At 68.9% G+C, this 52,845-nt stretch carries 64 protein-coding genes and 1 tRNA gene (2 of these 65 running past the window's edge); 30 read left to right on the top strand and 35 right to left on the bottom strand.

Annotation, left to right across the window (positions count from 1 at the left end):
- Nucleotides 1–364 carry the final stretch of a PQQ-dependent sugar dehydrogenase gene (locus tag VEC11_RS15530; protein ID WP_464133653.1) on the top strand. The gene continues 761 nt to the left of window position 1, outside the view, so only the last 364 of its 1,125 coding nucleotides appear in the window; its start codon lies off the left edge, out of view; the stop codon is at nt 362–364.
- Here VEC11_RS15530 and VEC11_RS15525 read toward each other — a convergent pair.
- Together VEC11_RS15525 and trmB are read right to left on the bottom strand one after the other, a co-directional pair.
- Entirely contained in the window at nt 361–831 is a 471-nt protein-coding gene (locus VEC11_RS15525) for a hypothetical protein (RefSeq protein ID WP_464133649.1), read from the bottom strand. The genes VEC11_RS15530 and VEC11_RS15525 overlap by 4 nt on opposite strands.
- Before the next feature lie 30 nt (nt 832–861).
- Complete coding sequence (trmB, locus tag VEC11_RS15520) at nt 862–1,542, bottom strand: tRNA (guanine(46)-N(7))-methyltransferase TrmB (RefSeq protein WP_464133644.1); 681 nt, start codon at nt 1,540–1,542, stop codon at nt 862–864.
- 35 nt (nt 1,543–1,577) lie between these two features.
- Between trmB and VEC11_RS15515 the strand changes: the two genes are divergently transcribed.
- Nucleotides 1,578–1,967: a hypothetical protein gene (locus VEC11_RS15515; RefSeq protein ID WP_464133638.1), complete on the top strand. Its 390-nt coding sequence runs from the start codon at nt 1,578–1,580 to the stop codon at nt 1,965–1,967.
- Between the two features lie 4 nt (nt 1,968–1,971).
- Nucleotides 1,972–2,361: a hypothetical protein gene (locus VEC11_RS15510; protein ID WP_464133633.1), complete on the top strand. Its 390-nt coding sequence runs from the start codon at nt 1,972–1,974 to the stop codon at nt 2,359–2,361.
- On the opposite strand, the gene VEC11_RS15505 is transcribed toward VEC11_RS15510, so the two are convergent.
- The 4 genes from VEC11_RS15505 to VEC11_RS15490 form a co-directional block, all read right to left on the bottom strand.
- Entirely contained in the window at nt 2,358–3,737 is a 1,380-nt protein-coding gene (locus tag VEC11_RS15505) for an AMP-binding protein (protein ID WP_464133810.1), read from the bottom strand. The two genes, VEC11_RS15510 and VEC11_RS15505, sit on opposite strands and share 4 nt — an antisense overlap.
- A 17-nt stretch (nt 3,738–3,754) precedes the next feature.
- A complete protein-coding gene (metK, locus tag VEC11_RS15500) occupies nt 3,755–4,996 on the bottom strand; it encodes a methionine adenosyltransferase (protein ID WP_464133628.1) in 1,242 nt (413 codons plus the stop codon).
- Between the two features lie 63 nt (nt 4,997–5,059).
- Nucleotides 5,060–6,553, bottom strand: a complete 1,494-nt coding sequence (lnt, locus tag VEC11_RS15495) for an apolipoprotein N-acyltransferase (protein WP_464133623.1) — start codon at nt 6,551–6,553, stop codon at nt 5,060–5,062.
- A 34-nt stretch (nt 6,554–6,587) separates the two neighbouring features.
- Complete coding sequence (locus tag VEC11_RS15490; RefSeq protein WP_464133619.1) at nt 6,588–6,977, bottom strand: hypothetical protein; 390 nt, start codon at nt 6,975–6,977, stop codon at nt 6,588–6,590.
- Between the two features lie 153 nt (nt 6,978–7,130).
- Here VEC11_RS15490 and VEC11_RS15485 point away from each other — a divergent pair, with 153 nt between their 5' ends.
- Nucleotides 7,131–8,126, top strand: a complete 996-nt coding sequence (locus tag VEC11_RS15485; protein WP_464133615.1) for an adenosine kinase — start codon at nt 7,131–7,133, stop codon at nt 8,124–8,126.
- A gap of 9 nt (nt 8,127–8,135) precedes the next feature.
- Here VEC11_RS15485 and VEC11_RS15480 read toward each other — a convergent pair whose 3' ends face one another.
- The 4 genes from VEC11_RS15480 to VEC11_RS15465 all read right to left on the bottom strand — a co-directional run bounded on the left by VEC11_RS15480 (nt 8,136) and on the right by VEC11_RS15465 (nt 10,893).
- Complete coding sequence (locus VEC11_RS15480; protein WP_464133610.1) at nt 8,136–8,300, bottom strand: hypothetical protein; 165 nt, start codon at nt 8,298–8,300, stop codon at nt 8,136–8,138.
- A gap of 37 nt (nt 8,301–8,337) precedes the next feature.
- Nucleotides 8,338–8,760 carry a VOC family protein gene (locus VEC11_RS15475; RefSeq protein ID WP_464133605.1) on the bottom strand — a complete coding sequence of 141 codons (423 nt, stop codon included), beginning with the start codon at nt 8,758–8,760 and terminating at the stop codon, nt 8,338–8,340.
- Between the two features lie 77 nt (nt 8,761–8,837).
- A complete protein-coding gene (locus VEC11_RS15470) occupies nt 8,838–10,412 on the bottom strand; it encodes an amino acid permease (protein ID WP_464133600.1) in 1,575 nt (524 codons plus the stop codon).
- A gap of 97 nt (nt 10,413–10,509) precedes the next feature.
- Nucleotides 10,510–10,893: a histidine triad nucleotide-binding protein gene (locus tag VEC11_RS15465; RefSeq protein WP_464133596.1), complete on the bottom strand. Its 384-nt coding sequence runs from the start codon at nt 10,891–10,893 to the stop codon at nt 10,510–10,512.
- Nucleotides 10,894–10,960: 67 nt separating this feature from the next.
- Between VEC11_RS15465 and VEC11_RS15460 the strand changes: the two genes are divergently transcribed.
- From VEC11_RS15460 to VEC11_RS15445, 4 genes are all read left to right on the top strand, one after another.
- Entirely contained in the window at nt 10,961–11,443 is a 483-nt protein-coding gene (locus VEC11_RS15460; protein ID WP_464133592.1) for an SspB family protein, read from the top strand.
- Nucleotides 11,355–12,260, top strand: coding sequence for a S1 family serine peptidase (locus VEC11_RS15455; RefSeq protein ID WP_464133588.1), 906 nt, complete (start codon nt 11,355–11,357; stop codon nt 12,258–12,260). The genes VEC11_RS15460 and VEC11_RS15455 overlap by 89 nt, the downstream gene beginning before the upstream one ends.
- Before the next feature lie 33 nt (nt 12,261–12,293).
- The gene (gene fumC, locus VEC11_RS15450; protein WP_464133584.1) at nt 12,294–13,685 is read left to right on the top strand and encodes a class II fumarate hydratase; all 1,392 of its coding nucleotides are present in this window, start codon (nt 12,294–12,296) and stop codon (nt 13,683–13,685) included.
- A 154-nt stretch (nt 13,686–13,839) separates the two neighbouring features.
- Nucleotides 13,840–14,322, top strand: a complete 483-nt coding sequence (locus tag VEC11_RS15445) for a DUF4142 domain-containing protein (protein ID WP_464133580.1) — start codon at nt 13,840–13,842, stop codon at nt 14,320–14,322.
- A gap of 3 nt (nt 14,323–14,325) precedes the next feature.
- On the opposite strand, the gene VEC11_RS15440 is transcribed toward VEC11_RS15445, so the two are convergent.
- Nucleotides 14,326–14,898: a DUF2585 domain-containing protein gene (locus tag VEC11_RS15440; RefSeq protein ID WP_464133573.1), complete on the bottom strand. Its 573-nt coding sequence runs from the start codon at nt 14,896–14,898 to the stop codon at nt 14,326–14,328.
- The gene (locus VEC11_RS15435) at nt 14,898–15,434 is read right to left on the bottom strand and encodes a DUF1697 domain-containing protein (protein ID WP_464133568.1); all 537 of its coding nucleotides are present in this window, start codon (nt 15,432–15,434) and stop codon (nt 14,898–14,900) included. Before VEC11_RS15435 ends, VEC11_RS15440 begins: the two co-directional genes overlap by 1 nt.
- A 72-nt stretch (nt 15,435–15,506) precedes the next feature.
- Between VEC11_RS15435 and gmk the strand changes: the two genes are divergently transcribed.
- Nucleotides 15,507–16,145, top strand: coding sequence for a guanylate kinase (gene gmk, locus VEC11_RS15430; RefSeq protein ID WP_464133564.1), 639 nt, complete (start codon nt 15,507–15,509; stop codon nt 16,143–16,145).
- Nucleotides 16,146–16,198: 53 nt separating this feature from the next.
- Nucleotides 16,199–16,807 carry a hypothetical protein gene (locus VEC11_RS15425; protein ID WP_464133559.1) on the top strand — a complete coding sequence of 203 codons (609 nt, stop codon included), beginning with the start codon at nt 16,199–16,201 and terminating at the stop codon, nt 16,805–16,807.
- Between the two features lie 12 nt (nt 16,808–16,819).
- Here the strand turns inward: VEC11_RS15425 and VEC11_RS15420 are convergent, their stop codons facing one another.
- The 8 genes from VEC11_RS15420 to VEC11_RS15385 all read right to left on the bottom strand — a co-directional run bounded on the left by VEC11_RS15420 (nt 16,820) and on the right by VEC11_RS15385 (nt 21,455).
- Nucleotides 16,820–17,500: an ATP12 family chaperone protein gene (locus tag VEC11_RS15420; protein ID WP_464133554.1), complete on the bottom strand. Its 681-nt coding sequence runs from the start codon at nt 17,498–17,500 to the stop codon at nt 16,820–16,822.
- Nucleotides 17,497–17,724: a hypothetical protein gene (locus VEC11_RS15415; protein ID WP_464133550.1), complete on the bottom strand. Its 228-nt coding sequence runs from the start codon at nt 17,722–17,724 to the stop codon at nt 17,497–17,499. The genes VEC11_RS15420 and VEC11_RS15415 overlap by 4 nt, the downstream gene beginning before the upstream one ends.
- Nucleotides 17,721–18,305: an FMN-binding negative transcriptional regulator gene (locus tag VEC11_RS15410; protein ID WP_464133545.1), complete on the bottom strand. Its 585-nt coding sequence runs from the start codon at nt 18,303–18,305 to the stop codon at nt 17,721–17,723. Before VEC11_RS15410 ends, VEC11_RS15415 begins: the two co-directional genes overlap by 4 nt.
- The gene (locus VEC11_RS15405) at nt 18,305–19,405 is read right to left on the bottom strand and encodes an RluA family pseudouridine synthase (protein WP_464133540.1); all 1,101 of its coding nucleotides are present in this window, start codon (nt 19,403–19,405) and stop codon (nt 18,305–18,307) included. Before VEC11_RS15405 ends, VEC11_RS15410 begins: the two co-directional genes overlap by 1 nt.
- Nucleotides 19,402–19,782, bottom strand: coding sequence for a fluoride efflux transporter CrcB (gene crcB / locus VEC11_RS15400; protein ID WP_464133534.1), 381 nt, complete (start codon nt 19,780–19,782; stop codon nt 19,402–19,404). The genes VEC11_RS15405 and crcB overlap by 4 nt, the downstream gene beginning before the upstream one ends.
- Before the next feature lie 163 nt (nt 19,783–19,945).
- Nucleotides 19,946–20,602, bottom strand: coding sequence for a hypothetical protein (locus VEC11_RS15395; RefSeq protein WP_464133530.1), 657 nt, complete (start codon nt 20,600–20,602; stop codon nt 19,946–19,948).
- Between the two features lie 35 nt (nt 20,603–20,637).
- Nucleotides 20,638–20,994: a ribose-phosphate pyrophosphokinase gene (locus VEC11_RS15390; protein ID WP_464133524.1), complete on the bottom strand. Its 357-nt coding sequence runs from the start codon at nt 20,992–20,994 to the stop codon at nt 20,638–20,640.
- Complete coding sequence (locus VEC11_RS15385; RefSeq protein WP_464133519.1) at nt 20,994–21,455, bottom strand: hypothetical protein; 462 nt, start codon at nt 21,453–21,455, stop codon at nt 20,994–20,996. The genes VEC11_RS15390 and VEC11_RS15385 overlap by 1 nt, the downstream gene beginning before the upstream one ends.
- A gap of 114 nt (nt 21,456–21,569) precedes the next feature.
- Between VEC11_RS15385 and rarD the strand changes: the two genes are divergently transcribed.
- Together rarD and VEC11_RS15375 are read left to right on the top strand one after the other, a co-directional pair.
- Nucleotides 21,570–22,472 (top strand): EamA family transporter RarD, encoded by a 903-nt coding sequence (rarD, locus tag VEC11_RS15380; protein ID WP_464133515.1) that lies wholly within the window; start codon nt 21,570–21,572, stop codon nt 22,470–22,472.
- Between the two features lie 53 nt (nt 22,473–22,525).
- On the top strand, nt 22,526–23,125 hold the full coding sequence (locus VEC11_RS15375; RefSeq protein WP_464133511.1) for a YdeI/OmpD-associated family protein: 600 nt from the start codon (nt 22,526–22,528) through the stop codon (nt 23,123–23,125).
- Nucleotides 23,126–23,155: 30 nt separating this feature from the next.
- Here VEC11_RS15375 and VEC11_RS15370 read toward each other — a convergent pair whose 3' ends face one another.
- Together VEC11_RS15370 and VEC11_RS15365 are read right to left on the bottom strand one after the other, a co-directional pair.
- On the bottom strand, nt 23,156–23,620 hold the full coding sequence (locus VEC11_RS15370) for a hypothetical protein (protein WP_464133508.1): 465 nt from the start codon (nt 23,618–23,620) through the stop codon (nt 23,156–23,158).
- Between the two features lie 32 nt (nt 23,621–23,652).
- Nucleotides 23,653–25,335 (bottom strand): class I adenylate-forming enzyme family protein, encoded by a 1,683-nt coding sequence (locus VEC11_RS15365; RefSeq protein ID WP_464133501.1) that lies wholly within the window; start codon nt 25,333–25,335, stop codon nt 23,653–23,655.
- 98 nt (nt 25,336–25,433) lie between these two features.
- On the opposite strand from VEC11_RS15365, the gene lgt reads away from it, so the two are divergent.
- From lgt to pgeF, 5 genes are read left to right on the top strand one after another with little or no spacing between them, the layout of a single operon-like run.
- The gene (gene lgt / locus VEC11_RS15360) at nt 25,434–26,312 is read left to right on the top strand and encodes a prolipoprotein diacylglyceryl transferase (RefSeq protein WP_464133497.1); all 879 of its coding nucleotides are present in this window, start codon (nt 25,434–25,436) and stop codon (nt 26,310–26,312) included.
- Entirely contained in the window at nt 26,290–27,270 is a 981-nt protein-coding gene (locus tag VEC11_RS15355; RefSeq protein WP_464133492.1) for a class I SAM-dependent methyltransferase, read from the top strand. Before lgt ends, VEC11_RS15355 begins: the two co-directional genes overlap by 23 nt.
- 1 nt (nt 27,271) lies before the next feature.
- Nucleotides 27,272–27,784 carry an N-acetyltransferase family protein gene (locus tag VEC11_RS15350; RefSeq protein WP_464133486.1) on the top strand — a complete coding sequence of 171 codons (513 nt, stop codon included), beginning with the start codon at nt 27,272–27,274 and terminating at the stop codon, nt 27,782–27,784.
- Nucleotides 27,781–28,293, top strand: coding sequence for an N-acetyltransferase family protein (locus VEC11_RS15345; RefSeq protein WP_464133481.1), 513 nt, complete (start codon nt 27,781–27,783; stop codon nt 28,291–28,293). The genes VEC11_RS15350 and VEC11_RS15345 overlap by 4 nt, the downstream gene beginning before the upstream one ends.
- The gene (gene pgeF, locus VEC11_RS15340; RefSeq protein WP_464133476.1) at nt 28,290–29,066 is read left to right on the top strand and encodes a peptidoglycan editing factor PgeF; all 777 of its coding nucleotides are present in this window, start codon (nt 28,290–28,292) and stop codon (nt 29,064–29,066) included. Before VEC11_RS15345 ends, pgeF begins: the two co-directional genes overlap by 4 nt.
- Nucleotide 29,067: 1 nt before the next feature.
- Here the strand turns inward: pgeF and VEC11_RS15335 are convergent, their stop codons facing one another.
- A complete protein-coding gene (locus tag VEC11_RS15335) occupies nt 29,068–29,517 on the bottom strand; it encodes a hypothetical protein (protein WP_464133472.1) in 450 nt (149 codons plus the stop codon).
- Nucleotides 29,518–29,704: 187 nt separating this feature from the next.
- On the opposite strand from VEC11_RS15335, the gene VEC11_RS15330 reads away from it, so the two are divergent.
- Nucleotides 29,705–31,033, top strand: a complete 1,329-nt coding sequence (locus VEC11_RS15330) for a cystathionine gamma-synthase family protein (protein ID WP_464133468.1) — start codon at nt 29,705–29,707, stop codon at nt 31,031–31,033.
- A gap of 107 nt (nt 31,034–31,140) precedes the next feature.
- Here VEC11_RS15330 and VEC11_RS15325 read toward each other — a convergent pair whose 3' ends face one another.
- Nucleotides 31,141–31,827: an HAD family hydrolase gene (locus VEC11_RS15325; protein ID WP_464133466.1), complete on the bottom strand. Its 687-nt coding sequence runs from the start codon at nt 31,825–31,827 to the stop codon at nt 31,141–31,143.
- 85 nt (nt 31,828–31,912) lie between these two features.
- Here VEC11_RS15325 and VEC11_RS15320 point away from each other — a divergent pair, with 85 nt between their 5' ends.
- From VEC11_RS15320 to VEC11_RS15305, 4 genes are read left to right on the top strand one after another with little or no spacing between them, the layout of a single operon-like run.
- The gene (locus tag VEC11_RS15320) at nt 31,913–33,022 is read left to right on the top strand and encodes an MlaE family lipid ABC transporter permease subunit (protein WP_464133461.1); all 1,110 of its coding nucleotides are present in this window, start codon (nt 31,913–31,915) and stop codon (nt 33,020–33,022) included.
- The gene (locus tag VEC11_RS15315; RefSeq protein ID WP_464133456.1) at nt 33,019–33,825 is read left to right on the top strand and encodes an ABC transporter ATP-binding protein; all 807 of its coding nucleotides are present in this window, start codon (nt 33,019–33,021) and stop codon (nt 33,823–33,825) included. Before VEC11_RS15320 ends, VEC11_RS15315 begins: the two co-directional genes overlap by 4 nt.
- Nucleotides 33,825–34,826: an MlaD family protein gene (locus VEC11_RS15310; protein ID WP_464133452.1), complete on the top strand. Its 1,002-nt coding sequence runs from the start codon at nt 33,825–33,827 to the stop codon at nt 34,824–34,826. Before VEC11_RS15315 ends, VEC11_RS15310 begins: the two co-directional genes overlap by 1 nt.
- The gene (locus VEC11_RS15305; protein ID WP_464133447.1) at nt 34,826–35,410 is read left to right on the top strand and encodes an ABC-type transport auxiliary lipoprotein family protein; all 585 of its coding nucleotides are present in this window, start codon (nt 34,826–34,828) and stop codon (nt 35,408–35,410) included. The genes VEC11_RS15310 and VEC11_RS15305 overlap by 1 nt, the downstream gene beginning before the upstream one ends.
- Before the next feature lie 107 nt (nt 35,411–35,517).
- Here the strand turns inward: VEC11_RS15305 and pepN are convergent, their stop codons facing one another.
- Nucleotides 35,518–38,100, bottom strand: a complete 2,583-nt coding sequence (pepN, locus tag VEC11_RS15300) for an aminopeptidase N (protein ID WP_464133440.1) — start codon at nt 38,098–38,100, stop codon at nt 35,518–35,520.
- A 109-nt stretch (nt 38,101–38,209) separates the two neighbouring features.
- On the opposite strand from pepN, the gene VEC11_RS15295 reads away from it, so the two are divergent.
- A complete protein-coding gene (locus tag VEC11_RS15295) occupies nt 38,210–38,662 on the top strand; it encodes a DUF2214 family protein (protein WP_464133434.1) in 453 nt (150 codons plus the stop codon).
- Nucleotides 38,663–38,716: 54 nt separating this feature from the next.
- Here the strand turns inward: VEC11_RS15295 and VEC11_RS15290 are convergent, their stop codons facing one another.
- From VEC11_RS15290 to VEC11_RS15270, 5 genes are all read right to left on the bottom strand, one after another.
- On the bottom strand, nt 38,717–39,502 hold the full coding sequence (locus tag VEC11_RS15290) for a transglutaminase-like domain-containing protein (protein WP_464133429.1): 786 nt from the start codon (nt 39,500–39,502) through the stop codon (nt 38,717–38,719).
- An 85-nt stretch (nt 39,503–39,587) separates the two neighbouring features.
- Nucleotides 39,588–40,070: a hypothetical protein gene (locus VEC11_RS15285; RefSeq protein WP_464133424.1), complete on the bottom strand. Its 483-nt coding sequence runs from the start codon at nt 40,068–40,070 to the stop codon at nt 39,588–39,590.
- Nucleotides 40,071–40,205: 135 nt separating this feature from the next.
- Nucleotides 40,206–40,670 carry a hypothetical protein gene (locus VEC11_RS15280; RefSeq protein ID WP_464133418.1) on the bottom strand — a complete coding sequence of 155 codons (465 nt, stop codon included), beginning with the start codon at nt 40,668–40,670 and terminating at the stop codon, nt 40,206–40,208.
- Nucleotides 40,671–40,796: 126 nt separating this feature from the next.
- On the bottom strand, nt 40,797–41,726 hold the full coding sequence (locus tag VEC11_RS15275) for a DMT family transporter (protein WP_464133415.1): 930 nt from the start codon (nt 41,724–41,726) through the stop codon (nt 40,797–40,799).
- Between the two features lie 10 nt (nt 41,727–41,736).
- Nucleotides 41,737–42,741, bottom strand: coding sequence for a threonine aldolase family protein (locus tag VEC11_RS15270; RefSeq protein WP_464133411.1), 1,005 nt, complete (start codon nt 42,739–42,741; stop codon nt 41,737–41,739).
- A 166-nt stretch (nt 42,742–42,907) separates the two neighbouring features.
- Between VEC11_RS15270 and VEC11_RS15265 the strand changes: the two genes are divergently transcribed.
- The 3 genes from VEC11_RS15265 to VEC11_RS15255 all read left to right on the top strand — a co-directional run bounded on the left by VEC11_RS15265 (nt 42,908) and on the right by VEC11_RS15255 (nt 44,028).
- On the top strand, nt 42,908–43,357 hold the full coding sequence (locus tag VEC11_RS15265; RefSeq protein WP_464133406.1) for a PilZ domain-containing protein: 450 nt from the start codon (nt 42,908–42,910) through the stop codon (nt 43,355–43,357).
- A 9-nt stretch (nt 43,358–43,366) separates the two neighbouring features.
- Complete coding sequence (locus VEC11_RS15260; RefSeq protein WP_464133402.1) at nt 43,367–43,756, top strand: PilZ domain-containing protein; 390 nt, start codon at nt 43,367–43,369, stop codon at nt 43,754–43,756.
- Nucleotides 43,757–43,881: 125 nt separating this feature from the next.
- Nucleotides 43,882–44,028, top strand: coding sequence for a hypothetical protein (locus VEC11_RS15255; protein ID WP_464133396.1), 147 nt, complete (start codon nt 43,882–43,884; stop codon nt 44,026–44,028).
- A 152-nt stretch (nt 44,029–44,180) separates the two neighbouring features.
- On the opposite strand, the gene VEC11_RS15250 is transcribed toward VEC11_RS15255, so the two are convergent.
- A tRNA-Thr gene (locus VEC11_RS15250) sits at nt 44,181–44,255 on the bottom strand.
- Nucleotides 44,256–44,318: 63 nt separating this feature from the next.
- On the opposite strand from VEC11_RS15250, the gene VEC11_RS15245 reads away from it, so the two are divergent.
- Nucleotides 44,319–44,477 (top strand): hypothetical protein, encoded by a 159-nt coding sequence (locus VEC11_RS15245; RefSeq protein WP_464133393.1) that lies wholly within the window; start codon nt 44,319–44,321, stop codon nt 44,475–44,477.
- Nucleotides 44,478–44,563: 86 nt separating this feature from the next.
- On the opposite strand, the gene VEC11_RS15240 is transcribed toward VEC11_RS15245, so the two are convergent.
- Entirely contained in the window at nt 44,564–46,357 is a 1,794-nt protein-coding gene (locus tag VEC11_RS15240; RefSeq protein ID WP_464133389.1) for an aminopeptidase P family protein, read from the bottom strand.
- Between the two features lie 70 nt (nt 46,358–46,427).
- Complete coding sequence (locus VEC11_RS15235; RefSeq protein WP_464133384.1) at nt 46,428–47,141, bottom strand: hypothetical protein; 714 nt, start codon at nt 47,139–47,141, stop codon at nt 46,428–46,430.
- Between the two features lie 182 nt (nt 47,142–47,323).
- On the opposite strand from VEC11_RS15235, the gene VEC11_RS15230 reads away from it, so the two are divergent.
- The 3 genes from VEC11_RS15230 to VEC11_RS15220 all read left to right on the top strand — a co-directional run bounded on the left by VEC11_RS15230 (nt 47,324) and on the right by VEC11_RS15220 (nt 51,714).
- Nucleotides 47,324–49,438, top strand: a complete 2,115-nt coding sequence (locus VEC11_RS15230) for a S9 family peptidase (protein WP_464133804.1) — start codon at nt 47,324–47,326, stop codon at nt 49,436–49,438.
- Between the two features lie 1,403 nt (nt 49,439–50,841).
- Nucleotides 50,842–51,234, top strand: a complete 393-nt coding sequence (locus VEC11_RS15225) for an acyl-CoA thioesterase (protein ID WP_464133800.1) — start codon at nt 50,842–50,844, stop codon at nt 51,232–51,234.
- Nucleotides 51,235–51,246: 12 nt separating this feature from the next.
- Nucleotides 51,247–51,714: an OmpA family protein gene (locus tag VEC11_RS15220; protein WP_464133377.1), complete on the top strand. Its 468-nt coding sequence runs from the start codon at nt 51,247–51,249 to the stop codon at nt 51,712–51,714.
- Nucleotides 51,715–51,757: 43 nt separating this feature from the next.
- On the opposite strand, the gene VEC11_RS15215 is transcribed toward VEC11_RS15220, so the two are convergent.
- Together VEC11_RS15215 and serS are read right to left on the bottom strand one after the other, a co-directional pair.
- Nucleotides 51,758–52,366 carry an alpha/beta hydrolase gene (locus VEC11_RS15215; RefSeq protein ID WP_464133372.1) on the bottom strand — a complete coding sequence of 203 codons (609 nt, stop codon included), beginning with the start codon at nt 52,364–52,366 and terminating at the stop codon, nt 51,758–51,760.
- Nucleotides 52,367–52,424: 58 nt separating this feature from the next.
- A protein-coding gene (gene serS, locus VEC11_RS15210; protein WP_464133366.1) for a serine--tRNA ligase crosses the window boundary here: on the bottom strand, nt 52,425–52,845 show its final stretch. Its footprint extends 839 nt past the window's final position; 421 of the gene's 1,260 nt are visible here — the last part of the coding sequence; the start codon falls outside the window, past its right edge; it ends in the stop codon at nt 52,425–52,427.

Here is a 52,845-nt window from a genome sequence, read left to right as displayed (position 1 = left end):
CGGCTATCCGCGCGCCTCCAATGGCAGCCATTATGGTGGCCGCGACATTCCCGATCACCGCCCCGGCGACGGCTTCGAGCCGCCCAAGGTGTTCTGGACGCCCTCCATCTCGCCCTCCAGTCTGATGATCTATTCGGGCGCGATGTTCCCGGCCTGGCGCGGCGACGCCTTCATCGGCGCCTTGTCGGGCGAGGCGCTGATCCGCGTCGACCTCGACGGCACCAATGCCCGCAAGGCCGACCAGTGGCCGATGGGCGCCCGCATCCGCGAGGTCGAGCAGGCGCCGGATGGCTCGATCTGGCTGCTCCAGGACGGCCAGAGCGGCGGCCGGCTGCTCCGGCTGACCCCCGCCGGCCGCTCCTAATAAGTGGAATAGGTCCGCCGCGGCTCGTCCTCACTGGCGTCCTTGAGCTTGCCCATCGCCACGAAGGTGATGATCAGCAGCACCGCGGCGAGGCCGAGCGAGATGAACATGAACGCCTTGCTCTGCTGCTTGGTGATCAGCATGTAGACGCCGTTGGCGGTCGCCACGAGCCCGAACACGATCACCGCGGCGAACAGCAAAAGGATAATCTGCGCCTGCTCGGCCGTGCCGGTGAAGCTGGAGCCGTCGGGCAGGTCGACGCCCGGATTGGTCAGCGACGGGTAGAGATTCCACGTGATCATGCCCATGCCGATCAGCAGGATCAGCCCGCACATCAACAGCACGATCCCGCGCCAGGGCGATTCGCCCACTGTGCGCATCGCGCCGCCGCATTTCGGGCAGGCGGCGACCTTGCCCTCGACGAGCGTCGCGCATTTTGGGTCCCTGCAGACGGTATAGGCGGCCATGAGCGTCTCCCCGTTCGTTATGGAGACAGCCTAGCAGCGGCGATAGCGGAAGTACCAGACCTCGCGGCCCTCGCGGCGCGCCTTGGCCTCGTAGCGCGTCTCCGGCCAGCCGCCGGGACGGGTGAGGAAATCCTTCGCGCTCTCCGCCAGCCATTCGAAATCGCCGCGCTGGCCCATCACCATCATCGCCCAGCGGCAATAGACCGGATCGTCGGTGCCGAGCCGGAACTCGCCGCCGCGCTGCAGCTTGGCCGCGATCAGGTCGAGCGGGCCGTGATTGACCATGCGGCGCTTGGCGTGCCGGGCCTTGGGCCAGGGGTCGGGATGGAGCAGATAGACGAAGCGGAGCGAGGCGTCGGGCAGCCGCTCCAGCACCTCCAGCGCGTCGCCCATGTGGAGGCGGACATTGGCGAGATGCCTGTCGCGGATATGGCCGAGCGCCGCGGCGACGCCGTTGAGGAAGGGCTCGGCCCCGATGAAGCCATGATCCGGCAGCAGGTCGGCGCGCCAGGCGAGATGCTCGCCGCCGCCGAAGCCGATCTCGAAATGGAGCGGTCGGTCATCGCCGAACAATATGGCGGAATCGAGCGGTCCCTCCTCGGGCACGCTCAAGGCCGGCAGCAGCTCCTCGACCAGCGCCGACTGGCCCACGCGCAGCGGGCGGCCCCTGGAGCGGCCGTAGAGGCGGCGGATGGAGAGCGGATCGTTCATGGCGGTCGGGGCCCGGGCCTGCTATCCTGCCTGCCATGAAGACCGCAAGCCTGACTGCGGCAATGGCCGCTTTCCTGGTCGCCACTCCGGCTTTCGCCACCAGCACGATCCACTGCCGCACGCGTGCCGGCGGCCCCGATATCTGGCTCGTCCTGCCCAACGAGCGGGGCGCCGGCATCGACCAGGCGCGGATCGTTCACGGACGGGAGGAGATCGTCACCGGGCGGACGCGGAGCGGGCCGTGGATTTCGCAAAGCGCCATCGACCCGCGCCGCATCAACCTGCGCGTGGCGCCCGGCGGCACGCGCCAGGTGATCCTGGTGCTGAATGCGTCGCGCCGCGGCGTCCCTTATGTGGGCAATGTGACCTGGCGCGGGCGCGCCTGGCCGGTCCGCTGCCTCTGGGACGAAGATGACGAGGAATAGACAAGTGAAAGGTCCGACGTTCATTGCCGCGGCCGCCCTGGGTTGCGCCGCCACCCCTGCTTTCGCCACCAGCACGATCGGCTGCCGCTCGACGATCAGCCCGACCGACGGGCCGCAGCTCTGGCTGGTGGTCGGCACGGGCCCTGGCTCGGGCGTCGTCCAGGCCCGGCTCGAGCAAAGCGGCCGGGGCTTCACCACGGGAGAGGGGCAGGGCGCACCGGTCGTCGGCCAGTCCTGGCTCGACCGCCATTCCCTGCGGCTCACGCTCATCGACGCCAGTGCCGAGAACGAGATTCTGCGGCTCGAGACCTGGAAGCGCAGCGGCTGGAGCTATTCCGGGACGCTCCGCTATGCCGGGCGGACCTGGCGGGTGCGCTGCTCGGAGGAAGGCTAGGCCCCGAACAGGTTCTTGTGCGCCGCGCGCAGGGCGGCCTTCTGCACCTTGCCCATGGCGTTGCGCGGCAGCGCCTCGGCGAAGAGGATTCGCCGTGGCTGCTTGAAGCGGGCAAGGTCGGCGATTCCGGCCAGCACCGCCGCCTCGTCCAGCGCCGGATCGGTCCGGGTCACCACCGCGACCACACCCTCGCCCAGATCGGGATGCGGCACACCGATCACCGCGCTCTCGCCGACGCCCGGCACCGCGTCGATCGCAAGCTCGATCTCCTTGGGATAGATGTTGAGCCCGCCGGCGATGATCAGGTCCTTCGCCCGCCCGACGATGGCGACGCGCCCGTCCGCGGCCATGGTCGCCATGTCGCCGGTGACGAAGAAGCCGTCCGGACGCATGTCCTCCGCGGTCTTCTCGGGATTGCGCCAATAGCCCTTGAACAGGTTCGGACCGCGTATCTCCAGCACCTCTTCGCGAATCCGCGCCTCGACGCCCGGCAACGGGAAGCCGACCGTGCCGGGGATGCGCTCCCCTTCATAGGGGTTGGAGCAGATCATCCCCGCCTCGGTCATGCCGTAGCGTTCGAGGATGCGGTGCCCGGTCTTCGCCTCGAAGTCCGCGAAGGTCGCTTCCAGCAGGGGCGCGGAGCCGCTGACGAACAGCCGCATGTTGCTGACCGCGTCCCGCGTCAGGCCCGGATGCGCGGCGAGGCGGACATAGTAGGTCGGCACGCCCATCATGACCGTCGCCCGCGCCATGTCGGCGAGCACCGCGTCGGCGTCGAAGCCCTTGTGCCAGAGCATCGTCGAGCCGTTGAGCAAGGCGCCGTGGAGCGCCACGAACAGGCCGTGGACATGGTAGATGGGCAGAGTGTGGATCAGCACGTCGCCCGCCTGCCAGCGCCAATAGTCCCTCAGCACCAAAGCATTGGACGCCAGATTGTCGTGGCTCAGCATCGCCCCCCTGGAGCGCCCGGTCGTGCCTGAGGTGTAGAGGATCGCGGCGAGATCGTCGGGGCCGCGGGCCACGGTCTCGAAGTCGGCCGGGCGGGCATCGAGCTCGGCGAGGTCGAGATGGCCGGGCGCGAAGACCAGCTTCGGCTCGGCATCCCCGATGAAATAGGCCAGCTCTGCCGCCGTATAGGCGGTGTTGAGCGGTACGTAGATCAGGCCCGCGCGCAGGCTGGCCAGATAGAGCAGGGCACCCTCGACCGACTTCTCCGCCTGGACGAGGATGCGGTCGCCGGGCTCCGCGCCAAGCCGCACCAGGGCGGCCGCATAGCCGCCGACGGCGCGATCCAGCTCCGCATAGGTCAGCCGGACGTTGTCGCCCTCAACGAAAAGCGGCGCCCCTCCGGCGAGGGACGCCGCTCGTTCGAACAGCGCGTAGAGATTGGCGCTCAGAGCGCCGCCTTCAGCGCGTCGACCAGGTCGGTCTTTTCCCAGCTGAACAGGTCGCCGTCGGGCGTCCGGCCGAAATGGCCATAGGCGGCGGTCGGCAGATAGATCGGCTTGTTGAGGCCGAGATGGGTGCGGATGCCCTTCGGCGTCAGGCGCACCAGCCGCGGCAGCACCTCCTCGAGCTTCTCGGCGGTGACGCCGTCCCGCTCGGTGCCGTGCAGGTCGACATAGAGCGACAGCGGCTCGGCAATGCCGATCGCGTAGGAAAGCTGGATCGTGCAGCGCTTGGCGAGGCCGGCGGCGACGATGTTCTTGGCGAGATAGCGCGCGACATAGGCGGCCGAGCGGTCGACCTTGGTCGGGTCCTTGCCGCTGAACGCGCCGCCGCCATGCGGGGCCGCGCCGCCATAAGTGTCGACGATGATCTTGCGGCCGGTGAGACCGGCGTCGCCGTCCGGCCCGCCAATCTCGAAGCGTCCCGTCGGGTTGACGTAGATCCTGGTCTCGTCGGTGATGAAGCCGGCCGGCAGCACCTCGTCCATCACGCCGACGACATAGTCGCGAAGCTCGGCATATTTCGCCGCATCGCTGCCCTCGCGGCCGTCGTCGCAATAGCCCGGCGCGTGCTGGGTCGAGACGACGAGCGCGGTGGCGGCGACCGGGGCACCATTCTCGTAGCGCAGGGTCACCTGGCTCTTGGCGTCCGGCTCGAGGAAGCTGACAGCGCCCTCGTGGCGGTCGCTGGCCATCCGCTCGAGGATGCGGTGCGAATAATAGAGCGTGGCGGGCAGGAGGTCGGGCGTCTCGTCGGTCGCATAGCCGAACATGATGCCCTGGTCGCCGGCACCCTCGTCCTTGTTGCCGCTCTCGTCGACGCCTTGGGCGATATGCGCGGACTGGCCGTGCAGGTGATTCTCGAAGCTGGCGGTCTGCCAGTGGAAGCCGTCCTGCTCGTAGCCGATCTTCTGGACGACGTGCCGCACGACCTGCTCGATCTCGTCGCGGACGCCCGGCGCCCAGCCATGGGTGTCGGCGAACTGCTCCTCGTCATAGGCGCCCTTGCAGCGGATCTCGCCGCCGATGACGATGCGCTGCGTGGTCACCAAAGTCTCGCAGGCGACGCGCGCCTCCGGATCCTTGCCGAGGAACAGATCGACGATCGCGTCGGAAATCTGGTCGGAGACCTTGTCCGGATGACCCTCGGAGACGGATTCGGACGTGAACAGGTAATTGCTGCGCATGGGCAAAGCGGGTCCTTCAGTCGGGAGAGGCGGATATAAAGATATCCTTATGTGCGCGGCTCGCTAGCGCGTTTTGCGCCTGACTGCAATCGCGCCGGCGACGAGCAGCAAAGCGAAGGCGAAGGGCAGCAGATTGCCGAGCCGGGCAAAGGGGGTCGCGGCGGCGGCGGGCGGCAGGCGCGTGTCGATCACGCCTTCCGCATGCGCGGGCAGGCGCTCGACGATCCGGCCCTCGGCGTCGATCAGGCCGGTGATTCCGGTCGGCGTCGAGCGGACGACGGGCAGGCCCTCCTCCAGCGCCCGCAGCCGCGCCTGGGCGAAATGCTGGGGCGGGCCCCAGGCGCCGAACCAGGCGTCGTTCGAGGGATTGAACAGGAAGTCCGGGCGGTTGGCGCGGTCCACGACCTCGCCCGAAAAGACGATTTCGTAGCAGATCTGCGCGCCCATCCGCCCGAAGCCCGGCAAAGTGAGCGTTCGCGGCCCCGGCCCGGCCAGGATGTCGCCCGCGCCCGGGGCGAGGCGGGAGAGGCCGAGCGCGGTCAGGAGGGGACGCATCGGCAGATATTCGCCATAGGGAACGAGATGCGCCTTGTCGTAGCGGCCGAGGACCAGCGCGCCGGGGCCGAGCAGATAGAGGCTGTTATATTCGGCCGCCTCCGCACCGGGGGGCGGCTCCGCCGGCTCGATGCCGCCGGTGAGCAACAGGTCGCGCGGGCCGATGCGCGAGGCGATCAGCTGCTGCGCGAGCCGGTCCGTATGGAGATTGTAGGGGACAGCCGCCTCGGGCCAGAGGATCAGCCGCGCCTGGCCGTCCGGCTGGCCGGTGAGGCGCAGCATCTTGATGAAGTTGCGCTCGTCCAGCACCGGATCCCAGCGCTGCTCCTGCGGGATGTTCGGCTGCACGATGCGGATTGCGGGCCGGGCCGGGTCCCGCTCCGGCGCGGCGGCGCTGCCGGTGACGCGCAGGTCCGCGAGAAGGAAAGACAGCAGCGCGAGGGCGACCCCCAGCGTCGGTTTGCGGTGCCGGGCCGCCCACCAGGCCAGTCCGGCCCAGAGGATGACCAGCCCCGACAGGCCATAGGTGCCGATCAGCCGCGCCGGCCATTTGGCCCAGCTGTCGATGAGGACGACGCCCACCGGATTCCAGGCGAAGCCGGTGAACATCGTGCCGCGCAGCCATTCGGTGACGATCCAGGCGGCGGCGAGGACCAGCACCAGCGCCGCCCGATGGGCCCTGCCCCAGCGCCAGGCGAGGCCCGTGGCGGCCGCGGGATAGACCGACAGATAGAGCGACAGCAGCACGACCGCGATCCAGCCGAGCCAGGCCGGCATCGCCGCCTGGTAGGTGAAGGCGGTGGCGATCCAGTTCAGGCCGAGCACGAACTGGCCCATCCCGAACCACCAGCCCCGGGCCAGCGCCGAACGCAGGGACGGGGCCCGCTCGAGCAGCAGGAGCAGACCGCCGAATGCGAGGATGGTCAGCGGCCACAGCCCGAGCGGCTGGAGGCCGGTCGCGGAGAGGAGGCCGAGCAGGAAGGAGAGGCCGAGGGATTTCATGCCGGACCGCTATGCGGACGCGCGGCGGCGGGCGTCAATAATCGGGCTTGCCCCCGTCATCGTCGTCGGGGCCGATATCCTCGGGCGGCGGCTCGTCTTCGGGCTGCGGCCGCGGGCGGGGACGGACGACGGGCGGCTCGGGCCGCGGCTCCGGCTCGAGCAGCACACGCGGCGGCTCCACCTCGTTGCGCGGCTCCGGCCCCAGCTGCGGCGGCGGCGTCACGGTCGTGTTGGTCGGCCGTTCCGCATTGGCGGCGATCAGCGCATTCTCGTCCATCCCGACCGGGGCGTTGGAGGTCGCGGCGATCGTGTTGGCGGCCTCCGGCCGTTTCGGGCTGATCAGCCCCCAGCCGAAATAGAGGACGAAGCACAAGGCGATGCCGGAGGCCATGCCGATCCCGAAATCCCGCCAGTTCGTCTTCATTCCGTTCGTCCCGCGCACCGTTTTGCCGACGGTTTACAGGCTTTTGCCGGCGAGTCGAGACGGTCGGACCCGCCCGTTTCGCGCCTCGTCGCGGTTGACCCGCGCGGGGGCTGGCGTCTAGGGGCGCGCTTTCCCCGCAGCGGAGCCAATTGAATGACCGACACCCGCCTCGACGTGCTGTGCATCGGCAATGCCATCGTCGACATCATCGCGGATTGCGACGACGCCTTTCTCGAGGCCGAGGGGCTCACCAAGGGGATGATGCGCCTGATCGACGCAGAGGAGGCGACCCGGCTCTACGACCATATGGGCCCGGCAATGGAGATCAGCGGCGGCTCGGCGGGGAACACCGCGGCGGGCGTCGCCGCGCTCGGCGGCAAGGCGGGCTTCATCGGCCAGGTCGCGCCCGACCAGCTCGGCGAATTTTACCGTCACGACCTCACCGCCCAAGGCGTCGAGTTCACCACTCCGGCCGCCGATCTCGGGGTGCCGACCGCCCGCTCGATGGTGCTGGTCACGCCCGACGCGCACCGGACGATGAACACCTTCCTCGGCGCGGCCCAATTGCTGCCGCCCGCCGCGCTCGACGAGGCGCAGATCGAGGGCGCCGCCGTCCTCTATCTCGAAGGCTATCTCTGGGATCCGGAGACGCCGCGCTACGCGATGGTGAAGGCGATCGACATCGCCCGCCGGGCCGGCCGCAAGGTGGCGTTCACCTTGTCTGATACCTTCTGCATCGACCGCCACCGGGACGGCTTCAACGAGCTACTCGACAATGGCCGGATCGACATCCTCTTCGCCAACGAGGCGGAGATCAGGATGCTCGCCGGCGCCGAGGATTTCGACGTCGCCGTGGCGATGGTCCAGAACAAGGTGGAGACTTTGGTCGTCACGCGCTCAGAACTCGGCGCGATCGCCGTTCGGGACGGCGCGCGCGCCGCGGTCGCCGCCGAGCCCGTCGACAAGGTGGTCGACACAACCGGCGCCGGCGACCTGTTCGCCGCCGGTTTCCTCTACGGCTACACCAATGGTCGGAGCCTGGAGCAGAGCCTCCGTATCGGCGCGATCGCCGCGGCCGAGGTCATCTCCCATTATGGCGCCAGGCCCGAGGCGGACCTGAAAGCGCTGGTCGCCGCGCGGCTTGGCTAGCCTCCGAAGCTAGCCGACGCCGGGGCCGGGGCTCGCCGGATGCTGCGTGTCCGGCACGTCCACGTCGTGCTGCGGCGGATAGACTTCGGGCGGCGTCGCGGCCGGCTCCGGCGCCTGTGTCGGCTGGGCGGGCTGCTGCTGGGGCGGCATTTCGGGTTGCGGGGTGGTGGCCATGGCGAACTCCTTCGCATGACCAACGCCGCCCCCGCGTTCAGGTTGCTTCCGGCGGCCCCGTCAGCTCGATCGTGTTTCCGGCCGGATCCTTCACGTAGAAGGAGAGGCTCTCGCCGCGGGCGCCGTTGTTCACGCCTTCCTCGATGATCGCGACGCCCTGCGCGGCCAGCCAGGCGCGCATCGCCGCCTCTTCCCAGCGGCCGGTGGCGAGGCAGACATGGTCCACGTTCCTGCCGCCCGGTGCCGGCGGCCGCGCCCAGGCGCCCGGCTCCCCGGAAATGTCCACCAGATCGACCAGCGAGGCGCCGGCGCGCAGCTGCAGCATGCCATATTGCGGTAAGGCGTTCTCGACCGTGCAGCCGATCACCTCCAGGTAGAAGGCGCGCGCCGCCGCCATGTCGTCGACGAGCAGCACGACATGGTCGATGCCTTCCAGCGTGAAGGGGCGAGTCCCGGCCATGGCGGCCTTCTACCGCGCCCTGCCGCGACGAAAAAGGGACGCCAAAGCCTCCCTTTCCCGTCCCCATCTCTCGGGCATCAGGCCCGTTCCGGCTCGTCCACGCCCGGAATGGGCGGCTCGATGTCGTGGATCTCGGGCTCATGCACCTCGACCCGGCCCTGGCCGAGATGCGAGGAGCGGTAGGAATAGCCGAAATAGACGACCAGGCCGATCACGGTCCAGATCGGCAGCACGGCCATCGCCGCATAAGGCAGGAAGGCGAACAGGCCGATGCAGCCGACGATCGTCAGCGGCGCCACCAGCCAGAGCGCCGGCACGCGGAACTTGCGCTCCCGGTTCGGCTCCTTCTTGCGCAGCACCCAGACCGCGATTCCCACCATCATGAAGGCGTAGAGCGTGCCCGCATTGGCGATATCGGCGAGCTGGCCGACCGGCAGGAAGGCCGCGGCGAAGGCGACGACGACGCCGGTGATGGCGGTGACGACATGCGGCGTCCGCCACTTCGGATGGACGCGAGAGAGCCGCTCGGGCAGCAGGCCGTCGCGCGACATCACGAAGAAGATCCGGGTCTGGCCGAAGAGCAGGATCAGGATGACCGAGGGCAGGGCGATGAAGGCGGCATAGCCCATCATGTTGCCGATCCCGGCATAGCCGAGCGTGCGCAGGACGTGAGCGAGCGCCTCGTTCGAGCAGACCAGCGCGGCGGCATTCTGCGGCAACGCGCAGGCGGCCGCCAGTTCGGGCGAGCCGGTGACGAGCGGCAGCCCGTTCGGGCCCATGATCGGCTGGCCGCCGATCGTGCCGACCGCGCCTGCCGCGACCAGCATGTAGAAAATGGTGCAGATGCCGAGCGACCCGATCAGGCCAATCGGCACGTTGCGCTGGGGGTTCTTGGTCTCCTCCGCCGCTGTCGACACGGCGTCGAAGCCCACATAGGCGAAGAAGATCGTGGAGGCAGCGCCGATCACGCCGACGCCGCCGAGCGCCACGAGGCCCGCCGGCATGAACGGCTCGAAATTCGATGCCTCCGCGGCCGGCAGGGTGAGGAAGCAGAAGATCGTCAGCGCGGTAATCTTGATCGCCACGAGGACGGCGTTGAAGATCGCCGATTCCCGGGTGCCGATCATCAGCAGACCGGTGACGAGCAAGGCGATGAACACCGCCGGCAGATTGATGAAGCCGCCCTCGACGCCGCCGAGCCAGATCGGCCCGGCAGAAAGCCAGGTCGGAATATCCCAGCCTAATGTCTCTCTCAATATCGTGCCTGTGAAATAGCCCGACCAGCCGACGGAAACGGCACTGGCGGCGATCGCATATTCGAGCACGAGCGCCCAGCCGACCGTCCAGGCGAGCAGCTCGCCCATGGCTGTGTAGGTATAGGTGTAGGCCGAGCCCGCGACGGGGACCATCGCGGCGATTTCGGCATAGCAGAGGGCGGCGACGACGCAGACCGCGCCGGCGACGACGAATGAGAGGATCAGGCCCGGGCCCGCTTTCTGGGCGCCTGCCGCGGTCAGCACGAAGATGCCGGTACCGATGATGCAGCCGATGCCGAACAGGGTCAGCTGGAACGCGCCAAGCGAGCGTTTCAGGCTTTTCCTTTCGGCGGTGGCCAGGATCGCGTCGAGAGGCTTTTGGCGCCCGAAGATCATGTCCGTTCCCCTTGTCCGCGGCCATTTTCCGCCGCTGGTTCTATGGGCGCGGAGCCTAGCCGCTAAATCGAACGGGGCAAGCCGTAATCGGCGGGCGTCAGCCCTGTCGCGCCAGCATCGGGCCGAGGCCGCGGCCGCCGAAGATATGGACGTGCAGATGCGGCACTTCCTGGCCGCCATTGGCGCCGACATTGGCGAGCAATCGATAGCCTGGCGCGACCAGTCCCTGCTCCCGCGCGACCTTGCCGACCGCGCGGACGAAGCCGGCAATCTCCTCGGCGGAGCCGCGCTCGGAAAAATCGTCCCAGGAGACGTAGGGCCCTTTCGGGATCACCAGGATGTGGACCGGCGCCTGCGGGCTGATGTCGTGAAAGGCGAGGGCGAACTCGTCCTCGTAGACCCGCTTCGAGGGGATCTCGCCACGCAGGATCCGCGCGAAGATATTGCTGTCGTCATAGGGCAAGGTCGCGTCGATCGGCATCAGCTTCTCCTCACGGGTCAGGATAGAGTGCCTTGACCCCTTTATCCACAGCGCTACCAGTCCAGACATGAGCGACGAGGCGCCCGACAGTTTGATTCCCTATGACGAGATCGTGCAGGAGGCCCTGCGCGCGGTGGTGGGACGGGTGCTCGGCGAGGTGGAGGCGACGGGGCAGCTGCCCGGCGACCATCATTTCTTCATCACCTTCAAGACCGGCGCGGCGGGCGTCGAGATCCCGCGCCATCTGTCCGAGAAATTTCCGGACGAGATGACGATCGTCATCCAGAACCGCTTCTGGGACCTCAAGGTCAGCGACGACGGCTTCGAGGTCGGGCTCAGCTTCAACCAGATGCCGGCCCGCCTGGTCATTCCCTTCTCCGCGATCACCGGCTTCGTCGATCCGGCGGTGGATTTCGCGCTGCAATTCCACGCCCGCGCCGAGGAAGCGCAGGTCGAGGAACATGACCAGGCGGAGAACGACCCGCCCGCCGCCGAGCCGATCGAGGACGGCTCCAATGTGGTCTCGGTCGATTTCAGCCGGAAGAAGTAGGGCGAAGCCCTTCCTTCTCGCTGCCGCGCTGCTCGCCGCGGTGCCAGTCCATGCCCGGGATGTTCCGGAGCCCCCGGTCGGCGACGCCGCAGACATGATGCGCTACCCCTTCGTCGCGGCGCTGTCCCGGGTCAGCGGCGGCAACCGCGTCTATTTCTGCGGCGGTACCCTGGTCGCGCCCGACTGGATCCTGACCGCGGCGCATTGCTTCCAGCTGCGCAGCGGCGCGCGGCTCGGCGTGTCCGGCCTCTGGGCCGAGGTCGGAGCGACGTTGCTCCGGGACGTGCCGGAGGAGGCGCAGGTGGGGATCGCCCGCGTCTACGTTCACCCGCGCTACGACGCCGCGACCCGGCAGAACGACATCGCCCTCGTGCGGCTCGAGCGGCCGGCCGGCCCGCTGATCGCCGACCTGGCCGGCGCCGGCCAGACTTCGCCGCCGGGCCGCGCCACCGTGCTCGGTTTCGCCGCGCTCTACGAGGGGAGCCTGGCGCTGGTCGCGGACCTGCGCACGCGCGCCTTCCCGCTGACAAGCCCGCTGCGCCAGGGCGCGGTGCTGCCGCTGCCGGCGGCGGCCTGCGCGGAACGGCTCGGCGGGGTTGCGGTCGCCTCCGGACAGCTCTGTGCTGCGGCGGGGCGCGAGGAGACCTGTATCGGCGATTCCGGCGGGCCGCTGGTCGCCGCGGACGGGCGCGGGATGGACCGGGTGATCGGCGTGGTGAGTTTCGGCACGGGCTGCGCGGTCGCGCTGCCGGTGACGGTCTATACGAGCGTGGCGGCCCATGCAGGATGGATTGCGGAGACGATGAGGCAGCAATAAGGGGATCGCGACAACGCGAAGGGACTCCCGATCATGGCCGCCACCCGCACCGAGACCGACAGCTTCGGACCGATCGACGTCCCGGCGGACTGCTACTGGGGTGCGCAGACCCAGCGCTCGATCGAGAATTTTCCCTTCGGCCCGAACGAGCGCATGCCGCGCGAGATCGTCCATGCGCTCGGCTTCGTGAAGCAGGCGGCGGCGCGTGTGAATGCGCGGATCGGCGGGCTCGACGCCGAGCTGGCCGAGGCGATCCAGCAGGCGGCGGGCGAGGTCGCGGCGGGCGACCATGACGACCAGTTCCCGCTCGTCATCTGGCAGACCGGTTCGGGCACCCAGTCCAACATGAATGCGAACGAGGTCATTGCCGGCCGCGCCAACGAGATCCTGACCGGCAATCGCGGCGGCAAGGCGCCGGTTCATCCCAACGACCATGTCAACAAGGGGCAATCGTCCAACGACAGCTTCCCGACAGCGATGCACATCGCCGCCGCGCGCTCGGTCGCGCAGCGGCTGCTGCCCGCTCTGCACAACATCCACCGCCGCCTCGCCGCGCAGGCCGGGGCCTGGGACCGGATCGTGAAGATCGGCCGCACCCATCTCCAGGACGCGACGCCGCTGACGCTCGGCCAGGAATTCTCCGGCTACGCCTGGCAGATCGAATCCGGCATCGCGCGGGTCGAGGCGGTGCTGCCGCGGCTCCACCAGCTGGCCCAGGGCGGCACCGCGGTCGGCACCGGCCTGAATGCGCCGCAGGGCTTCGCCGAGGCCTTCGCCACGCAGGTGGCGACGCTGACGCGCCTGCCCTTCGAAACCGCGCCCAACAAGTTCGAGGCGCTGGCCAGCCACGACACGCTCGTCGAGCTGTCCGGCGTGCTAAACGTCATCGCGGTCTCGCTTTCCAAGATCGCCAACGACATCAGGCTGCTCGGCTCAGGCCCGCGCTGCGGGCTCGGCGAGCTGAAGCTGCCCGAGAACGAGCCGGGCAGTTCGATCATGCCCGGCAAGGTCAATCCCACCCAGTGCGAGAGCCTGACCATGGTCGCCGCCCAGGTGATGGGCAATCATGTCGCGGTGACGGTCGGCGGCCTGCAGGGCCATATGGAGCTGAACGTGTTCAAGCCCTTGATCGGCGCGGCCGTGATCCGCTCGATCAACCTGCTCAGCGACGGCATGGAGAGCTTCACCGCCCGCTGCCTCGACGAGATGGAACCGGACGAGACCCGCATCGCCGACCTGATGAACAAGTCGCTGATGCTGGTCACCGCGCTCGCCCCCGAGATCGGCTATGACAATGCCGCGACCATCGCCAAGCATGCGCACAAGAAGGGCCTGACCCTGAAGGAAGCGGGGATCGAGCTCGGCCTGGTCGACGAGGCGACCTTCGACCGGGTGGTGATCCCGGAGCAGATGCTCGGGCGGTAATCGTCGTAACGCAGATCAGGAAAGGGCCTTTCGAGGGAAACTGCCGAGGGATGCGCCGGTTGAGCGGGCGATCCGATCGACAGGAGGCATCCAGATGAAAGCCGCTTTTCTTCCCCCATTGGCCGCCCTCGCCCTTTACGCGGGCGCCGCGATAGTGCCGTTCGAGTCAGGCGAGCAGGTCCAGGCGCAGCGGGCGCGGGCACCGAGCTGGGCGACGCGCAATTATGTGATGAAAGCCGGCGCGGCCGACCTGTACGAGATCAGGTCATCGGAAATCGCACTGCGGCGGGCGCGGCGCGCAGACGTGCGCGAGCTGGCACAGATGCTGATCCGCGACCATCGCCGCACCACCGCCGAGGTCACCGTTGCGGCCCGCGCCGACGGCGTGCCCGTGCGGCCGCCGATGCTCGAGGCCGTCCAGCGCAACATGATCCGCCAGCTGGAGCGCAGCGGCCCGGCGATGTTCGACCGGCTCTATCTCAGCCAGCAGTTCACCGCCCACAATCAGGCGCTGATGCTCCACCGCAATTATGCCCGCCGCGGCGACGCCCGGGCGCTCCGGCGCACGGCGGCCGGCGCGGTGCCGATCATCCAGGGCCACATCGCCCATGTTCGCCGGCTGCAGGGGATGCGCTGAGCCTCAGCCGCCCGCCTGCCAGGTCCGGATCGCGTCGATCGGCGTGAACAGCATCAGCACGTTCAGCGTCATATTGTCGCGGATCATGTAGAGGGTGAACAGCTCGAAGCTGATCCCCAGGGCGATCGTGCCCCAGATGGGCAGCCGCCGGGCGAGGCCGAAGCCGAGCATCATCCAGGCGACGTCCGAGATCGAGTTGATCACGCTGTCGCCGGTATAGCCGAGCGCGATCGTCGCCTCGCGATAGCGGTCGATGATCCACGGGCTGTTCTCGACCACCTCCCAGACCGCCTCGATGAACGTGGCGAGGATCAGCCGGTGCCCGGGCTCGGACCAGCGGCGGAGCAGCGCCCAGCCGGCGAGATAGAGGAGGAAGCCGTGGATGATGTGGCTCGGCACGTACCAGTCGGCGAGATGCTGGCTGTTGTCGGGCGCGTTGACCTCGCCCACCCAGAATTTCACCGTTCCGCAGGTGCAGATCGGGTTGCGGCCCATGAGTAGCAGGATCGCTGCCATCACCGCGACCACGGCCAGCGCCCAATACCAGTAGCGCAGCGGGATCAGCTTCGCGCCCATCAGCCGTCCAGCATGTCCAGCAAGGTGCAGACGGTGCGGTAATTGCGGCTGGTGGCGGGGGAGCCGATCGCCTTGTCCATCAAGGCGGGGGTCAGCTTCGACGTGCCGGAGCCGTTCGGGAAGTGGATCCAGAGCGTATCGCCGACCTTTTTCACGTGCTCGCCGGCGGTGGCGCGGGCTTGGAGGACCTCGGCCGCATCGGCCTTGGCCGGCCGCTTGGCGACGAGCATGAGCAGGAAATTGGGCGTGTCCCGCGCCGCCTCGGGGAATGGATTGCCGGGCGGATAGCTTGCCCATTCAGCGCGGGTGCGGACGATGGCCGGCGCCTCATAGCCATGGTGCCTCCGGATGAGTTCCTCGAGCGCTTCCTCCGCCTCGGCGGGACTGCAGCCTGCGTCGAACACGACATTGCCGCTCTGGATGTGGGTCGCGACATTCCGCCAGCCGAGCGCCGCGACCTGCTGGCGGAACTCTGCCATGGGCAGCTTGCGGCCGCCCACGTTGACCGCCCGAAGAAGCGCCACCATCCGCGTCATGGCCCCACCTTAGCGAATAATTGACTCCCGTCTGCCCTTGACGAGTCCGTGACTCCTCCGCCACTGGCCCCCATGGAAATCGCAAGCGCCATCCTGCGGCGGGGCCTCCTCTTCGTGCTGTCGAGCCCGTCCGGCGCCGGTAAATCCACGATCGCGCGCATGCTGATGGCGACGGACGACGGGCTGGCCCTGTCCGTTTCGGCGACGACGCGGCCGATCCGCCCGGGCGAGGTGGACGGCAAGGACTATTATTTCGTCTCGGACGAGAAGTTCGAGGAGATGGTCGCCAATGGCGAGTTCCTCGAATGGGCGCACGTCTTCGGCCACCGCTACGGCACGCTGAAGCGCGAGGTGCTGAAGGTGATCGAGAGCGGGCGCGACGTCCTGCTCGACATCGACTGGCAGGGCACGCAGCAGCTGAAGCAGGTCGATCCGGACATCGTGCGTGTGTTCATCCTGCCGCCCTCGATGGCCGAGCTGGAGCGGCGGCTGCGCGCGCGGGGCACCGATTCGGACGAGGTGATCCAGCGCCGCATGGACCGCGCGGCCGCGGAGATCAGCCACTGGGCCGAATATGATTATGTGCTGATCAACAATGACGCTGAGAAATGCCGCGAGCTCGTCCACAACATCCTGAAGGCCGAGCGGCTGAAGGCGACGCGCCGCGTCTTCCTGCACGATTTCGTCCGCGAGATGATCGGCGACCGCTGACTTCCACTTTTCCGCCAAAGGTGTAGCCTCCGCCCGATAACAGGGAGGCGCTCATGATCCGCGTCGTCATCGGCTCGGCCGCCGCCGCGGTCGCCATGTTCGTCATCGGCTTCATCTTCTTCGGGCTCGGCCTGCAGAATCTCGCGATCAGGAGCGTCGGTGATACCCAGGCCGCGCCGATCCAGCAGGCGCTGCGCGCGAACATCGCCGAGACCGGCACCTATATGGTCCCCGGCGAACGGACGCCGGAGCAGACGCGGATGTACGGCACCGGCCCGGTCGCCACGATCCACTATAATGTCGAGGGCCAGGTCGCCGGGATGAACGCGGGCACGGCGCTCAAGGGCCTGATCTTCAACTTCGCGATCGCCCTGGCCTTCGGCCTCGCCCTGATCGGCATTGACGGGCGGGTGAAGGATTTCGGCTCGCGGGCAAGGGTGGCGGCGATCATCGGCGTGGCAGCGGCCGCCTTCACCCATTTGGGCGTGCCGCTCTATTATCCGCACGACTGGGCCTGGTACATCTACCTGTTCCTCGCCGACGGCATCGCTCTGGCCGTGGCCGGGGTGATCGTCGCCTGGTTCATCAAGGTGCCGCCCGAGCCGGCCGTGGTCGGCGAGGCGCCTGGCGAGCGGGCCGAAGCGGAGGCCCACCCCTCGTGATCGGGGCTGAGGTCAGAGCAGGCTGAGGAAGCGCGCGCCCGCGGCGAAATCGGCGCGGCGGCCGGCCAGCGCCATCGCGGCCTCCGCATCCTCGCCCCATTGCTCCGCCTGCCATAGCTCGTCGAGCGCGGCTGCCGCCCAGGCCCGGTCGAGGCCGACCGCGCCTTCCGCCAGCGCGAGGGCAATGATCAGGGAACCCGAGACGGTGACCAGCGGCGAGAGGCCGGCGAGCTCGAACGGTCCGCGCGCGTGCACCGCGGCACTAAGGCGCTCGACCGTCTCCGGCGGCTGCCGCCTGTGCGTGATGCCCGAGGTCACCTCGAAGGCGATGTCGTAGCGGCTTCGCGCCCAGTCGAGGAGCGGGTCCCAGAGCCCGGCCTGCCGCGCGACCAGTGGCGCCGGCCCCTCGGCGCGGTAGCAGAGCAGGTCGCTCTGGCCATAAACGGCGAGCCCGTCGGCGAACGCCTCCCTGGCCGGCGCGATCCGGTCGATCGCGGCATTGGCGAGGCCGGTGAGCGGCATCGAGCGCGGGTCGATCGTCTCGCCCTGGGCGTTCCATTCGTCGGCGATCGCCTCGGCCAGGCTTGCGCTGGGCGGCGCCAGCGGCGCGCGGCCCGGCGTCTTTACCGGGCGTCCGTCGAGCAGGACCGCCTGGCCCTCGCCGGCCGTCGCCTTCCTGTAGAAGCGCTTCACGGAGCGGGCGGCTCCCGCCAGCGCGAGGCGTAGACTTTCGGCCCGAAGAAGCTCACGACCAGGAAGGCGAGCGCCAGCGGCAGGCCGAGGATCGTCCCGCCCTCAACGAACACGTCGCTCTGCCAGAGCAAAAGGCAGAGGATCACGCCCACCGTCCCGCCGATCCGGATCAGGTTCATGACGATGAAGCGGTTGCGCCAGGTGGCTTCGTCCGCAGGATTCATCTCTCTTCCTTCTCCATCAGGGCCGCGAGCGCCGGATTGAACGGGGCGAGGCCCGCGGCCGCCGCGCGGCGCTGCGCTTTGTCCTTGTTCTGGCCGAGCTTGCGCGTTCCGCGCAGCGCCTCGATCCCGAGCTCATAGCCGATGATCGCCTTCAGCATTCCCTCGAACAGGCCCGGGCTCATCTTGCCGCGCGTCCAGGCCGGCTTGGGCGTCAGCCGCGCCTCGTGGGCGGCGCTCAGCCCGTCGAGCAAATCGGCCAGCTCCGCCTCGTTGAGCCGGCGAAGCGGTCCCTCCGCCTCGACCGCGAGATAGTTCCAGGTCGGCACCTGGTCGTCGACGCCATACCAGTCAGGGCTGACATAGCCGTCCGGGCCGAGCACCGAGATGATGGCGCGCCTGCCCTCCAGCTTCGCCCGGTTGCCGCGCGAGACGTGGAAGCGGATCCGGTCGGGCCCGGCGACCAGCACCGGCGCGTGGACCAGGACAGGTCCCTCGGCCGCGATCGTCGCGAAGGCGATGTCGGCGACGAAAGCCAGCATCGCGTCGCGATCCTCCCAGGCGAAGACGCGGTTCGGGTGCATCAGCCGCCCACCTGGCCCCGGCGCCGCGAGCGGCGCTCGCCCTTGCGCTCCTTGCGGCGGGCCTTGGCGGCCGCGGAGGCCGCCTTGCGCCTGCCCTCGGCCGTCTCGGAATATTTCACCTCGTCCAGCGGCAGGTCGCCGTCGGCGGGGTCGAAGCCGAGCGAGGCCATGGTCGCGGCGAAATGCTCGGGCAGCGCTGCGGTCACGTCGATGCGGCCGCCGTCCGGATGGTCGATCCTGAGGCGCCGCGCATGCAGATGCAGCTTGCGGCTGATCGCGCCGGTCAGGAAGGCATCCGGCCCGCCATATTTCCCGTCACCCAGGATCGGATGCCCGATGGCGAGCATGTGGACGCGGAGCTGGTGGGTGCGGCCGGTCAGCGGCTGCAGCTCGACCCAGGCGGCGCGGTTCCCGGCGCGCTCGATCACCCGGTAGCGGGTCCGGGACGGCTGCCCCTCCGCCTCGTCGACATGCATCTTCTCGCCGCCCGTGCCCGGCTGCTTGGCAAGCGGCAGGTCGATCATGCCGTCGTCGATCGCCGGCACGCCGGTGACGATCGCCCAATAGACCTTGCGCGCCGTCCGGCCGGAGAAGCTCCTGGAGAAGAAGGCGGCAGCGCGGGGCGTGCGGGCGACCAGGAGGGCGCCCGACGTGTCCTTGTCGAGCCGGTGCACCAGCTTCGGCCGCGCCGCGCCCTCCTCGGCCAGGCCGTCGAGCAGCCGGTCGAGATGGTCCTTCGTCCTGGTCCCGCCCTGGGTGGCGAGGCCGGGCGGCTTGTTGACCACGATCGCCGCCGGGTCCTCGGCGATGACGAGCGAGCGGACGAACTCCACCTCCTCGTCGCTCAATTTCTCGCGGACGGGGACGCGTTTCTTCGGTGCGTCCGGCGCCTCCTCGCCCTGCGGCGGCACGCGGATGCTCTGCCCGGCGAGAATCCGGTCGCCCGGCGTGGCGCGCTTGCCGTCGAGGCGAAGCTGCCCGGTCCGCGCCCAGCGCGACACCTGGCCGAAGCTCACCTCCGGCAGGTTGCGGCGGAACCAGCGGTCGAGCCGGATGCCGTCATCCTCCTCGGAGACCGCGAAGGTGCGGACGTCCGTCATGCCGGGGCGCCCGCGCGCATCAGCCAGAGCCCGGCGAAAAGCAGAAGGACGCCGCCGATGACGGACGCGAGCGCATAGGCGGCGGCGCTCGCCAGCTCGCCGCGCTGGAGCATCAGGCCGAGCTCGAGGCTGAAGGCCGAGAAGGTGGTGAAGCCGCCGAGAACGCCGACGGCGAGGAACAGCCGCGCCTGCTCGCTGCCGCCGGCGCGGAGCAGCCAGCCGGCGAGCAGGCCGATGAGCAGGCTGCCAAGCAGGTTCACGAACAGCGTCCACCAGGGAAAGCCCGGACCGAGCCAGCGCAGCCCCGCCACGCCGGCCAGATGCCGCCCCCCGGCGCCGAGCGCGCCGCCAAGCATGACGAGAAGGAGACCCTGCATGGCGGCGATGTAGCGGGGGGTGGGGGGAAGTGCCAGAGCGGACTCCCCTCCCTGGAAGGGAGCGGATGGGGGTGGGTGGCGCCGAAGGGCGCTCAGGCTTCGAGGGAAGCAGGCTCGCTGTCGCTCGCACCCACCCCTCGCCCCTCCCCGGCAGGGAGGGGAATCAGCGCCCGTTGTTGACGATCAGCGAGACGTCCGAGCCCGAGCCCTGCGGGGTGACGATCAGATAATAAGCGCTTTCGCCGCGCGTCCCGCCGAGCACCTGATCGCTGCCGCGCTGCTGCTGCTCGGCGGAATAGCCGTTGCCGGTCACCAGTCCGCGATAGCGCTCGATCACGCGCGCGGGCGCGTCCGCGGTGGTGAAGCTGACGACGCGCATCCGGCAGCCGCCATGATCGTTGCCCGCCGCCTCGGTCAGCCTGCCGCCCGGATAGGCCGGGAATTCCGCCGGCATCCGGTTCGCCCATTCATTGCCATGGTCGAAGCCCCGGCCGCAGGAGGTGGCCGACGGCGGCTGCGCGGTGCCGCCGGCGGTGCGGGTGCGCGAGCCGTCCTCGCCAGGATTGGCGTCGGCCGGATATTGCGCCTGGACCGGCGCCTCGGGCGGGCGCGCGCTGTTCGGGTTGGTCTGCTGGGCGAGGGTGGGGTCTACCGAAAGCTGGTCCTGCAGCGCCGTGGTCAGCGCCGGATCGACGCTGTTGGCGATCAGCTCGTTGTCGATCGCCGACAGGTCGTCGCCCGGTGGTGCGTTCCCGCAGGCGGCGAGCGTGAGCAGGCCGGCAAGGCCGAGGCCGTGAGCGAGGGTCCGAAGTCGCGTCATGCGGGGTTTATGCCCCAGCAGGCGACACCAAGCGGTTAACGCTGCCAATAGGCGAAGGTCTGCCGCTGCACCTCCCGGATGAAGCGGGCAGCTTCCGGGCCCTCCCAGAGCCCCTCATAGCCGCGCGAGGAGCCGCCGCCGGCCACCCACCAGCCCTGGCCCGGAATGCCGTCGCTGGCCCGGACGACGAGCACCGCCAGCTCGGGCTCGCCGCGCAGCTCCGCCTCCCGGTCGATCTCGCCGAGCATCGCGCAGAGCTGGCGCATCTTCGGCCGGGAGAAGCGGTAGCCGAGATGCTCGAGCAGCTCGCCATAGGAGAGGGCGACGCCGGCTTTGGCGGCGGCGACGAGATGGGCGCGGACCTCGGCCGGATCGGCGAGCGGCTCGGCCATCAATTGGAGGCGGTGACGACGATTGTTCCGTCAGTGCCGCCCCCGGCGCCCGGCACGAGGCGGACGCTGAGCGGGTCGCCGTTGCGGGCGGTGCCGGCGAGGACGTAGGCCGCGCCTTCCCGTGTCGCGGTGGCGATGGTGAAGCGGTGGGCGCGGGCCCGGTCCTGGTACCAGCGCGCGACCGTCTCGGGCGGGTCGTCGGCATGGAAGCGCCGGCCATCGCTGCCGCGCTCCGCGCGGGCGCGCGGATAGAGGAAGTCGTCATCCTCGGTCATCCGGCGGATCGGCGGCGGCAGGTTGATCTTGAGGTCGACGCCCTGGGCTCGGACGGTGAGCTGGCCGTTTTCCGTCTTGCTCTTCGGCATCGCATTGGCCGCATTGGCGCTCTCATTGCCGTCGCCGGTGCCGCAGCCGGACAGCGCGAGGGCCGAGGCGGCGGCGAACAGGGCAAAGCGGGACATGGCGATTCCTCAAGCGACGCGCCGACCCTAGACCTGCCGCGCTGCGGCGACAACCGTAGCCGCCACGGCCCGGCGCACTGGACGCCGTCCGGCCGCTCCCCTAACCGCCGCGCCATGACCGGCGACACGGACAGCAACAAAGGCGGCATCCCGCTCGGCCTCGCGGCCTATGCGATCTGGGGCTTCATGCCGCTCTATTTCAAATTGCTCACTACTGTGCAGCCGACCGAAATCGTCGCCCACCGCATCATCTGGTCGCTGCTCCTGCTCGGCCTGCTTGCGACCCTGTGGCGGCGCTGGGGCGCGATCCGCGCGGCGCTCGGCACCGGCAAGGTGCTGGTCACTTTGATCGCCACCGCCTGCCTGATCGCGGTCAACTGGCTGGTCTATATCTATGCGATCGTCAGCGGGCATGTGCTGGAGGGCAGCCTCGGCTATTATCTCAATCCCCTCGTCAACGTGCTGTTCGGGGTGGTGCTGCTAAAGGAGAAGCTCACCCGGGCGCAGGTCTTCGCTTGCCTGCTCGCCGGGGCCGGCGTGACGGTGATGGCGGCGGGGGCGGGAGCGGGGCTCTGGATCAGCCTGACGCTTGCCCTGAGCTTCGCCTCCTACGGATTCCTCAGGAAGGTCGCGCCGGTCGACGCACTCGAGGGACTGTGGGTGGAGACCCTGATCCTCGCGCCGCTTTCGCTGGCCTGGGTGCTCTACCTGGTCGGACAGGGCAATGCCGGCTTCGGCCACCAAAGCTGGTCGATCGATCTGCTGCTGATCCTCGGCGGGGCGGTGACCGCGCTGCCCTTGCTGCTGTTCACCGCGGCGGCCAGGCGCCTGCCTTATTCGACGCTCGGCTTCCTCCAGTATATCGCGCCCTCGATCCAGTTCCTGCTCGCGGTGCTGATCTTCCACGAGCCGTTCGGCCCGGCCAAGGCGCTCTGCTTCGCGGCGATCTGGGCGGCGCTCGTCATCTTCAGCGTCGAGGCGATCCGCACCGCCCGCGCCCGCATCGCGCCGGCTTGAGCCCGGGCCCGATCGGGGGCATCTTCCCGGAAGCTTTTCAGGGAGGCTGCCAGATGAAGACCGATCCCAGGATCGACGCCTATATCGACGACAAGGCGGCGGATTTCGCCAAGCCCATCCTCCGCCATGTCCGCTCGGTCATTCACGAGGCCTGCCCGGACTGCGAGGAGACCCTGAAATGGAGCATGCCGAGCTTCATGTACAAGGGGAAGATCCTCGCAGGCATTGCCTCGTTCAAGGCCCATGCGAGCTTCGGCTTCTGGTCGGGCAGCCAGGTCGTGGACACCAGCGGCAAGTCGGCGACGGCGATGGGCCAGTTCGGCCGGCTGACCTCGCTGGACGATCTGCCCGACCGCAAGACCCTGATCGACCTCACCCGCAAGGCGATGAAGCTGATCGACGACGGCGTGAAGCCGGTCCGCAACAAGCATGAGAAGCCGCCCTTCACCGTGCCGCAGGACCTGCAGGCGGCGATCGACGCGTCGCCCGCAGCCAAAGCGACCTGGGAGGCCTTCCCGCCATCCTGCAAGCGCGAATATGTGGAATGGGTGACAGAGGCGAAGCGCGACGAAACCCGCACGAAGCGCCTCAACCAGACGATCGAGCTGCTCAACGAAGGCAAGCGCCGCCACTGGAAATACGAGAATTGCTAGGCGTATCTCCTCCCTGCAGGGAGCGGAATTCTATTCTCCCGCCAGATTCGCGTTCGCGGCGTTGATCTGGTCGAGGTTCGGCTCCGCGGTGGGCGGGGTCTGCGGATCGTGCGGCAAGGGCGCGACGCGGCGGCAGGCCGGCAGGCTGAGCTGCTCATGCTCGCTGCAATTGCGCACCTGCACGTCGTCGGTGGGGGCGATGAACACCGCGTAATTCTTGCCGTCCGCGCAGAGCGCGACCCACATGGCGAGATTCTGATATTGCTGCTGATAGGCGCCGGTCAGCACGCCGCCGCGGCAGGCGAAGCCGCTCTGCTGGATCGCGCGCAGCAGGCCGACCCGCTTGTTCATCGGGTTGAGCGCCTTCAGCCGGTCGCTGCCTTCATTGGCGATCGCGATATGGCCCGCGCCGTTGGCCGGCGGCGGCGTGGTGTCGCCGCAGGCGGACAGAGTGAGCGCCAGGGCGAAAAGGGCACCGGCCTTCAGATGCGTCATCGTCGATCCTCCTCGCCGCTTCGCTGCGGCGTTCAGGCCGCCGCCGCGACCTTGGCCCGGTAGAGCGACCGGAGCGAGACCTTGTCGATCTTGCCGGTGCCGAGCTTGGGGAGCGGCTCGCCCGAAAACCAGATATAGGATGGGAGCTTGAACTGCGCGAGACGGGCGCCGAGAAAATCCATCAGCTCGGCTTCGGAGACCGTCTTTGTCTCGCACCAGATCACGGCGGCCGGCACCTCGCCGAGCCGCTCGTCGGGGACGCCGAACACCGCCGCCTCCGAGACGGCGGGATGGGCGTAGACCGCGGCCTCCACCTCCTGCGCCGCAATATTCTCGCCGCCGCGGATGATGATGTCCTTCTTGCGGTCGACGATGAACAGATAGTCGTCCGCGTCGAGATAGCCGATGTCGCCGGTGCGCAGATAATGGTCGGCAGTGAAGGCCGCCCTGGTCGCTGCCTCGTCCCGCCAGTAGCCGCGGATGTTGGCGGCGGTGCGGATCGCGATCTCGCCCGTCTCCCCGGCAGGCAGGTGCTGGCCGTCCTCGCCGATGATCGCTATCTCGACGAAAGGCTTCTGGGCCCGGCCCGTCGAGGCGGGCTTGTCGTGATAATTGGACCAGAAATTACCGGTGCCGGCAGCATTGGTCTCCGTCAGGCCGTAGCCGAGCGCCGGCTGGGCGCCGGTGAACGCAGCCTCCAGCCGTTTCACATGGGCGACCGGCCGCGGCGCCCCGCCGGCGGCAATGTCGGTCAGCGAGGAGAGGTCGTATTTGTCGCGGTCCGGGTGCTGCATCAGCTCCAGGCTCATCGTCGGCACGCCGACGAAATAGGTGATCTTTTCCCGCTCGATGAGCCTCAGCGCCTCGCCGGCATCCCATTTCTGCATCAGCACCATGCACCGCGCGATCACGAAGCTGTTCAGCATCACCGGCACTTCGCCGGTGACGTGGAAGAGCGGCACGTTGAGCAGGGTCCTGGGCGGGTGCTTCGGCGGATCCCTGTCGCGCTCCTTGATGCCGAGCAGGACGGCGAGGGCGAGGCTGTAGGCATAGGTGCCGGTGACCACCGCCCGGTGCGTCGAGACCGCGCCCTTGGCCAGCCCGGTCGAGCCCGAGGTGAAGAGGATGGTCGCATCGTCCTCGGGCAGCACCTCCGGCAGGTCCGCCTCTTCGGTCCGCGCGAAGAATGGCGCGAGCGCCCCGTCCAGCTTCTGCTCGACGGGCAAGGCGACGACAGGGATCGTGCAGCCGCCCGCCTCGAGCCGCGCCGCGCGCGCGACGTCGGCAATGATCAGTCCGGGCTCCGCGAGGGCGAGACCGTGGCGCAGCTCGTCCGGCGTCCACCAGCCGTTGATCAGGGTCGCGATCCCGCCCGCCTTCAGGATCGCCACATAGGTGACGATCCAGGCCGGGCAGTTGCGCATCGCGATGGCGACGCGGTCGCCCTTGCCGACCCCCCAGCTGCCGGCGAGCAGCCGCGCCAGCCGGGTTGAGCAAGCGTCGAGCTCGGCGAAGGTCAGCCGCTCGTCGCCGGCGACGACGGCCTCGACCGCGCCGTTCAGCGCGCAGAAGGCCTGGAAGAACGAAGGCAGCGTCCCCGGGAAATTCCCGACATAGGCGCGCCCGAGTTGGTCCCGCTCGATCCGGAACCGGCCGTTCTCCCCGGTCTGCTCGGCGAGCACCTCGTCATATTTCCGGTCGAGCTCGCTTCGCACGCTTACCCTCTCTCTGTTGGCTTTGCCTTTTATTTTCCCCCCTCTATGAAGGCCCGAACCGGAAGGGGAAAGCCTTGATCGACGCCTTACTGACATCGATGGCAGCAAGCAGCGATGCGATCCAGTTCAATCAGCTGGGCCTGCACCCCGTCCTGTTCGAATGGGGCTGGTTCCAGCTGCGCTGGTACAGCCTCGCCTATCTGTTCGGGATCATCATCGGCTGGTGGTATCTGCTGAAGCTGATCCGCCAGCCCGGCGCGCCCATGGCCCGGCGGCATGCGGACGACATGGCCTTCTACACCACTTTGGGCATCATCCTCGGCGGCCGGCTCGGCTATGTGATCTTCTACAAGCCGGCGGAATATCTCGCCAATCCGGTCGAGATCTTCCGCCTCTGGGACGGCGGGATGAGCTTCCACGGGGGGGTGATCGGGGTCAGCCTCGGCATCTTCTATCTGGCGTGGCGCCGGAAGCTCGACTGGCTGCGCATCCACGATTACGTCGCCTGCTGCATCCCGCCCGGCCTGTTTCTCGGCCGGCTCGCCAATTTCGTGAACGGCGAGCTCTGGGGCGGCGTGACCCAGGTGCCGTGGGCGGTGCGCTTCTGCGAGCCCCTCATCGAGGGTCGCTGCATCCTCGGACCGCCGCGCCACCCGAGCCAGCTCTATGAAGCGCTGCTCGAAGGGATCGTTTTGATGGCCCTGCTCGTCTGGATGTTCTGGAAGACCCGCGCCCGCTATCAGCCCGGCAAGCTCGTCGGCACTTTCATCCTCGGGTACGGCCTCGTCCGCTTCGCGCTCGAATTCATCCGCGCGCCCGACGCCCATCTGGTCGACTTCGCCCAGGCGACCGGGCTCCATATGGGCCAGTGGCTGTCGGTGCCGATGATCCTCGGCGGCATCTACCTGATCGCGACCGCGAAGAAGCGCGAGGCCCGGGTGCAGCCGGTGCCGGATGAGCCCGCCGCCACCGCTTGAGGAGAGGCTGAGGCGCCGCATCGCCGCGGAAGGGCCGATCCCGGTCTCCGTCTGGATGGCGGAGGCGAACGCGCATTATTACGCGACCCGCGATCCGTTCGGCGCGGCGGGCGATTTCACCACGGCGCCGGAGATCAGCCAGATGTTCGGCGAACTGGCCGGGCTCTGGCTGGCGGATCTGTGGCTGCGCTCGGGGCGGCCCGCGAGCGCGCATTATGTCGAGCTCGGGCCGGGGCGCGGGACGCTGGCGGCCGATGCGCTGCGGGCGATGAAGGGGGCTGGCCTGACCCCGGACGTCCACCTCGTCGAGACCAGCCCGGTGCTGCGGGAGGCGCAGGCCGGCCGCCTCCCCGGCGCCGTCTGGCATGACGATCTCTCGACGCTGCCTGCCGATGGCCGGCTGCTGGTCGTCGTCAACGAATTCTTCGACGCGCTGCCGGTCGAGCAGCGCGATGCCCGGGGACGGGAGCGAACAGTCGACTGGCGGGACGGCCGCTTCACCCCCGTCGGCGCCGTGGAAACCGAGGCCTCCCCGGCCTCGCTCGCCATCGCCGCCGACCTGTCCCGCCGGATCGCCAGGCAGGGCGGCGCGGCCCTGATCGTCGATTATGGCCACGACCGGCCGGGCCGGGGCGACACGCTCCAGGCCGTCTCTCGCCATGCTTATGCCGACCCGTTCGAGGCGCCGGGCGAGCGGGACCTCACCGCCCATGTCGACTTCTCCGCGCTGGCCGCCGCGGCGAAGGGGGTGCGGGTCTCCGGCCCGGTACCGCAGGGCGCCTGGCTCGACGCCATGGGACTATCCGTGCGTGCCGCAGCGCTCGCCCGCGCCGCGCCCGCCCGCACCGAGGAGATCGAGGCCGCCCGGCTCCGCCTCTCCGCCCCGTCCCAGATGGGCCGCCTGTTCAAGGTGCTGGCGTTCAGCGCGCCGGACTGGCAGGAGCCCGCAGGGTTCTGACATGTCCGATTTCACCTTTCGCAATGCCACCGCTGCCGACGCGCCGCTCCTCTCCCGGATCGGGGCGGAGTCGTTCACCGAGACGTTCGGCCATCTCTACACGCCCGAGAATCTCGCCGCCTTCCTCACCAATCACAGCGTCGAGAATTGGGAGAGGGAGCTGGCCGACCCGCTCTACACGATCCGCCTCGTAGAGCAGGACGGAGAGGCGGTGGCCTTCGCCAAGCTCGGGCCGCCGGGCCTGCCCTTCGAGGTGACCGGACCGACCGCGGAGCTCAGGCAATTCTACGTGCTGAAGCCCTGGCAGGGCGCCGGCGTGGCCCAGACGCTGATGGACTGGGTGATGGCGGAAGCGCGGGCGCGCGGCGCTGAGCAGCTCTTCCTCTCGGTCTTCGTCGACAATATCCGGGCCCAGCGCTTCTACGCGCGCTACGGCTTCGAGCAGGTCGGCACCTATGCCTTCATGGTCGGCAGCCATGCCGACGAGGATCTGATCATGCGGGCCTGGCTGTGAGCCTCGCCTATCGCACCGCCGGCCCGGCCGACGCCCCCGCGCTCGCCGCCATGGGGCGCCTTTGCTTCACCGAGACGTTCGGCGCCGCTTTTCCGCCCGACGACATGGCCCTGCACCTCGAGACCATGTTCGGCCCGGATGCGCTGCCGCGGGAATATGAAGATCCGGCGCTGAGGATCCACATGGCGGAAGCGGACGGCGCGATCGCCGCCTACCTCAAGCTCACCCCGATGAAGCTGCCGGTGCCGCACGAGCCGGGCGCGCTGGAGATCAAGCAGCTCTATGTGCTGAAGCCCTGGCAGGGCGCCGGCGTCGCGGCGGCGCTGATGGACTGGGCGGTCGAGACGGCGCGTGCCGAGGGAGCGCCGGCCCTCTATCTGAGCGTCTGGGAGCGCGGCGACCGCGCCATCGCCTTCTACCGCAAGCAGGGCTTCGAGATTGTCGGCCAGGCGCCGTTCCGGCTCGGCAGCCGCACCTATCAGGATCCGATCATGCGGCTGGCCCTGTGAGCGTCGACACGCAAATCGAGGTGATCCGTGCCGCCGCGCTGGAGGGCATTCCGCACGGCTTTCTCGGCCGCCGCGGCGGCGTCTCCACGGGGGTCTGCGCCGGGCTCAATGTCGGCTTCGGCTCGGGCGACGACCTGGACCTGATCGCCGAGAACCGCCGGCGCGCGGTCGCGGCGGTGGCGCCGGGCGCGCGGCTGGTCACGGTCTATCAGGTCCATAGCGCCGACGCGCTCTATGCCGACGCGCCCTGGCCCGACGACGGCCGGCCGCATGCCGACGCGATCGTCACCGACCGGCCGGGCCTCGCTCTGGCCGTCCTCACCGCCGACTGCACCCCGGTGCTGCTCGCCGACCGCGACGCTGGCGTGGTCGGCGCGGCCCATGCCGGCTGGAAGGGCGCCTTTGCCGGCGTGATCGAAGCGACGGTCGCGGCGATGGAAGGAATCGGCGCGCGGCGCGAGCGGATCGCCGCCGCAATCGGCCCGGTCATCGCCCGCAGGAGCTATGAGGTGGACGAGGCCTTTTTCCGCCGCTTCCTCGAGGCGGAGCCGGCCAACGAAAGCTTCTTCAGCCCGGGCCGCGAGGGCCATCACCAGTTCGACATCGAGGCCTTTGTCCTCGCCCGCCTCGCCGCAGCCGGCATCACCCGCGCCGAGGCGCTGGGGCTGGACACCTATTCCGATCCCGACCGCTTTTACTCCTACCGCCGCGCCACCCATCGCGGCGAGCCGACCTACGGCCGGCAATTCTCGATGATCGCGCTGCCGGGCTGAGTCAGCCCGGCCTGTTCCGGTCCAGCCAGGGGCGCAGCGCACCCATGATGATGATCGGGGCGAACATGTTGATCACCATCGGGATGAGGTAGGTTTCGACCGGCGTGTGCGGGTTCGGATAGGGCTGGAAGCCGACGACCATCCCGGCGCCGAACCAGTCCAGCCACCCCGTCATCATCGCCGCCGGCATGGCGATGAACAGGGCCACGCAGGCAAGCCAATAGAGAAAGGCGGCGAGCAGATAGACAGCGAGGTAGGTGCGCCGGCCCCGTTCCGTCCACTGCCCCCAGCCGAAGAGCAGGATCAGATAGACAAGGAGCGAGAGCCCGGCCCCCGCCATGGAAGGCTGCAGCCGCAGTCCGGCCAGGCCGGCGAGGATCAGCGCGGCCCAGACAACCGGGATCGTGAGCAAGGCGGCGGCGAGCCTCGGAGGGCTTTCCTCTGCATCCATCGCCGGAGTCTAGCAGCCTGCCGCTGCGCCCCCAAATCCGGCTGGAATCCCGCGGCACGTTTCGGCTAAAGCGCCGGCGGGCAACGGACCTCACCCCTGGGCCGCTCCGCTGAGCGGCCTTGAGCTTGCTCCGGCGAGAGCCGGCTCGGTCTCCACATAGCGACGCTTGAAGCGACAGGAGACAGAAATGGCAGACGAATCAGACCTGACCGGCGCCACCCCCCGGCGCCGTCCCAAGCCGGACGTGCTCGAAATCGGCGGGCGCCGGCTGAAGCCGGCCACCCTGATGATGGGCCACGGCTTCGACCCCGCCCTCTCGGAGGGCTCGCTGAAGCCGCCCATCTTCCTGACCTCCACCTTCGTCTTCGAGAATGCGGCGGCCGGCAAGCGCCACTTCGAGGGCGTCACCGGCAAGCGCCCGGGCGGGGCCGAGGGCCTCGTCTATTCGCGCTTCAACGGGCCGAACCAGGAGATACTGGAGGACCGGCTGTCGATCTGGGAGGATGCGGAGGACGCGCTCAGCTTCTCCTCGGGCATGTCGGCGATCGCCACCCTGCTGCTCGCCTTCGTCCAGCCCGGCGACGTCGTCGTCCATTCGGGCCCGCTCTACGCCGCGACCGAGACTTTGATCGCGCGCATCCTCGGGCGCTTCGGCGTGACCTGGCTCGATTTTCCGGCCGGCGCGACCGAGGCGGAGATCGCCGCCGTGGTCGAGCAGGCCAGGGCGAAGGGCCGCGTACCGCTCATCTATCTGGAGAGCCCGGCCAATCCGACCAACGCCCTGGTCGACGTGCAGGCCGTGGCCCGGGTCCGCGACGCCTCCTTCCCGGCGGACCAGCGGCCGCCGATCGCGATCGACAACACCTTCCTCGGCCCGCTCTGGCAGAACCCGCTGAAGCACGGCGCCGATCTCAGCGTCTACAGCCTCACCAAATATGCGGGCGGCCATTCGGACCTGGTCGCGGGCGGGATCACCGGCTCGAAGGAGCTGATCAACACGATCCGCATGCTCCGCAACACGATCGGCACGATCACCGATCCCAACACCGCCTGGATGCTGCTGCGCAGCCTCGAGACGCTGGAGCTCAGGATGACCCGCGCCGGCGAGAATGCCGACAAGGTCTGCCGCTTCCTGCGCGATCACCCCAAGGTGGAGAGCGTCGGCTATCTCGGCTTCCTGGAGGAAGGCGGGCCAAAGTCCGAATATGAGGCCCGCCAGGCGGACATCTACCGCCGCCACTGCACCGGGGCTGGTTCCACCTTCTCGCTCTATCTGAAGGGCGGGGAGCGGGAGAGCTTCGCCTTCCTAGACGCGCTGAAGATCGCCCATCTCGCGGTCAGCCTCGGCGGCACCGAGACCCTGGCCAGCGCGCCCGCAGCGATGACCCACCTCTCCGTCCCCCCCGAGCGCAAGGCCGCCTTGGGCATCGGCGACAATCTGGTGCGCATCTCGATCGGCGTGGAGGATCCGGACGACCTGATCGCCGACTTCGACCAGGCCCTGCAGGCGGTCTAGTAGGGTTGTGCTCCGGCGAAGGCCGGAGCGCTGGCCGTGCGCAATGCGGGGTTTCGCAACGCTCCTGCCTTCGCAGGAGCACGGCGGCTCGTTTTCCCTGTACTCCCCTAGGGCCTTCTCCGGTCCCGCCAGTCCAGCACCTCCCAGCCCTCCTGCTCCGCGACGCGGATCAGGCGGGCATGGGCGTTGGTGGCGAAGGCCTCGTTCGCCCAGCGGTGGACGGGGCTGTCGGAGACATGGTCCGAATAGAAGCGGATGTGGACGGCGTCGCGCTCCAGCCCCTGCCGCTGCAGCCAGCCCTCGATCATGTCGAGCTTGCCGAGCCCGTAGCAATTGCTGCCGTCGATCGTCGCGATCGTCCGGCCCCTGGCGTCGACCCTGGTGTCGGTCGCGATCACGTCGTCGAAGCCGAGCCGCTGCGCGATCGCCGCGGCATAGAGTCGGTAGGAGGCGGTGGCGAGGACGAGCCGCCGCCCCGCCGCCTTGTCCTCGGCGATCCGCGTGCGGGCGCCGGGCAGGATGTTGGTCGCCAGCTGCTTCTCGGCGAAGCTCTGCACGACCGGCTCCAGCCGCTCGGGCGCGGCGGGGCCGACCAGCAGGCGATAGTTGATCTCCTTGAGCCGCCCGCGGTCGTAGAGCTTCAGCGCATAGCCGAGCGTCGCGAGCAGGCTGAGCGGCGCCAGCAGCACCCGCCAGGGAGCGAGCCGCCACATGGCGTGCCACAGGAACGGGCCGAAGGTGGGCCCGCGCGTGACCGTCCGGTCCATGTCGTAAATGGCGAGCGTCGCCTTCATCGCCTCTCTGCAAACATCGAAACCGCGCCGCTGTCCATCCTAACTCCTTGCCGCTCGGCGGGATTTAAAGCATGTCGGTCGCGCGATGAGCGTGACCCCCGATTTCATCCAGAACGTCGAGGACGGCTCCTGTGTCCTGCGGTTCAGCGGGAATCTGACGCTGCTGCGCATCCGCAAGCTCTCCGAGCAGCTCGAATCCGTCGACGCGCAGGACCTCACGGTCGATCTGAGCGAGGTCGAGCGGATGGATACGGTCGGTGCCTGGCTCGTCCACAAGCTGCAGCGGGACCGGGGCGCGAAGCTGGTCGGCGCCAGCCGCGAGCAGCAGGTGCTGATCGACCATGTCGCCGCGGCCGACCAGCCGGTGAAGATGCAGCGGGACGCGCCGCCGGCCTTGATCCGCGTGGTCAGCCAGGTCGGCGAATGGACCAACAACTTCCTCTCCACGATGCTCGGCATGCTCGGCTTCTTCGGCGCGATGCTGATCTCGTTCGGCCATATCATCCGCCATCCGCGCCGCTTCCGCTGGAATGCGGTGATCACCCGCTTCGAGGTGGTGGGCGTCCAGGCGCTCTTCATCATCGGGCTGATGAGCTTCCTCGTCGGCATCGTCATCGCCCAGCAGGGCGCGGTCCAGCTCCGCCAGTTCGGCGCTGAAGTCTATACGATCAACCTGATCGGCCGCTCGTCGGTCAAGGAGCTGGGCGTGCTGATGACCGCGATCATGGTCGCCGGCCGCTCGGGCTCCGCCTTCGCCGCCCAGCTCGGCTCGATGAAGCTCAACGAGGAAGTCGACGCGATGCGCACGATCGGCGTCTCGCCGATGGAGGCGCTCGTCGTCCCGCGCGTGCTGGCGACGGTGCTGATGATGCCCCTGCTCGGCTTCTTCGCCGCGATGATGGCGATCCTCGGCGGCGGCATCTTCTGCTGGCTCTCGCTGGACATCCCGCCGGTCACCTTCATCCAGCGGATCCGCGAGGTCGTGCCGATGACCGACCTCTACCAGACGCTGATCAAGGCGCCGGTCTTCGGGATGATCGTGGCGATGGCGGGCTGCTATCAGGGCATGCAGGTGGAGGGAAATGCCGAGGAGGTCGGCCGGCGCACGACGACCGCGGTCGTGCAGGGCATCTTCCTGGTGATCGTGCTCGACGCCTTCTTCGCGGTCTTCTTCACGGAGATCGGCTGGCTGTGAGCGAGGATCCGAAACAGGCGATCATCGAGGTGCGCGGCCTCAAGAACGCGTTCGGCGATCAGGTCGTCCATGACGGGCTGGACCTCGAGGTCTGCCGCGGCGAGATTTTCGGCGTGGTCGGCGGATCGGGCACGGGCAAGTCGGTGCTGATGCGCTCGATCATCGGGCTGCAGACCCCGGTCGAGGGCGAGGTGCACGTCTTCGGCGAGCCGATGATCGGCCGGGACGAGGAGGAGGCCAAGCATGTTCGCCGGCGCTGGGGCGTGCTGTTCCAGGGCGGCGCCCTGTTCTCGACCCTGACCGTGGCAGAGAACGTGCAGGTGCCGATCAAGGAATTCTATACGGGCATCGATCCGGAGCTGATGAACGAGATCGCCGCCTACAAGATCGCGATGTCGGGCCTGCCGGTGGACGCCGGCGCCAAATTCCCGTCCGAACTGTCGGGCGGCATGCGCAAGCGGGCCGGCATCGCGCGCGCGCTCGCCCTCGATCCGGAGCTGCTCTTCCTCGACGAGCCGACGGCCGGGCTCGATCCGATCGGCGCCGCCGCCTTCGACCAGCTCATCCTCGAGCTGCGCGACGCGCTCGGCCTCACCGTCTTCCTGATTACCCATGATCTGGACACGCTCTATGCGATCTGCGACCGCATCGCGGTGCTTGCGGACAGGAAAGTGGTCGCGGTCGGAACGATCGAGGAATTGCTGGCTTTGGATCACGAATGGATTCAGGAATATTTCAACGGGCCGCGCGGCCGGGCCGCCGCAAAGCCCGAGCCTGAACCCGAAGCAAAGGCCGACGCCTGATGGAAACCCGTTCGAACCAGGTCCTTGTCGGCTCGATCACCTTGGGCCTGCTGGCGGCGCTCGTCGTGTTCGTGGTCTGGCTGAGCCAGGTCGGCGGCGGCGGCGACAAACGCTACGACATCTTTTTCCAGCAGTCGGTGGAGGGGCTCGCCAAAGGCTCGTCCGTCACCTTCTCCGGCGTGCCCGTCGGCCAGATCGAGTCGATCAACCTCGTGCCTGACAGCCCGCAATTCATCCGGGTGCGGATCACCGTGAACAGCGAGACCCCGGTGCTGGAAGGCTCGACCGCGACGATCCGCGGCGTCGGCTTCACCGGCGTCTCGCAGATCCAGATCGATCCGCCCGCGGCGCCAGCGCAGGGCCAGCAGCCCCGGCGGCGCAATCCGATACGCTGCCCCGAGCAGAATGCGCAGGCCGAATGCCCCTATGGCGTGCCGGTGCTGCCGGTGCGGCCGGGCGCGCTGACCAGCCTGCTCAACACCGCGCCGGAGCTGCTCGAACGCGTCTCGACCCTGACCGAGCGCCTCACCGAATTGCTCTCCGACCGGAACCAGGAATCGATCGCCGGCATCCTCGACAATCTCGAGGAGGTGAGCCGCTCGCTCGCCGAGCGCGGGCCCGAGATCGCCGCCACGCTCGCCGAGGCGCGCGTCGCGATCCGCCAGGCGGGCGACGCCGCCGACCGGATCGGCCAGCTCGCCGGCACGACCAACCAGATCCTCGACCGCGACGGCCGGCCGCTGATCAACGATCTCCGCCAGACCCTGCGCTCGGCCCAGAACAGCATGGCCCAGCTGGAGCGGGCGATCGGCGACGCGCGGCCCGGCATCCAGGCCTTCTCGAACCAGACCCTGCCCGAGGTCGGCCAGCTGATGCGCGACCTCAGGTCCACCTCCGAATCGCTGCGCGAGATCACCGACCGGCTGAACCAGCAGGGCGTCGGCGGCGTGATCAGCGGTCAGCGCCTGCCCGATTATCGCGGCGGCAGAAGGAAACAGTGATGCGCCTGAAGCCTCTCCTCGCCTTTCCCGCCTTGCTCGCGCTCGCGGCCTGCTTCGGGGGCTCGGCGCCCGACCAGCTGCTGACCCTGACCGCGGCCGAGGCGCGGCCGGCGGCGACGCCGCGCACCGCCGGCCAGGGCGAGGCGATCACCGTCGCCGTGCCGAGCCTGCCGCAGGCGCTGCGCACAACCCGCGTGCCCGTCTATGTCAACGAGACGACGATCCAGTATCTGAAGGACGCCGTCTGGGTGGAGCAGCCCGGCGCGCTCTTCGCCCGCTTGCTCGGCGAGACGATCGCCGCGCGCACCGGCCGGGTCGTGCTCGATCCCAGCCAGTACAGCCACGATCCCGGCACGCGCATCTCCGGCACCCTGGTCCGGTTCGGGCTCGATCCCAATGCCATGCAGGTGGTGATCGTCTACGACGCCGCCATGGCCCGCGGCGGCCCGACCGGCGGCGTCGTCACCAACCGCTTCGAGGCCCGGCTCCCGGTCGCCGAGGCCACGCCCGCGGCGGTCGCCCCCGCGCTCAACCAGGCGGCCAACCAGCTCGCCGGCGAAGTGGCGGCCTGGATCGGACAATAGTCGCGCGGGCTCCGGCTCTGCTGGCGGCGGCCGGGTTCATTCAACCGCGCGGCCAGATGGCCAGGGTCTGGGTCCACACCTTCACAACTTGAAACAGCAGGCGGCCCTCAGGCCAGGCTCTTGCTGGCCTGCTCGTACACGTCCTTGCTGAGCCCGGGCGCGGCGACGATGCGCTCCAGCTCCGCGCGCATCTTCGCGCCGCGCTCCGCGCCGAAGCGGCGCCAGCGGCCGAGCGGCGGCACCATGCGTGCCGCATTTTGCGGATTGAGCTTGTCGACCGCCAGGATCGAGTCGGCGAGGAAGCGGTAGCCGCGGCCGTTGCGGCTGTGCAGCGCGCGCTGGTTGACGCCGAACGCGCCGATCAGGGAGCGCAGCCGGTTCGGGTTGGTCAGGCTGAAATCCGGATGGCGGAGCAGGTCCATCACCGCCTGCAGCGTGTCGTCGCGGCTGGACAGCGCCTGGGTCGAGAACCATTTGTCGATGACCAGGGCGTCGCCCTTGTAGCGATCATAGAAGTCGGCGAGCGCCTGCTCCCGCTCGGGCGCGGTCGAATTGGCGAGCAGCCCGAGCGCGCCCTGCCGGTCGGTCATGTTGTCCGCCTCGGAAAACTGGCGCAGCGCCAGCGCCGGCACGTCCGCGGCGCCCGAGGCCATCAGGAAGCCGAGCGCGACCGTGCGCAGCCGCCGCGCGCCCTTGGCCGCCGGCGACAGCTCGAAGCGATTGGCCGCGGTCGCGGCGTAGGCGGCGCGCCAGAGCGGCTCCAGCTCCTTGCCGAGCCGGGCGCGCAGCCGCTCGCGGGCAACGTGGATCGCCTCGGGATCGACCGTCGCCATCTGGTCGCCGATGAAGCTTTCCGTCGGCACGAGCACTGTCTCGGCGACAAAGGCCTGGTCGAGGTCCGGATTGGTGAGCGTGTTGCGCACGGCCTCGACGACCGGGGCGTGACGGTTCTCGCCGGTGGCGACCGCGTGCAGCAGGGTGTCGAGCATCAGCTGCTGCATGGCCTCGTAGCGGGCGAAGGGATCGTCGTCGCAGCCGGAGAGGAAGGCGAGATCGGCGGCGCTGCGGTCGGTCTCGAGAATGATCGGCGCGGAAAAGCCGCGGTTGAGCGAAAGGACCGGCGCTTCGCCGATCCCGTCGAAGGCGAGCTCGATGCGCGGCGCGCCGAGCACGACGATCTGCTCGGACAGCTTGTCGCCGCTGTCGGCGCCGAACAGGGCGAGCTTCAGCGGGATCGGCAGCGGCCGCTTCCTCGGCTCGCCGGGCGTCGGCGGCGTGTGCTGCTCGAGGGTGAGCAGGGCGCGCGCGCCGTCCCGCTGCAGCGAGGCTTTCACCCGCGGCGTCCCCGCCTGGCTGTACCAGGTGCGGAAGGCGGCAAGGTCGATGCCGCTCGCTTCCTCCATCGCCAGCACGAAATCCTCGCAGGTCACCGCCTCGCCGTCATGCCGCTCGAAATAGAGGTCGCAGCCGGCGCGGAACTTGTCCGGACCCAGGATGGTCTGCAGCATCCGGATCAACTCGGCGCCCTTGGAATAGACGGTGGCGGTGTAGAAGTTGGAGATCTCCAGATAGGAATCGGGCCGCACCGGATGGGCGAGCGGGCCGGCATCCTCCGGGAACTGGGCGGCCCGGAGCGCGCGGACGTCCTCGATCCTTTTCACCGGCGGCGAGCCCATGTCGGCCGAGAAGCTCTGGTCGCGAAAGACGGTGAAGCCTTCCTTGAGCGAGAGCTGGAACCAGTCGCGGCAGGTGACCCGGTTGCCCGACCAATTGTGGAAATATTCGTGCGCGACCACCGCCGCGACCGCGTCGAAATCCATGTCGGTAGCGGTGTCCGGATCGACCAGGATGTAGCGCGAGTTGAAGATGTTGAGGCTCTTGTTCTCCATCGCCCCGAAATTGAAGTCGGCGACGGCGACGATGTTGAAGACGGCGAGATCATACTCGCGGCCATAGGCCTCCTCGTCCCATTTCATCGCCGCCTTCAGGCTGGCCATGGCATGCTCGGTGCGCGGCAGGTCGCCGTCGCGGACCCAGATGGCGAGGTCGACCTCGCGGCCCGAGGCGGTGGTGAAGCGGTCCCGGTTCGCGACCAGGTCGCCGGCGACCAGGGCGAAGAGATAGCAGGGCTTGGGGAAGGGATCGTGCCACTCCGCCCAGTGCGTGCCCGCTGCCTCGTCCTCGCCGGACGCCTCCAGGTTGCCGTTGCAGAGCAGGATTGGATAGGCGGCCTTGTCGCCGCTCATCCGCACCCGGTAGCGGGAGAGGATGTCGGGCCGGTCGGGGAAGGGGGTGATCCGCCGGAACCCTTCCGCCTCGCATTGCGTGCAGAGCATGCCGCCGGATTCGTAGAGTCCCATGAGCTGGGTGTTGGTGCGCGGGGCGATCGCCACCTCGGTCTCGATCACCGCCTTGTCCCCCGGCACGGGGATGCGGATCACGTCATTCTCGAACCAGTAATTGACCGTCTCGCCGTCGAGCCTGACGTCGAGGATATGCAGGCCCGAGGCGTTGAGTCTGAGGGGTGCGCTGTGCTCGCCTTCGCGCTCCACCTCCAGCCGCGCGCGCACCACAGTGCGTTCCGCATCGAGGGCGAAGTCCAGAGCCACCTCTGGCACGCGCCATTCCGGCGGCCTATAATCTTTACGGCGGGTGACATGGGGGGCGGCGGATGCGAGCGCGTCGAGCATGAACTCCGCTCTAGGACGCTGAAAAGGGCGGTGCAATCACCGGCCTCGAACGAACCACAGCCGACCGTGCCGCGCTTGCGGCGGACCGCGAGGCATTGAAGGGAGCCCCATGACCACCGACCTCATCCTCGCCGGCCTGCACCATCTGCTCGCCTTCGGCCTGTTCGGCGCCTTCTTCGTCCTGTTCGTGACCGTGCGGCCCGGGCTGGGCGGAGCGGTGCTGCACCGGGCGGCGATCGTCGACCGGCTCCAGGGCGCCTTTGCGGGCCTGCTCGTCATCGTCGGCGTGCTGCGCGTGATCTACGGGATCAAGGGGCCCGATTTCTATCTCTCGAGCTGGACCTTCTGGGCGAAGATGGGCGCGATCGTAGCGGTGGGTCTGCTTTCCGTGCCCCCGACGCTGAGGCTCATCGCCTGGCACAAGGCGTCCAGGGCCGACGCGGCCTATGTCGTGCCCGACGCGGAGATCGGCCGGGTCCGCTCCTGGCTCGGGGTCCAGTTCCTGATCTTCGCCTCGGTCCCGCTCTTCGCCGCGATGATGGCGCGGGGGATCGGATTGTAGGAGGACCACGGGTTGCAAAAGCTTGAGTCATCCCGGCGTTCGCCGGGATGACTATCAAGCATCCAGCCGGGTCACGACTACGTTTTGGCTGTTCATCACCGCACTCCCGAAGATCGTCATGAAGGCGATGTCGGTGGCGTCGCGGCCGACGCCGATCCGCACCAGCCCCTCCGCCGGGGCGAGCCCGGTCGCGTCGAGGAAATGCCAGCCGCCGTCCAGCCAGACCTCGACCACGGCGTGGAAATCGGGCGGCTTCAGGCCCCAGGCATAGCAGGAGGTCAGCCGCGCCGGCACGCCCGCGGCGCGGGCGAAGGTCGCCATCAGATGGGCATAGTCCCGGCACACGCCCTGGCGGGCGACGAAGGCGTCGGCCGCGGTCGTGGTCGTGTCGGAGGAGCCCGGCGCATAATCCATCTCGTTCCGGATCCAGTCGCGCATCGCCAGCAGCTTCGCGCCGCCCGCCAGCCGGCCGAAGCGCCCCTCGACGAAGGCCTCGAACTTGTCAGCCTCGCAATAGCGGCTCGGCCACAGATAGGGGATCGCCTCGGGCGGGAGCGCGGCGAGCGGGCAGATGGGCAAGGTGTCGAGCGGGGCGGCCTGCCGCTGCACATCGACCGTCGCGCGATAGGTGGCGCTGAACCGCCCCTCGGCGGTGAGCCAGGTGCGGCGGCCGATCCCGTCCTCGCCGGCGACCGGCTTCAGCGGGCCGTTCGCGCCGTCGACGACGAGCCGGTCCTCGACCAGCTGCTGGTCCGGCAGCTGCGCGGCCTCGACGGCGAGCAGCACGTCGGCCGGCGCCGGAAAATGATAGTCGAGCGCGACGTCGATCCTGAGCCGCATCAGGGTCCCGGTTCCTCCATTTCGCTTCGGCAACGCGCGAGGCGCGCGGTTGAGCCGGGACCCTGAACGATTATTGTTGCGGCCGCTACTGGCTGCGCACTTCCGAGATGTGCAGGCGCGCGCGGGCATTGGTGCCGGAGCGGTAGCTGCCCACCCAGATCTCGTAGCGGCCCGATCGCGGCCGCGCATAGCGGATGGAGGGGTTCAGCCCGCGGACGCCGCTGTCGTCGTCGCAGCGCCAGCGGCCGTCCGGCCCGTTCACCACCAAGGTCGTGTCGGCGCTGGAATCGACCGAGATGATCAGCGGCAGGTTGCCGTCGGTGTTGAAGACGAGCCGGGCATCGGGGCTCGACGAGATGAAGCCGCGGCAGACGCCGCTGCCGCGGACCCGGACGGCGTTGATCGTGCCGCCGGAGACGACCGGGATGATGCGCGGGTCGGGGGTGAAGCCGGTGCGCAGGGTGACGACGCCGAAATTGGGGCGCGCGTTCACATTCTGCGCGGCGGCGGGGATGGCGAGGATGGCGGCGGCGGAGGCGGCCATCGCCAGGACATGGACTTTCTTCATGGACAGACCTTCTCATGAGCGGGCGAGCCAGCTGCCGGCGCGCGGTTGCAGGTTCCCGCTCCGCGCGGCCAGGGCCCGCGAAGTCGGATGGACCGGCCGGACCCGCTTCCCGACGGGTCCGGGCGGAACTCGTGTCTAGCGGCTTCGGACTTCCGAGATGTGCAGGCGCGCCGGCTGCGAAACGCCGGACGAATAGGTGCCCACCCAGATTTCGTAGCGGCCCGATTGCGGGTTGTTCAGGCGGACCGAGGGATTGACGCCCTCCCCGCTGTCGTCGTCGCAATAGAATTCACCATTGGGGCCGTTGACGACCAGGGTCGTGTCGGAGTCCGCGTCGACCGAGATGATCAAAGGCAGCGAGCCGGCCTCATAATGGAGCCGCACGTCGGGCGCGTTGGTGATGAACCCGCGGCAGCCGGAGCCGGCGCGCTGGGCGGAGATGTCGCCGCCGGCGCGCAGCGAGATGATGCGCGGATCGGGGGTGAAGCCGGATTCGAGGGTGATCTCCCCGTAATTGGCCCGGAGGCTGGTGTTCTGGGCGAGGGCGCCCGTGGCCGGGATGAGCGCGACAGCGGCAAGAAAGAAGCGTGCAGTCTTCATGTTAACTCCCCTTGAAGGACGCGCCGGCATGACGCGCCCGAGCCGAAAGGCCCTCTCCCCGTTTCGGTGGGATAACGATAGGGGAGCGAAACTGTCCAGCGACTTAATCGGGGATTCAACGCCCGTTCATTCACTCGGAGGGGGCGGTGCGGCCTTGCCCGAACGGAGCGCGATCAGCAGGCCGGCGACGGCGAGCAGGCCGCCGCCGATCGCCAGCGGCGACCAGCGATAGCCCTCGAAAGCAGTGGAGATCGCCATGGCAAGGATCGGGATCAGCACACTCGACCAGGCCGCCCGGGCCGGACCGATCGCGCGGATGATCCGGTAATAGAGCCAGAAGGCGAGCGCCGAGGCGACGACGCCCAGATAGACGAGGCCGAGCCAATAGCCGAGGCTGCGCTCGATCACCGGCGGGCCGACCGTCGCCCAGGCCCAGCCGGCGTCCATCGCCGCGCCGTAGAGCATCGCCCAGTCGAGCATCGGCGCCACCGGCCGCGACTTCATCCCGCCGGCCAGCTGCATCACGTTGGAGGCGGAGGCGGCGAGCACGGCGATGAAGACCAGGCCGAGGCCGAGCAGAACCTCGCCGGTCGGGGTCGGGCTGTGCCGGATCTCCTGCACGAAGAGCAGGCCGACCCCGGCCATCGCCACCAACGCGCCCAGCAGGAAGCGCGCGCTCACCTTCTCGCCGAAGAACAGCCAGGCGAGGCCGGAATTGGGCACGACGAGCAGGGCGAACACCACCGCGGCGAGGCCGGAGGTGATGTAGAGCTCCGAGGCGTAGACGAAATTATAGTTGAGCACGAACTGGAGCAGGCCGAGCAGGGCGGCGAGGCCATGGCCCCGGCCGATCGCAAGGCTCATCCCGCCGAGCCGGACGATCAGCATCATCGCCGCGCCCGCGATCAGGAAACGGTAGCTCACCGACCAGACCGGCGGCACCACGCCGAGCTGGTCCTTGATGACGATCCAGGTCGAGCTCCAGATCAGGGTGATCAGGAGGAAGGGGAGGAGGACGGCCGGATCGCGGAAGCCCCTGGGCGCCGCCTCGTTCACCTTGCCGGGCTCACAGCGCGCGGATCGCCGCGGCGAGCGCGTCGACCTGGGCCGGCTCGCTGTCCCAGCTCGTCACCAGCCGCGCCTCGCCCGGGCCCCAGTCGTAAAAGTCGAAGCCCTGGCCGCGGAGCGCCGCCGCCTCGTCCGCGGTCACGCGGATGAAGACCTCGTTCGCCTCGACGGGATGGATCAGCCGGTCGGGCCCGGCCGCCTCGGCGAGCCGCGTCGCAGCAGCGTTGGCGGCGCGGGCGTTGCGCAGCCAGAGGTCGTTCTCAAGCATCGCCAGGAGCTGCGCGGCGAGATAGCGGCCTTTGGAGAGCAGGTGGCCGGCCCGCTTGCGGCGATAATGGGTCGCCGCCGCCAGCTCGCGGTCGAAGAAGATCAGGCATTCGGCCGAAAGCCCGCCATTCTTGGTGAAGCCGAAGGAGAGCGCGTCGACGCCGGCCTGCCAGCTGAGCGCGGCCGGGCTGCAGCCGAGTCTGGCCACCGCATTGGCGAAGCGCGCGCCGTCGAGATGGAAGCCGAGCCCGCGCGCCCGGGCGAGCTCGCCCAATGCGGCGGTCTCGTCGGCCGTATAGACGCAGCCATATTCGGTCGCATTGGTGATCGAGAGCACGTGCGGTTGCACCTGGTGGACGTCGTCCCGGACGCCCGCCAGCAGCGCCTCGACGGTCGCGGGCGTCAGCTTCGCCCCGGGTCCTTCGCCGAGCAGCAATTTGGCGCCGTGCGTGTAGAATTCCGGGGCGCCGCATTCGTCGGTCTGGATATGGGCGTCGCGGTGGCAGAGGATGCTGCCATGCGGCGGGCACAGCGCGGCGAGCGCGAGGCTGTTCGCGGCCGTCCCCGTCGCCACCCAGAGCGCCTCCACCTCGGTCCCGAACAGCTCGGAGAAGGCGCCGTTCAGCCGCCGGCTCCAGGCATCGCCGTCATAGGCGGTGTCGAGCCGGTTGGCCGCGTGCAGGGCCGCCAGCACTTCCGGGCAGGCCGCCGCCGCATTGTCGGAGAAGAACCGCATGCCCGCGCTCTAGCCGCGACCGCCCCTCCAAAGCAAATATAAAGATATCTTTATATGTGAATTTCGAAGCCCGGAGCGAGAGAGCGCAGCGGCCGCGGCGGGGCGCCGGAATTCCACGCACGCGGCGTTTACCACAATTTAGTGCGGCGCGGATAAGGCATCCGGATTGAAGGTCTGGAAGGACGAGATGGGCGTAGAGAATTTCGGCAACGCCGCCGCTGGCAGCAAGAGGGCGGCCAAGCGCGCGCGGGTGTTGCTGGCGGCGCGTTTGGAAACGGATTCGGGCGAGATCGAGGCGCGCCTGCGCGACCTCTCGCAGAAGGGCGCGCTCATCGAGTGCCACCAGATTCCGCCCGTGGGCAGCGAGGTCGTCTTCGTGCGCGGTGCCACCCGCGTGCCGGCGCGCGTCGCCTGGGCCGGCGAGAACCGGATCGGCCTCGAATTCCATCGCGAGATCGACGAGCATGAGGTGTTCGTCCAGCTCGGCAAGCGCCCGGCGCCCAGGCCGGTCAGCTTCACCCGGCCCAGCCTGTCGCGGGCGACCTCCGACAGCGCGCTGACCGCCAGGGCCTGGGGCGCGACGGTCGGCCTCACTCTGCCCGAGAGCGATGGCTAGGATCGTGTGATGCAGCAGGTCATCCCCGGCAGCTGGTCCTTCCCCTCGGAGTTCGGCACGCCGTTCCTGTCCGGCGAGCTGACCACCGAGGTGCACCCGTCCTCCGAGCTGACCAGCCGCAAGTCGGAGCGGGTCTCGCTGGAAATGGGGGCAGGGCTCCGCCAGCGCGGCGGCACCGGCGTCGCGATCCAGATCCTCGACCTCTCCACCGATGGCTTCCGGGCCTCGACCCACCTCCAGCTCGCCAAGGGCACGGACGTCTGGCTGCGCCTGCCCGGGCTCGAGCCCTACCAGGCCAGGGTGATGTGGGCGAAGGGCAATTTCGTCGGTTGCGCGTTCGAGCGGCCGCTGCATCCGGCGGTGCTCGACATGATCGTGAAGAAGTCCGGAAGGCCCTAGGGCAGGCGCCAGGCGCCGGCGGCCAAGGTCCGATTCGGACCGATTCGAATTTTATCCACAGGCATGCTACGTCATCCCGGCGACTCGGGGGAGGCGTCAAAGTGGAATCTGACTTTCGCTATTTCATGCGCCGTGCGGCCGAGGAAGAAAGGCGCGCGCGCCATGCGGTGACCGCCGCTGCGAAGGAACGCCACACCGAACTCGCCGAATTGTTTTCCGCCAAGGCCAAGCGGACGATGCGCATCCAGGAATTGCAGCTCGTCCAGCCCTGAGCGCGCCGGCCGCGCCTTTGCCCCGCCTGCCCCAAGTCACCCCGGCGAGGGCCGGGGTCCATGCTGCTGTCGTACCGGTCTCGCCGGCCGTCGGGATGCCAGCCTGCGCTGGCATGACGGGTGATGGATGCGGGGGATGGTCGGAAAAGCGATGGTGCTGCCGGTGAGGATTGAACTCACGACCTCAGCCTTACCAAGGATGCGCTCTACCACTGAGCTACGGCAGCACGTCGCTTTGCGAGGAAGCGGGCCTATGGCCGCGCGCCCCGTCCTGTGTCAAGGCGGGAGCCATGGCCAGGCATGACGAGGAGCGCGCGAAACGCCTCGCCGCGGCGCTCCGCGAAAATCTGAAGCGCCGCAAGGCGCAGGCGCGGGAAGGCGTCGAAGGCTTGCGGCCGGAGCCGGTGAAGAAGGATGCCGCCGAGCAAGAGCCGTCATCCCGGACTTGATCCGGGATCCATCTTCCCTTGGCTGAAGCCGGAAGGAAGGTAGACCCCGGCTCAAGCCCGGGGTGGCCAACCTCCTCCTGCGGCGCTCAGAGCGGGGCGCATTGCCTCTCGAGCCAGGCCCTGGCCTCGCCCTCGAGCTGCGGGCCGACGATCGCCAGCACCTGCGCGTGATAATCGTCCACCCACTTGCGCTCGTCGGCGGAAAGCAGGCCGGTGTCGATCAGCCGGCGTTCGATCGGCGCGAAGGTGAGCGTCTCGAAGCCGAGCATCTTCTTCTCGGCCCCTTCGATCTCGACCTCGACGACGAGGACGAGATTCTCGACGCGCATCCCGTATTCGCCGGTCTTGTAATAGCCGGGCTCGTTGGAGAGGAACATGCCGGGCTGGAGCGGCTCGTCGCCGCCGGCCTGGCCGCTGTTCGGGGGGGCGATGCGCTGCGGCCCCTCGTGCACCGCGAGGAAGGAGCCGACGCCATGGCCGGTGCCATGGGCGTAATCGAGCCCGGCATTCCAGAGGAACTGGCGGGCGAAGCTGTCCAGCTGCCCGCCGCGCGTGCCCTCCGGGAATACGGCGCGGGCAACGGCGATATGGCCCTGCAGCACGCGGGTGAAGCGGTCCTTCATCTCGGCGGTGGGCGTGCCGACGATCACCGTGCGGGTCACGTCGGTAGTGCCGTCCGGATATTGGCCGCCGGAATCGACGAGATAGATCTGGTCCATCTCGAGCGGCCGGTTGGTCTCATCGCTCACCCGATAATGGACGACCGCGCCGTTCGGCCCGGCGCCCGAGATGGTGTCGAAGCTGAGGTCCCGGAGGTCGCCGCCCTGCTGGCGGAATTCCTGCAGCTTCGCCGCCGCCGACAATTCGTCGACCCCGCCCTTCGGCGCCTCGATCGAGAGCCAGTGCAGGAAGCGCGACAGAGCGGCGCCGTCGCGGGCCTGGGCGGCGCGGTGGCCCGAAATCTCCACCGGATTCTTGATCGCCTTGGGCAGCACCGCGGGGTCGCGGCGCGGGACGATATGGGCGCCGGCCTTGTCCAGCGCCTCGAAGATCGCGGCGACCGAGCGCTCGGGATCGACCGCGATCGTCTTGCCGGCGAACTCGGCGAGCGCGCCCTCGAAGGCGCTGCGCTCGTGGATGCGGACGCCGTTGCCGAGATGCTGGCGGACATCGTCGCCGATCTTCTCCGAGGCAACGAACAGGTCCGCCGTGCCGTCGTCGCGGACGAGGGCGAAGGAGAGGGCGACCGGCGTCCGGTCCACGTCCTTGCCGCGCACGTTGAACGTCCAGGCGGTCGAATCGAGCGCCGCGAGCACCGCCGCGTCGGCCTTTTGCTCCTTCAGCCAGTCGGCCATCTTCTGCCTTTTAGCCGCCGAGCTCTCGCCGGCATAGGCGTCGGGATGGACGATCAGCCGCGCCCGGCTCGGCTCCGGCCGGTCCGCCCAGACCTGGTCGATCGGGTTGCGGCCGACCGCGACCAGTTCGGCGCCCTTGTCGGCGAGCGCCTCCTTCGCCTTGTTCACCCAGTCGCGCGTGTGCAGCCAGGGATCGTAGCCGATCCGGCCCCCGCTCGGGGCATGCTCCTTCAGCCAGTCGGCGATGCTGGTCTGCGGCACCGACTGGTAGGACCAGAAATTGCCGTCCACCTGGTCGCGCACCTGCAATGTGTAGCGGCCGTCGACGAAGATCGCCGCTTCCTCGGGCAGCACCACGGCCGAGCCCGCCGAGCCCTGGAAGCCGGTCAGCCAGGCGAGGCGCTGGGCGTAGGAGCCGACATATTCGCTCATATGCTCGTCGGTCAGCGGCACGACGAAGCCGTCGAGCCGGTCGGCCTTCAATTGCTCGCGCAGGGCGTTGAGGCGATCTTCGTAGGTGGACATGGGCTTCTCCGGGGACGGGCGCGTTGCCGCCCAATTAGGATGCTTGCAGGGCCTGCGCCAGCCCGCCCGCTCAATTGCTGCGGGTTATGCAGCCACCGGCGCGCGCCGCGGCCAGGGCGGCGTCGCGGGCCCGCGCGAGCGCGGCGTCACCGGGCGCGAGGTTCGATGCGCTTTGCGCCGCCGCGACCTCCTGCACGAGGTCGCCGCAGCGCAGGCTGCGTGCCCATTCGCTGTCGTCATTGGCGACGATCACGAAATCCTCGGGGTGGATCGGCAGATAGCGCACGTTGAAGCGAACGCCGGCGGGCGGATAACGCACCGCATTGGCCGAAGGATAGACGTTGAAGCCATCGCTTCGGAAGCTGGTGCGGACGATCCCCCCGTCGGCCTTCCGGATGACGACGTTGAAGCCGACGACCGGCTCCTGGTTGCGCATATCGGCGGTGGCAAACTGACCGGTGACAATCCCCTCGCCGGTTTCGCCATTGTGGTAGATCAGGGGCGTGGTGAGCCAGGAGCCGAAGAACACGAACAGCATGAAGGCGACCATGGCCAGCGGCACAAGAGCGGTGCCAGGGCGAACCTTCTTGGGGCCGCTGCGGCGCTGTCCCTGAAGAGAGGAATTCGGGGCCGTCACGGCCTCGGCCACGGCGGCCTCGATGACCCGGCGCCGCCTTCGCCTGGCACGGATCCACGTGATGATCACGACGAGGATAAAGAGGGCGAGACCGGTCAGCAGCCAGTGCCGCAATGCGTCCGAAAGCAGATGCGCCAGAAACGCCACGGCCGCACCCATACAGGCTTGTCCGCCGCCCCACCAGCGCGCCCGAACGAGATGGTTGCCGCTCCCGGTCGCGCCGCCTAAGCCTGACGCCGACCTTCAGTGGAGAGCCGCGCATGCGCCTCGTAATTGCCGCCTTGCTGTTCGCCGCAGCGCCAGCCCTGGCCCAGACTCAGAGTGAGACCATGAACACGTCCAATTCCAAGGCCACCCAGCTTCCGCCGCCGCCCGTCGCCGAGCAGCGTCCCTATTCGTTCGAGCGCCACGGCGTGACCATCCAGGACCCCTGGCACTGGCTGCGCGACTCTTCCTACCCGACCGTCGACGACGCCGACGTGCTTTCCTACCTGCGCGCGGAGAATGCCTATTTCGAGGCGGCGATGGCGCCGCACCGCCAGCTTACCGACACTCTGTTCGCCGAGATGCGCGGCCGCATCCCCGAGGACGACAGCTCCGTCCCGCAGCGCGACGGCGACTGGAATTACTGGTGGGCCTTCCAGCCCGGCGCCCAGTACCGCACCTGGTACCGGATCCCCGTCATGGCCGGCGGCGCCCCGCAGACCGTGTTCGACGAGGCGGCCGAAGCGCAGGGCAAGCAATATTTCCGCATGGGCGCGCTCGAGGTCAGCCCGGACGGCCGCTACGCCGCGGTCATGGTCGACGATGACGGCTCGGAACGTTTCCAGTTGCGCATCCGCGAGATCGCCACCGGCCGCGACGTCGAGACCGTCACCGAGGTCGGCATCGGCTCCCCGGTCTGGACCGCCGACAGCCGCGGCATCGTCTTCACCGAGGTCAACGAGAACTGGCGCTCCTACCGCGCCCGGCTGCACCGGCTCGGCCAGCCCGTGGCGAACGACAGGACGCTCTACGAGGAGACCGAGAATATCGCCTTCGCGGTCGGCGTCGGCCGCACGCAGGACCGGCGCTTCATCCTGATCCAGACCGGCGAGAACAGCTCGAACGAGACCCGTTTCGTCCCCGCCGACAATGTCGAGGCGCCGCCGGTGCTGATCGCGCGCCGGCGCCCGAACATCCAGTATTCGGTCGATTCCAGCCACGGCAAGCTGTGGATCGTCACCAATGACGACCATATCAACTTCCGCCTCGCGGAGGCCGACCCGGCCGCGCCCGGCACCTGGCGGACCGTCATCCCCGGCTCGGACAGCGTCTACATCCGCGGCGTCACCGCCTTCCGCGACCATCTCGCGGTAACCGAGCGGGTCAACGGCCTCGACCAGATCCGGCTGCGCACCTATCAGGGGCAGGAGCGCCGCATCCCCTTCCCCGAGGCGAGCTACACGGTCGGGCTCGGCAACAATCCCGAATATGCGCCGGCTTCCTACCGGCTGAACTACAGCTCGATGGTCACGCCGCCGACCACCTATGATTATCACCCCGCGCAGAACCGGCTGGAATCGCGCAAGGTGCAGCGCATCCCCTCGGGCTACGATCCCGCCCAATATGTCACCGAGCGCATCCTGATCGCGTCCCGCGACGGCAAGCAGATCCCGGTCTCGATCGTCTATCGCCGCGGCTTCGAGAAGAATGGCCAGGGCCGCGTCTTCCTCTACGCCTACGGCGCCTATGGCATCGCCATGCCGCCCGGCTTCTCGACCAACCGCATCTCGCTGCTCGACCGCGGTTATGCCTATGCGATCGCCCATATCCGCGGCGGCGACGAGATGGGCTATGGCTGGTATCTGGACGGCACCCGCACCCACCGCACCAACACGTTCAACGATTTCGTCGACGTCGCGCGCGGCCTGATCGCGCGACGCTACACGCGCGCCGGCCGGATCGCCGCGCAGGGCGGCTCGGCGGGCGGCGAGCTGATGGGCGCGGTCGTCAACCAGGCGCCGGAGCTGTTCGGCGCGGTGGTCGCCGACGTGCCCTTCGTCGACGTGGTCAACACCATGCTCGACGACACCCTGCCGCTCACCCCGGGCGAGTGGAACGAATGGGGCAACCCGATCACCGACGCCGCCGCCTTCCGCTACATGCTGAGCTACAGCCCCTATGACAACGTCACCCGCCAGGCCTATCCGCCGATGCTGATCACCGGCGGCCTCAACGATCCGCGCGTCACCTATTGGGAGCCGGCCAAGTGGAATGCCCGGCTGCGCGCCATGCGCACCGACCGCAACCTCCAGCTCATGAAGATCAACATGGGCGCCGGCCATGGCGGCCAGTCCGGCCGCTGGACGCGGCTGCGCGAGGTCGCAGAGGCCTATACGTTCGTGCTGACCCAGATGGGCGGAGCGGAGGCGGTTCCGGGCGGGCCCCGGGCGGCGCAATGAGGGCGCTGCTCGCGGCCCTCGCGCTGGCCGTTGCGGCGGTCCCTGCCGCCGCCGCCGCGCAGACGGCGCGCCCGGGCACGCCGCCGCCGTCCGTCTCTGCCGAGGTGGTTCGCGACGGCGACGTCTGGACGGCCGAGTTCCGCTTCGCCGAGCGCTCGCCCGTCTGGCTGTTCGCCCATAGTTCGGTGACCCGGGAGGGCAACCGGCCCTGGCGGCCGGGCAGCTGGACGGTGCTGACGCCGGGCGTGCGCATCGAGCGGCGCGGGCGCCACGACGTCCTGTTCGCCGAGCGTGGAAACGTACCGTCCGTGGTCCGCGTCCGCTTCACGCCGGTCACCGCCGATCTCGTCGCCGAATATGATCCAGCCCTGGTGTTCAGCGACGGCTCGGTGGCGCTGTGGAGCGGCCATTTCCATCTGCTCCCGGTCGCCTCCCTGCGCGCGGTCGAGGCCCTGCCGGTCGACCTCAACGGCCAGAGCTTCCGCGGCAACGGCTCGCAGGTCACCTTCCGCGACCGGCACGGCCAGGTGCTGCACATCGGCCGCCGCTTCGATTCCGCCACCCTGATCGGCGGCAAGCTCTACGTCCTGTTCGGCCCGCTGCGGGCGACGACGAGCGAAGGCATCGCCACGGTGATCGATCCGGCTTTGCCCGACTGGCTGAAGCGCGAGCTGACCGCGTCCACGCCCGCCATCATGGCGCGCCTGACCGACATGCTCGGCCCCCATCGCGGCACGCCGCCGACCGTGCTGGTCAGCTGGCGCGGCCCGACCCCCGGCGTCACCAGCATGGGCGGGAGCACCCTGCCCGGCCAGATCGGCATGACCTTCGAGGGCATCGGCGTGGTCGCGGAGGACCAGGCCCTGCGCCACGGCGCCCGCTGGTTCATTGCCCACGAATCCGCGCATTTCTGGCTCGGCAATGCGGTCCATTACGAGACCCAAGGCGACAGCTGGATCATGGAGGGCGGCGCCGACATGCTCGCGGTGCGGGCGATCGCCGCCATGGACCCGGCCTACAATCCCAGGATCAAGCTGCAGGTCGCGGTCAACGAATGCGCCGGCTTCGCCGCCCCGGCCGATCGCCACTGCCGGCGAGCGGGGCGACAACCAGGCCTTCTACGCCTGCGGCGCCGTCTTCGCCCTGATCGCGGAGGGCGTGTCGGGCCGGTCCTATGGCGACTTCGTTCGCCCGCTGATCGACGCCAACCGCGCCGACGGCGTGCTGACCGCGGCGGAGTGGCTCGCGGCCCTGACCCAGGCCGGGGCCGACGCTTCGGTCGTGCGGGACATCCAGGCGATGCTGCGCAGCGGCGTCTCCGACCCGAAGGCGATGCTCGCCTCGCTCCTCCGCCGCGCCCGCATCCCGTTCACGCCGGGCCCGGACGGGGTGCCGAGGCTGACGTGACGCCCTTCGAGAAACGGATCACGGCCGGGCCCGACGACATTGACGAGCTCGGCCATGTCAACAATGCGGTCTGGGTGCGCTGGATCCAGGACATGGCCACCGCCCACTGGTATGCGGTCGCCCCGGTCGACCATGTCGAGACCTATATCTGGGTCGTGATCCGCCACGAGATCGACTATCTCCGCGCCGTCCTCCCCGGCGAGACCGTGACCGGCCGCACCTGGGTCGGCGAGGCCCCCAAGGGTGCGCGCTTCGACCGCCATGTCGAATTCGTCGGCGAAGACGGCAAGCCGCGGGTCCGGGCGAAGACCACCTGGGCGATCATCGACAAGGCCACGGGCCGGCCGCTGCGGGTGCCCCCGGAAGTGGCGGCGCCGTTCCTGGCCTGATAGGCTCCGCCTATGCGCCGCTGGATCAAGCGCCTGATCGCCCCTCTGGCTTTGCTCTCCGTCGCCGTTCCGGCGCGCGCGGAGAGTCCGTTCATCATCTTCTTCGACAGCGGCAGCGTACACCTGGATCAGGCGGATAGCGCCATCCTGGACAATGCGGTCGCGGTCATTCGCAATTTCGACGTCAGGTCGATCGAGATCAGCGGCCATGCGGACCGGGTCGGCTCGGACCGGGACAATGTCGAGCTTTCGCGTCGCCGGGCCGAAGCGGTGCGAGCCGCGTTGCTGGCTCGAGGCATGTCCCGCCGAATCGAAGTGACCATTGTCGCGCAAGGCGAGAGCCAGCCGCTCGTGGAAACCGGGGATGGCGTCTCCCATGCCGAGAACCGCTACGTCACGATCATGCTCGTCGGCAGGTGCGTCAACCTCGACAATACACGCTTCGACACGCCGGACTGCCGGACACAGCTTCCCGATTGAGATGGCGCATCGCCTAGAATAGCTCTTCCCCGTTCCGGAGAAGCTAGAACTCCCGGATCGCCTTCACCACTGCCGGCACCGCCCGCCCGCTGACCGCGAAGCCCATATGCGAGCAGTCGATCTCCTTCTGCGCGTCGCTCTCGCCAGGCAGGCCGCGGGTCGAGCGGATCGAGACGATGCCGTCCTTGCGCGACCAGAGCGCGAGGGTCGGCACCGGCGGCTTCTCCGCGAGCACGGTCTTGATCGGCGGATCGTCCACGGGATGGCCGGCGATCCATTCGTAGAGCCGCCAGACATTGTTGCTGCGCGGGTCGCCGGAGAAAGGCGAGCCCATCGTCACCACCTTCTCGACCAGGTCCGGGCGGACCTTGGCGACCTCGCGCGCGAAGACGCCGCCGAGGCTCCAGCCGACCAGGATCACCTTCTCGCCCTTGCCGAACGCCTCGATCTGCCGGGCCAGACGCTCGCGCATGTCGGCGGTCACGCCCTTGTTGAGGCCGAGCCCCCAGCCGGTCACCCGAAAGCCCGCCGCGGCCAGCGCCCGCTGCAGGCCGAGCGTGGTGCGGTCGTTGGCGACGAAGCCGGGGACCACCATCAGCTTCGGCCCGTCTTCCGGCCCGCGCTCGCCCAGCTTGCCGAACGCCTTCCACATGCGCAGCCAGAGCGCCGGCCCCTCCCGCAGGAAGAGACCGAGCCGCGGCTTCGCCTCGTCAGAGATACTCGCCCCCCATCAGCTCGCGCAGAGGTTGTGGCAACCTCACCCGGCCGTCGGCGGTCTGGTGGTTCTCGAGCAGGGGCACGAGCACGCGCGGGCTGGCCAAAGCGGTGTTGTTCAGCGTGTGCGTGAACCGCACCTTCCTTTCCTCGTCGCGCCAGCGCAGGTTTGCCCGCCGCGCCTGCCAGTCGTGCAGAGTCGAGCAGCTGTGCGTCTCGCGATATTTGCCGAGGCTCGGCACCCAGCTCTCGATGTCGTTCATCCGGAACTTGCCGTTGCCCATGTCGCCCGTGGACGCCTCGATCACCTGATAGGGGATGTCGAGCGCCCGCAGCATGCCCTCGGCATTGGCGAGCAGCCTCTGGTGCCAGCGCGCGCTCTCCTCGGCATAGTCCCGACAGATCACATATTGTTCG

This window comes from Allosphingosinicella sp., assembly GCF_035626655.1.
GTDB lineage: Bacteria > Pseudomonadota > Alphaproteobacteria > Sphingomonadales > Sphingomonadaceae > Allosphingosinicella.
This window is presented reverse-complemented; position numbering and strand designations above follow the sequence as displayed.

Coding starts and splice junctions, on each gene's coding strand:
- VEC11_RS15325 (WP_464133466.1), bottom strand. CDS start 31,827: ATGAAGGCGACGCTCGCCATTTACGACATGGACCGGACGGTCACGCGC.
- VEC11_RS15455 (WP_464133588.1), top strand. CDS start 11,355: ATGACCAGGCGGAGAACGACCCGCCCGCCGCCGAGCCGATCGAGGACG.
- VEC11_RS15355 (WP_464133492.1), top strand. CDS start 26,290: ATGAGCCCGCCGCCACCGCTTGAGGAGAGGCTGAGGCGCCGCATCGCC.
- VEC11_RS15260 (WP_464133402.1), top strand. CDS start 43,367: ATGCAGCAGGTCATCCCCGGCAGCTGGTCCTTCCCCTCGGAGTTCGGC.
- VEC11_RS15460 (WP_464133592.1), top strand. CDS start 10,961: ATGAGCGACGAGGCGCCCGACAGTTTGATTCCCTATGACGAGATCGTG.
- VEC11_RS15330 (WP_464133468.1), top strand. CDS start 29,705: ATGGCAGACGAATCAGACCTGACCGGCGCCACCCCCCGGCGCCGTCCC.
- VEC11_RS15370 (WP_464133508.1), bottom strand. CDS start 23,620: ATGACGCATCTGAAGGCCGGTGCCCTTTTCGCCCTGGCGCTCACTCTG.
- VEC11_RS15525 (WP_464133649.1), bottom strand. CDS start 831: ATGGCCGCCTATACCGTCTGCAGGGACCCAAAATGCGCGACGCTCGTC.
- VEC11_RS15470 (WP_464133600.1), bottom strand. CDS start 10,412: ATGATCTTCGGGCGCCAAAAGCCTCTCGACGCGATCCTGGCCACCGCC.
- VEC11_RS15475 (WP_464133605.1), bottom strand. CDS start 8,760: ATGGCCGGGACTCGCCCCTTCACGCTGGAAGGCATCGACCATGTCGTG.
- VEC11_RS15290 (WP_464133429.1), bottom strand. CDS start 39,502: ATGCGGCTCAGGATCGACGTCGCGCTCGACTATCATTTTCCGGCGCCG.
- VEC11_RS15425 (WP_464133559.1), top strand. CDS start 16,199: ATGATCCGCGTCGTCATCGGCTCGGCCGCCGCCGCGGTCGCCATGTTC.
- VEC11_RS15215 (WP_464133372.1), bottom strand. CDS start 52,366: ATGTGGAAGGCGTTCGGCAAGCTGGGCGAGCGCGGGCCGGAAGACGGG.
- VEC11_RS15410 (WP_464133545.1), bottom strand. CDS start 18,305: ATGCACCCGAACCGCGTCTTCGCCTGGGAGGATCGCGACGCGATGCTG.
- lnt (WP_464133623.1), bottom strand. CDS start 6,553: ATGAAATCCCTCGGCCTCTCCTTCCTGCTCGGCCTCCTCTCCGCGACC.
- lgt (WP_464133497.1), top strand. CDS start 25,434: ATGGCAGCAAGCAGCGATGCGATCCAGTTCAATCAGCTGGGCCTGCAC.
- VEC11_RS15465 (WP_464133596.1), bottom strand. CDS start 10,893: ATGCCGATCGACGCGACCTTGCCCTATGACGACAGCAATATCTTCGCG.
- VEC11_RS15375 (WP_464133511.1), top strand. CDS start 22,526: ATGAAGACCGATCCCAGGATCGACGCCTATATCGACGACAAGGCGGCG.
- trmB (WP_464133644.1), bottom strand. CDS start 1,542: ATGAACGATCCGCTCTCCATCCGCCGCCTCTACGGCCGCTCCAGGGGC.
- VEC11_RS15270 (WP_464133411.1), bottom strand. CDS start 42,741: ATGCGGTTCTTCTCCGACAATGCGGCGGCGGCCTGCCCGGAAGTGCTG.
- VEC11_RS15385 (WP_464133519.1), bottom strand. CDS start 21,455: ATGTCCCGCTTTGCCCTGTTCGCCGCCGCCTCGGCCCTCGCGCTGTCC.
- VEC11_RS15305 (WP_464133447.1), top strand. CDS start 34,826: ATGCGCCTGAAGCCTCTCCTCGCCTTTCCCGCCTTGCTCGCGCTCGCG.
- rarD (WP_464133515.1), top strand. CDS start 21,570: ATGACCGGCGACACGGACAGCAACAAAGGCGGCATCCCGCTCGGCCTC.
- VEC11_RS15390 (WP_464133524.1), bottom strand. CDS start 20,994: ATGGCCGAGCCGCTCGCCGATCCGGCCGAGGTCCGCGCCCATCTCGTC.
- crcB (WP_464133534.1), bottom strand. CDS start 19,782: ATGCAGGGTCTCCTTCTCGTCATGCTTGGCGGCGCGCTCGGCGCCGGG.
- VEC11_RS15395 (WP_464133530.1), bottom strand. CDS start 20,602: ATGACGCGACTTCGGACCCTCGCTCACGGCCTCGGCCTTGCCGGCCTG.
- VEC11_RS15230 (WP_464133804.1), top strand. CDS start 47,324: ATGAACACGTCCAATTCCAAGGCCACCCAGCTTCCGCCGCCGCCCGTC.
- VEC11_RS15295 (WP_464133434.1), top strand. CDS start 38,210: ATGACCACCGACCTCATCCTCGCCGGCCTGCACCATCTGCTCGCCTTC.
- VEC11_RS15320 (WP_464133461.1), top strand. CDS start 31,913: ATGAGCGTGACCCCCGATTTCATCCAGAACGTCGAGGACGGCTCCTGT.
- VEC11_RS15335 (WP_464133472.1), bottom strand. CDS start 29,517: ATGGATGCAGAGGAAAGCCCTCCGAGGCTCGCCGCCGCCTTGCTCACG.
- VEC11_RS15440 (WP_464133573.1), bottom strand. CDS start 14,898: ATGGGCGCGAAGCTGATCCCGCTGCGCTACTGGTATTGGGCGCTGGCC.
- VEC11_RS15240 (WP_464133389.1), bottom strand. CDS start 46,357: ATGTCCACCTACGAAGATCGCCTCAACGCCCTGCGCGAGCAATTGAAG.
- VEC11_RS15310 (WP_464133452.1), top strand. CDS start 33,825: ATGGAAACCCGTTCGAACCAGGTCCTTGTCGGCTCGATCACCTTGGGC.
- VEC11_RS15515 (WP_464133638.1), top strand. CDS start 1,578: ATGAAGACCGCAAGCCTGACTGCGGCAATGGCCGCTTTCCTGGTCGCC.
- VEC11_RS15350 (WP_464133486.1), top strand. CDS start 27,272: ATGTCCGATTTCACCTTTCGCAATGCCACCGCTGCCGACGCGCCGCTC.
- VEC11_RS15435 (WP_464133568.1), bottom strand. CDS start 15,434: ATGACGCGGATGGTGGCGCTTCTTCGGGCGGTCAACGTGGGCGGCCGC.
- pepN (WP_464133440.1), bottom strand. CDS start 38,100: ATGCTCGACGCGCTCGCATCCGCCGCCCCCCATGTCACCCGCCGTAAA.
- VEC11_RS15405 (WP_464133540.1), bottom strand. CDS start 19,405: ATGACGGACGTCCGCACCTTCGCGGTCTCCGAGGAGGATGACGGCATC.
- gmk (WP_464133564.1), top strand. CDS start 15,507: ATGGAAATCGCAAGCGCCATCCTGCGGCGGGGCCTCCTCTTCGTGCTG.
- VEC11_RS15220 (WP_464133377.1), top strand. CDS start 51,247: ATGCGCCGCTGGATCAAGCGCCTGATCGCCCCTCTGGCTTTGCTCTCC.
- VEC11_RS15490 (WP_464133619.1), bottom strand. CDS start 6,977: ATGAAGACGAACTGGCGGGATTTCGGGATCGGCATGGCCTCCGGCATC.
- VEC11_RS15415 (WP_464133550.1), bottom strand. CDS start 17,724: ATGAATCCTGCGGACGAAGCCACCTGGCGCAACCGCTTCATCGTCATG.
- VEC11_RS15255 (WP_464133396.1), top strand. CDS start 43,882: ATGCGCCGTGCGGCCGAGGAAGAAAGGCGCGCGCGCCATGCGGTGACC.
- VEC11_RS15285 (WP_464133424.1), bottom strand. CDS start 40,070: ATGAAGAAAGTCCATGTCCTGGCGATGGCCGCCTCCGCCGCCGCCATC.
- metK (WP_464133628.1), bottom strand. CDS start 4,996: ATGCGCAGCAATTACCTGTTCACGTCCGAATCCGTCTCCGAGGGTCAT.
- VEC11_RS15480 (WP_464133610.1), bottom strand. CDS start 8,300: ATGGCCACCACCCCGCAACCCGAAATGCCGCCCCAGCAGCAGCCCGCC.
- fumC (WP_464133584.1), top strand. CDS start 12,294: ATGGCCGCCACCCGCACCGAGACCGACAGCTTCGGACCGATCGACGTC.
- VEC11_RS15245 (WP_464133393.1), top strand. CDS start 44,319: ATGGCCAGGCATGACGAGGAGCGCGCGAAACGCCTCGCCGCGGCGCTC.
- VEC11_RS15280 (WP_464133418.1), bottom strand. CDS start 40,670: ATGAAGACTGCACGCTTCTTTCTTGCCGCTGTCGCGCTCATCCCGGCC.
- VEC11_RS15485 (WP_464133615.1), top strand. CDS start 7,131: ATGACCGACACCCGCCTCGACGTGCTGTGCATCGGCAATGCCATCGTC.